This is a genomic window from Mesorhizobium denitrificans (genome assembly GCF_003403035.1).
GTDB lineage: Bacteria > Pseudomonadota > Alphaproteobacteria > Rhizobiales > Rhizobiaceae > Mesorhizobium_G > Mesorhizobium_G denitrificans.
This window is the reverse complement of sequence record NZ_QURN01000001.1, coordinates 457,302-514,193: the sequence shown is the minus strand read 5'-3', so window position 1 is coordinate 514,193 and position 56,892 is coordinate 457,302. Positions and strand designations below refer to the sequence as shown.

The following is a 56,892-nucleotide window of genomic DNA, read 5'->3' as shown; positions in this document are numbered from 1 at the left end:
TCCTTATATTGCTGGTTGTGCTGGTCGTTGCGCTCTGGCGGTCGGCGCATGCGCGCCGGTTAGCGGCGGCGGAAGCAGCCGATCATACGCGAGAAATGGAAGGCCGCATGGCTAGCATTATGCAGGCGCAAGCGGAAATGCAGGGTCGTTTGGGGACGGTTGCCGATGTTTTTGGCGCGCGGCAGGCCGAACTTACGCAATCGTTGAGCCAGCGACTCGATGCAATGACCGGGCGAATCGGCCAAACGATGGCTGAGCAAACCAGGTCTACGCACGAAAACCTCGCGAAACTTCAGGAGCGATTGGCCGTCATCGACACAGCGCAAAACAATATCCAGTCTCTTGCAGGACAGGTGGTGCAGTTGCAGGCCATTTTGTCGAACAAGCAGACGCGAGGCGCTTTCGGTCAGGCACGGATGGAAGCCATCGTTGCCGATGGGCTTCCCTCTGGTTCGTACCAATTTCAGGCGACGCTGACCAATGGCAACCGTCCCGACTGCCTTGTGACGATGCCAAATGATTCGCCTTCGCTGGTAATTGACGCCAAGTTCCCCCTTGAATCGTGGAATGCAATCCGCGCCGCCGAGGGTACGGATGCTCAGCGCGCCGCAACGCAGTCTTTTCGGCGAGATGTCGAGGTCCACATACGCGATATTTCCGAGAAATATCTGTTGCGCGGCGAGACGCAGGATACGGCCTTCATGTTCGTGCCGTCGGAATCGATTTTCGCCGAGATTCACGAAAACTTTGAAGCGCTGGTGCAGCGCGCGCATCGGGCGCGTATCGTCATCGTGTCCCCATCACTGCTGATGCTCTCCATTCAGGTGATACAGGCGATCCTGAAAGACGCGCGCATGCGCGAGCAGGCGCATCTCATTCAGGGCGAGGTCGTGCGCTTGATGGAGGATGTCGGTCGTCTGGACGAGCGCGTACGCAAACTCCAGACCCATTTCGGCCAAGCGGCGAAGGACATTGACGATATTCTCGTCTCGTCAAACAAGGTCACGAGGCGCGGCCAGAAAATCGAAGCGCTCGAGTTTGCAGCCGAAGGTGAGTTCGCGCAGGAAACTACGGAGCCTAAGGCGTCTCCCCGCACTGTCGAGTCGCCGCAAGGCACCTTGCGGCTGCGCGTTGTCGATGAAGCTTGATCTGTGAGAAATTTCAGCTACGCTTAATATGCCTTGGCGAGGCCGTTTGTGCGGGTTCGAGTTCAAGCAATTGAGAGGATACGACGATGGCTAAAGGTGCGTCGAAGCCCAAGAAAGAAGTTCGCAAGCCAAAAAAGGATGCGAAGAAGCCCGCAATCGCTGGAGCCAAGCCGCCGGCACCAACGTTGGCAGCAAAACCGAAGTGAGCCGCACATAGCTTACTTTCTTGAAATTGCACGGTAAAACCTATATCTGAGTGGCGCAGGGACGGCCCTGCATTCCTGAATATTTGCGACGGGACGACCCGCCATTTTTATGGAGGGCTGTAATGGCTTGGCTACTTCTCTTCGTCGCCGGTCTTCTCGAAGTCGGCTGGGCAGTCGGACTCAAATATACGGACGGATTCACGCGACTCGTGCCGACGGTCTGGACACTGGCGAGCATGCTTGCCAGCGTTGTTCTTCTCGGCATGGCTTTGAAAACCTTGCCTGTTGGCACCGGCTATGCGGTCTGGACCGGAATCGGTGCTGTCGGCACTGCAATACTCGGCATCTATTTGTTGGGAGAGCCTGCGACACCCATGCGCATCGCCAGCATTATGCTGATCGTCGCCGGAATTATCGGCCTTAAGCTGGCGTCATAGCGCCCAGCAGTGCGCGCGAATAATAGTCGCCGCGATATGCATCGCGGCGGCTATTCATTGATTCTTGCCGATCAGCGACCGGGAGGTGCGCGGCGACCGCGAGCCTTGCGCGCCGCATAGCGAGCGTCGCGCTTGGCCTTCTGCGCTGCTTCCAGACCAAGCTGCACCGTCAGCCGCTCTTCTTCTTCCTGTTCCCTGATACGGGCCAGTTCAGCAGCTTCCTGTTCAGCTTTTGCGCGCGCTGATTCGGCTTCAGCTTCGCGCTTCGCCTTTTCAGCAGCTTCGCGTGCAAGCCGTTCAGCCTTCAGTTGCGCTTTTTCCGCTTCGCGCTTTTCCCGTGCTTCCAGTATCGCGCGGCGTTCAGCCAAGCGTGCCTGTACTGCCGGATCGTCAGCGGAGGGCTTTGATTTGTACTTTTCGAGAAGCGCCTGCTTCGCGGTATTGGCCGCATCGCGCCGCTCGGAAAACGAGAGGTCCCTGTATATTGCCAATTTTCTTTCGTCCTGAAGAGATATTCCGCGCCTTACATACTCACAGAGCGCGAGACTTCAAGGCCAAAATTGCCTGATTTTGCCAATGCAATGCTGCCATGTTGCAACTGCAAAACAGTTCTGGTCGAAAATTGGGAATTCACTGTTCGCAATTCGGTCACTGGCAATGCCGCGTGGGAGTCTCTACCTCAGGCGTTGGCAACGGAGCATCTTGATGGAACTCGGTCTCTACACCTTCGCTGATGTCAGTCTCACAAGCGGACCGGATACAGTAAATGCCCAGACGCGGCTGAACAACCTGATGGAAGAGATCGAGCTGGCGGATCAGGTCGGGCTCGACGTGTTCGGGCTCGGCGAACACCATCGGCCAGACTATGCCGCTTCCGCGCCTGTCGTCGCGCTTGCCGCCGCATCGCAGCGCACCCGCCACATCCGCCTGTCGAGCGCCGTCACTGTGCTTTCCTCGGATGATCCTGTGCGCGTGTTCCAGCAGTTCTCGACGCTGGACCTTCTGTCCGGCGGGCGCGCCGAAATCATGGCCGGTCGCGGCTCCTTCATCGAGTCGTTTCCGCTCTTTGGCTACAATCTCGAGGACTATGACGAGCTTTTTGCCGAGAAGCTCGATTTGCTGCTGCGCATTCGCGACAGCGAGCGCGTCACTTGGGCGGGCGGCCGGCTGACGCCGAAGATCAACGACCGCGGCGTTTACCCGCGCCCTGTGCAAAACCCGCTGCCGGTCTGGATCGCCGTTGGCGGCACGCCGCAATCTGTCGTGCGCGCCGCTCAGCTTGGCCTGCCTCTGGCGCTGGCAATCATCGGCGGCGAGCCTACCCGCTTCGCGCCTTTCCTCGAGCTATACCGCGAGGCCGCGCAGCGTGCGGGCCACGACCCGGCAAAGCTTGCCACCAGCATCAATGTCCACGGCTTCGTCGCTGACACGAAGCAGCAGGCTGCAGATGATTTTTACACGCCGCAGGCGGAAGTCATGAACCGCATTGGCCGCGAGCGTGGATGGGGTCCGACCAGCCGCGCGCATTTCGACCAATCGCTTAGCCCGAATGGCCATTTGTTTGTTGGCGACCCGGAAGCCGTTGCGGAAAAGATCATCGTCATGCATCGCATCTTCAAGAACAGCCGGTTCATGATCCAGATGGCGATTGGTGCGCTGCCTCATGCCAAGCTCATGAAGGCGATCGAGCTTTACGGCACCAAGGTCGCACCCATCGTGCGCAAGGAGACGGCGAAGTCATGATTCCTTTTTCGGTCCTCGACCTTTCGCCCGTTCCAGAGGGCAGTGACGCCTCTCAGTCGCTCGCGAACAGCCTTGATCTCGCACGCCACACGGAAGCGCTCGGCTTCAACCGCTACTGGCTTGCCGAACACCACAGTATGCCCGGCATTGCGAGCGCCGCCACCTCTGTCGTCATTGGCCATGTTGCGGGCGGCACGAGCCGCATTCGGGTCGGCGCGGGCGGCATCATGCTGCCCAATCATTCGCCGCTGATCATTGCCGAGCAATTCGGCACGCTGGATTCGCTTTATCCTGGTCGCATCGACCTTGGGCTTGGCCGCGCGCCCGGCACCGATATGCTCACCGCTCGCGCGCTGCGGCGGAACCTCGAAGGCGGCGCGGACAGTTTCCCGCAAGATGTGGTCGAGTTGATGAATTATTTCGCGCCGGCTCAGGAAGGCCAGCGCGTGCGCGCCGTTCCGGGTGAAGGCCGCAATGTTCCCGTCTGGATACTCGGCTCGTCAACTTATGGCGCGCATCTCGCTGCGCTGCTTGGCCTGCCCTATGCCTTCGCGTCGCACTTTGCGCCCGCTGAGCTGGATCATGCGCTTGATGTCTATCGCTCGCGTTTTCAGCCTTCTGCCCATTTGGACAAGCCCTATGTGATGCTGGGTCTGAACGTAAGCGCTGCCGAGACGGATGCCGAGGCGCAGCTGCTCTTCTCGTCTCTGCAACAAGCATTTGTGAATCTGCGCACAGGCAGGCCGGGCAAGCTTCCCGCTCCGCGCGCCAACTTCGAACAAAGCCTCGACCCCAGCGCAAAGGCCATGCTGGACCATGCGCTTTCCTGCGCTGTCGTAGGCTCGCTGGAAACGGTGAAAATCGGCCTCGCTGCATTCATCGAACGAACCGGAGCCGATGAACTGATGATTACGGCCCAGATTTTCGACCACGACGCGCGCAAGCGGTCCTATAGCCTCGTCGCGAAGGCGCACGCCTCACTTGGCTAATGCCTCAACGATCTTCCTGGTCGGAAAGCAAGTTGGTGCGGCTCCGTTCTTGGCCTGCCACGCGCCGATAGAGCGCCGCGTCTTGAAACCGGGCAGACCGTCAGCGCTGCCCACATCATAGCCCTGCCCCTCAAGCGCGCGCTGCATTGCTGCAATATCGGAGCGATAGAGCGCATCGACATTGCCCCATTTGCCGAGAAAATTCTTGTCGCTCGCCGCGATCCGGTCAGCGGCATGGCCTATAAACAGCGCGTATAAATCGCTCTCATTATATTCTTTCAGCACATAGAAATTCTTGCTGACAATGAAGGCAGGGCCGTTACGCCCCGCTGGCATCAGCAGAAATCCCTCGCGTGCCGCCTCCTTGACCGGGAACGGCTTCCCGTTTGCGCGGGCAATGCCAAGCGTGGCCCATGCCGAAATCTTCTTGCCTTGGTCCGGCCCTTCCAGCGCACAGGAAACGCTTTCCGGCACCACCACTTCGAAGCCCCATTCGCGGCCTCGTTCCCAGCCATAGTCGGCCAGATATTTGCCGATTGAGGCCAGCGTATCCGGTTCGGATCGCCAGATGTCGATCTTGCCGTCGCCGTCGAAATCGACGCCATGCTTCTGCACCGAGGTCGGCAAAAACTGCGGCTGCCCCAGCGCTCCGGCCCAGGAGGAGCGCATCGCCTTGCGCTCCGCAACGCCCGTCTCGACAAGTTGAAGCGCCGCAATCACTTCCGTGCGAAACATGTCCTTGCGCGTTGCGAGCCACGCCTTCGTGCCAAGCACTTCAAATGCATCGTAGGGCATCTTGGCCGCGCCAAAGCCGGATTCGCGACCCCATATTGCGAGGATGATTTCGCTCGGCACACCATAGCGTTTCTCGACAGCCGCCAGCGTTTTGCCCAGCCGTCCCGCCCGCGCGCGACCGCCACTGGTCACGGCCCCTATTGTCTTTTCCGCGAAATATTTTGCAGGCGCGTTGAACTCCGCCTGATGCTGATTTTTCGGTGTGGTCGGCTTTTCTCCCGGCAACACCAGATCGGGCAGCTTTGCATTGGGCCGAACGCCGTCAAACGCCGCTTCAAAAGTCGTGCGCGAAACGCCCTTGGCCGAGGCTTCCGGCCAGAGATCTTTCTCAAGCCACGCGCGAAACTGGCCGTCGAGTTTCGATTGTGCCTGCGCGGGCAGCACTCCCAGAAGCATTGCGAAAATCAGTGCTACCGGGAATCGCGCCATGACCCGTCCTAGAAAATTGTCCGAGACTTGAGCGCAGCAGCCAAAGTCCCCTCGTCCAGATAGTCCAGTTCTCCCCCGACCGGCACCCCGTGCGCAAGTCGCGTAATCTTCACTTCCATGTGGGCGAGCTGATCGGTCAGGTAATGCGCGGTCGTCTGCCCCTCAACAGTTGCGTTCACCGCCAGCACCACTTCGCTCACGCCGCCTTCCGAAACGCGGTCCACCAATTGCTTGATGGTCAACTGGTCTGGGCCGATACCGTCCAGCGGCGATAACACTCCGCCCAGAACATGATAGCGGGCATTCATCGCGCCCGCGCGCTCCAGCGCCCAAAGGTCGGACACATCCTCAACCACGATAATCATGGCCGCGTCGCGCTTCGGGTCGGTGCAGATCATGCAGGGGTCTGCTGTATCGACATTGCCGCAAGTCGAGCAAACGCGCACCTTGTCGCGCGCATCGGCCATCGCGCCTGCAAGCGGCCCCAAAAGCTGGTCTTTTTTCTTGATGAGATGCAGTGCGGCCCTGCGCGCCGAACGCGGACCCAGCCCCGGCACTTTTGCCAGAAGCTGGATCAGGCGTTCAATTTCGGGGCCGGCGATTCGCTTGGACATGCAAGCGGTATAGAATCATTGCGGCAAGGCGAACAGGCTGCACTATTCGGTGCGCTGCGCCAAAAGCATGGCTCCAATGGCAGACGCCTGCTCAGGGCTGGCGTCAAACGCAGCGACTGAAGCATTCGCCGTATCGAATTTCGGGCGTATCTCGGCGGTCATCACCGGAGCATCCCCGCCGAATCGCGATTTGGAAGGCTCGTCATCGGGCAAGCCAGTCACACCCGGCAATTGGTCGGGCGAAGTACCGGGCCTTGGCGTCGGTACTGCCGTCGTATTCATCGCCAGCACCATCTCGTCAGCCTGCGGCGCGGCATCGTTCGCCGCAAGCGCTGTCAGGCTCGTATCGGATGCGACCGGCTGCAAGATGTTTGCAGCACCCTGTAGCGGCGCCGCGTCGTTGGAAGCAACCATGACGGAAGGCTGCTCGGTCTGGGGCAGGTCGTCACGCATCGGGCGACGGCTGCGCTTCTCATAAAATGCATTTCCGCCCGCAACGGTCGTGTAATGCATGTTTTTGTAGGGGAATTTCAGTCCAGCCGTATGGAAGAACATCACTTCTGGCTTCACGTCCGGGTGCCGCTCGCCTTTCAGCACGGCATCCGCTGCGGCCATCACATCCGGCAAAGCCTTGGAATTCATCGGGCGGGTCATAACGCCGGGTGCAAACTGCTTGTTGGCTCCCACAACGCCGCAAATATTGTCGCCCCAGCGACGGGATTGCAGGCGGTTCATAACCACCGAGCCAACCGCCACAAGCCCATCACGGCTCGAACGGTTGCTTTCGAAGAACATAGCTCTGGCGAGGCATTCGCGGTCCTGTTCGTTTGCGCGATAAGCCAAAGCGGCCTTGCCCGACGAAGTCGTCGGCGCAGCACTATAGGCGGCTGAAGATTTCAGCCCCTCACCAAGTCCGTCTGCACTTTGGCTGCAACCAGCCAACGCCAAAGCACCAAAAGCAGCCAAGGCTGCATAAACTCGTCCTGCAATTCTCACGAAAAGCGCCTCATTAGTCCCCCGGCCGCTGCTTCGAGTGCGGCCAGAATGCGGACATTTCAGGCAAAAGCATGGCGCGATAATGGTTAATTGTTTGCGACCCATCTGCCTGAAAGGCCCGCGCCGTGGCCCATGAGGCTATTCGCCGCCGTTTAAAACGGCAGTTTCAGCCCCGCAGGCAGGCCGAGGCCAGAGGTCATTTCCTGCGTTTTTTGCTGAATCGCGTGCTCGATTTTGTTTTTCGCATCATTGTGCGCTGCCAGAATCAGATCTTCCAGAATCTCGCCTTCGCCTTCCTTCACCAGAGAAGGGTCGATCTTGAGCGACTTCATCTCGAACTTGCCGCTGAGCGTAACCGTCACCAGCCCGCCGCCAGATTGGCCGCTTGCCTCGATGGTGGTCATTTCTTCCTGCATGGCCTGCATTTTGGCCTGCATTTCCTTGGCTTTGCTCATCAAGCCCAAGAGGTCTTTCATGGAGTGATCCTTCGCTTCTCAAAGAGCCTCGTCGTCATCGGACGACGGCTCAATATCTTCAACAGTCTCGACTTCCGGCGCATCGGGAATGCGAACATCGATTATCCGCGCACCGGGAAAACGGGAGAGTATCGCCGCAACCGCAGGGTCGCTGCGGGCATCCATAAAGGCTGTTTCGCGCTTGGCCGTTTCTTCTTCGGCCAAGGTCTGGCCGCCAGCTTCCTGAGACAGCGAAACCATCCAGGTTCGGCCAGTCCACGCTTTCAGCTTTCTGGAAAGCTCGTTCGGCAGGTCGCGCTCCGCGCCATCGGCGAGCGCAATCACCAGCCTGCCCGGCTCCAGCCTGACAGGCCGAACATAGCGCTTGATCGCGACCTTGAGCTTCATGTCGCGATTGCTGTCGGCCAGACCGACAATGTCGGCCAGCGAACGAACCGGCACTTCCGCGACCTCCGGCTCCATTGCCGGTGCAGGCTGGAAAGCAGGCTCTGCCTGCGGCTGGACGAGGCGCATTGTCTGCGCACCCCCGCCGCCAGAAGGCGTCATGCTCGTGCCGGATATTGCAGACGTGCCGTTGCCATTTGGCGTGGCGCGACCACCGTTGGAAGCAGGCGCGCGCGGCGCTACAGAGCCGCCTTCCTGCCCTTCCAGAGATTTCAGAGCCTCGTCCAGCGTTGGTAAATCCGCCGCGTGGGCGAGCCTGATCAGCGCCATTTCAGCCGCCATCGCCGGTCGATTGCTGGCCTGAACCTCCGAAATCGCTTTCAAAAGCATCTGCCACGCACGCGATAGCACGCGCACGGAAAGTGTTTCCGCAAACTCCGCGCCCCGCTTGCGCTCCGTTTCCGTCAGCGAAGCGTCCTCGACGGCAGACGGCACGAAGCGCAGCCGCGTCACCAGATGCGTGAATTCCGCAAGGTCGGTGAGGATCGCCACCGGGTCGGCGCCGGTATCATATTGTGCGCGAAAACCGGCCAAACCCGCCGCAACATCGCCCTTCATCAGGACTTCAAACAGGTCCACCACTCGCGCGCGGTCGGCCAGTCCAAGCATATCGCGCACGGCCTGCGCCGTAACCGTTCCCGCGCCATGCGCAATCGCCTGATCCAGAATCGACTGTGCGTCGCGCATCGAGCCTTCAGCCGCGCGCGCAACCATCGCAAGCGCTTCATCCTCGATCTGGACATTTTCCAGCCCGGCAATCCGGCCCAGATGATCGGTAATCAGCGCAGCATCGATACGCCGCAGATCGAAACGCTGACAGCGCGAAAGCACAGTAATCGGCACCTTACGAATCTCGGTCGTCGCGAAGATGAATTTGACGTGCGGCGGCGGCTCTTCCAACGTCTTGAGCAGGCCGTTGAAGGCCTGCGTCGAGAGCATATGCACTTCGTCGATGATATAGACCTTGTAGCGCGCCGAAACGGGCGCATAGCGCACGCGATCTATGATGTCGCGAATATCGTCGATGCCGGTGTGCGAGGCGGCGTCCATCTCGATCACATCGACATGGCGACCTTCCATGATTGCGCGGCAATTCTCGCCCTCAATGGGCATATCCACCGAAGGTGCATCAACCTCGGCGGTCTTGTAGTTCAGCGCACGCGCCAGAATGCGCGCGGTCGTCGTTTTACCCACGCCGCGAACGCCGGTCAGCATCCAGGCTTGCGCGATGCGCCCCGTTGCGAAGGCGTTTGTCAGCGTGCGGACCATCGGTTCCTGACCGATCAGTCCCGTAAAATCCCTTGGCCGGTATTTGCGCGCGAGCACGCGGTATCCGCCCTGCTGCGCGGCTTCCTTATTATCGGGCCCATGATCGGCTTCGTCGCTCATGCGCCGTAATTTTCCCGAACGCGCCGCAAATTCATTCCTTTCGCAGCGACAGGCTGCCGATTCCATTTCTCACTTCATGCGAGTTTCGCCCGTCGAGTGCGGGACAGTCAACTTCGACGCATGAGAGAAATGAGGCGGGAGGCTGGCACGATGACCCGTGCCGTGGCTCGTTAGGGCTGCTTCCTTCCGGACCTGACCCGGTTGGCGAGTGGCTCGTCCACCACCAACCTCCCACGCTCCATATCGTCAATTGCGCACTCAAATGCAAGGCCCGACTATTGCGCAATTCTCAAATGATTGCGCACCCCATCTTGCTGTTGAGCCAGCCAAGCCATAGCGTGCAGAAAAATGGGAGGAAATCTGTTGGCAGCGGTCATGCAGAAGGGGTTCGAGCTGGATCGTCGGCTTGATGCCGACAGCGAGCCGTTGCTTTGGCTCGGCTTGTGCGAAATGCGCCTGATGAACGACCGCCGCTGGCCGTGGATCGTGCTTGTGCCGCAGCGCTCAGACATTGAAGAATTGCATGAACTAACCCCGCTGGATCAGGCCATGCTGACCTTTGAGACAAATCTGGTCGCGCAGGGGCTGAAACAGGTCACGGGCTGCACCAAGATAAATGTGGCCGCGCTCGGCAACATCGTGCGGCAATTGCACATTCATGTCGTAGCCCGCAACGAGGGCGATCCGGGCTGGCCCGGGCCCGTCTGGGGTTATGGACAGCGCGAACCCTATGAGCGCACCGAAATGCATCAGTTCAAGGAACGGCTGAAGAAAGCGCTGTAACTTTCGGCCAGTTACTTTCGGCCTGTAACTTTCGGCCTGTAACTTTCGGCCTGTAACTTTCGGATTGTCGCGCGGGGCTAAAGCCGATTACGTTGGCATTCCTTCCAAGAATCAGCTCGCCGGTTTCCCCTATGGCCTTCCGAATTTTCGATGCTCCCTTCCCAGAGCCCAGCGCGGCGATGGGCTTTGCCGGAAACCGCATCTGGCGGCAGTCGGAAGAGCGTACAGACGATTCCGTGGCGCTTGCACTGCGCGATCCATCCGTCCGCGCTCTTGTCGTCACCAGCGGGCGGCTGTGCCTGAAACTCGACGGCAGCAGCTTCGATCCGTGGTTTTCGCCCGCAGAAGCTTCCGCGCTTGGCGGCGACATTGAAGCGTCCATCCTGCTCGGTCGCGATGCGCGCGGTCCGGTTCTGGCCGTGCCCAGCACCATCGATCCGGAAACCCTGACCGACAACATCAAGGCCATCGATTTCCGTTCCATCAATGTGCAAGGGCTTCTCGAACCCGAGCCGCTCGGCGCGCTCGCTCAGGGCGCGGCTCTGCTCGCCTGGAGCCAGAATCACAGATTTTGCGCGCGTTGCGGCTCGCCAACGGAAATACGCGCCGGCGGCTACAAGCGCGTTTGCACGAAATGCGGCGCGGAGCATTTTCCGCGCACGGACCCTGTAGCGATCATGCTGACCGTCACGCAAGACCATTGCCTGCTCGGTCGTGGGCGGCATTTTTCACCGGGCATGTATTCCGCACTCGCGGGCTTCATCGAACCCGGCGAAACCATTGAAGATGCTGTGCGCCGCGAAACGCTGGAAGAAAGCGGCATCCAGCTAGGCCGCGTGCAATATTTCGCCAGCCAGCCTTGGCCCTTCCCCTATTCGCTGATGATCGGATGTTTTGGCGAAGCCTTGAATGAAGACATCAACGCCGACCTTTCGGAGTTGGAAGACTGCCGCTGGTTCACGCGCGGCGCGGTCCGGTTGGCGCTTGAAAAGCAGCATCCGGACGGCATTTTCATGCCACCCAAGGGTGCAATCGCCCACCATCTCATCCGCACATGGGTCGAGTCCGACTAGTCGGCGACCTTCCATTCGTCTCGGGATTCGCTCGCAGGATAGACGCCGAGTATCCGCACTTCGCGTGAGAAGAAGCGCAGTTCTTCCAGCGCGTTCTTGACGCTGGTATCATCTGGATGCCCTTCAATGTCTGCGTAAAACAGCGTCGCGGTAAACGCGCCGAGCTGATAGCTCTCCAGCTTGGTCATGTTCACGCCATTCGTCGCAAAACCGCCCATCGCCTTGTAGAGCGCCGCAGGAACGTTGCGCACGCGAAACATAAAGGTGGTCATCATTCGGGTGTCGGGCGTTGGCCGCTCCACCCAGAACTTGTTCTTGGTCAAAACAACGAAGCGCGTGACGTTCGAGTCCGTATCTTCGACATTTTCTTCAATGATATCAAGTCCGTAAAGCTCTGCCGCCAGCCGCGGCGAAAGCGCCGCCATGGTCCTGTCGCCAACTTCACCCACCAGCTTTGCCGCGCCTGCCGTATCGCCCGCGACTACAGCCTTCCAGCCGTTCTTGCGAATATATTTGCGGCATTGGCCAAGTGCGTGAATGTGGCTGTGAACCGTCTTGATGTCCTTGCGATCCACGCCGGGCAGCACCATCAACTGAAAATGGATAGGCAGAAAATATTCGCCGATAATGTGCAGCTTGGATTCCGGCAGCAGATGGTGAATGTCCGCGACGCGCCCCGCAATCGTGTTCTCGATCGGGATCATCGCCAGATCGGCCTTGCCTGTCTCCACCGCGTTGAACGCATCTTCGAATGTCGGGCACGGCAAGGGCTGCATGTCTGGAAACATGTTTCGGCAGGCTGTGTCCGAGTTTGCACCCGGTTCGCCCTGAAAGGAAATGCGATTTGTCTTTGCAGCGTTCATGTTCAGGCTCTCGACAAAATTTCTCGTGCGCGCTCAAGGTCTTGAGGCGTATCGACCCCCAGCGGCACAGTCTGGATAATTTCAGCATCTATGCGCATGGAAGCCTCCAGCGCACGCAATTGCTCCAACCTTTCGCGCCGTTCAAGCACTGATGGCTTCAGCGCGACAAAGCGCTCCAGCGCGGCGCGACGATAGGCATAGAGCCCGATATGGTGATAGAGCGGTCCATCGCCCCACGGCGCGGTCGCCCGCGTAAAATACAGCGCGCGCAGACGCGTTTCAGACAGCGGCGAACCGACAATCTTCACCACATTCGGGTTGTTGCGCTCATTTTCTTCCGCAATTTCCACGCCGAGCGTGGCAATATCGACCGTCTTATCCTCAAACGGGCGAAAAGCTGCCTGAATCGTAGCGGGATCGATGGTAGGCAGGTCGCCCTGCACATTCACCACCGTTTCGACCTCGCCGCGCGGGTCAACCGTGCCCAGAGCCTCGAAAATGCGGTCGGAACCTGATTCGTGGTCGCTTCGCGTCATCACAGCTTCAAAGCCATGCGAACGCACTGCATCCGCTACAGACTCGGTGTCCGTCGCAACGACGACGCGGCCCAGGCCGCTTTCAGCCGCCCGTTGCGCGACATGAACAATCATGGGCTTTCCCGCAATATCTGCGAGCGGCTTGCCGGGCAGGCGCGTTGAAGCCATGCGGGCCGGAATGAGTATCAGGGTGGACATGGCAACGCGGCCTTCGAAGGAAAGTGTCAAAAAGTCTCACTGGATGCGCCCTTATAGGTGTTGCAACACCCAGTCAAAAGACCTAGACGGAAAATGATCGCCATCTGCCGGGGATGCAGCGTGGCGGTGGAATTTTTGCACCACTACGCGGTCCTGAAGCAAGTGAATGGACCGGCCGCAAAGGGAGCCTAGGGCGGATGAACTCTTTCGAATTTAACAAGATCATCGGGGCGGTGCTCGCTACGGTGTTCGTCGTCCTAACGCTAGGCATTCTGTCGGACGCAATTTTTGCTTCGCCAGCGCCGGAAAAGCCGGGTTTCGGCATCGAAGCCGCTGAAGACACCGCTGGTGCGGGCGGCGAAGGCGGCGGCGCTGCTGCTGTCGAATCAGTTCTGCCGCTGCTCGCCAGCGCGAATATTCAGGACGGCGAAGCTATTCATAAGAAGTGCATGGCCTGCCACACAGTTGAAAAGGGCGGCGCAAACAAGACCGGCCCGAATCTGTGGGACATCGTAAATCGCCCGATCGCCTCGCATGAAGGCTTCTCCTATTCCGCCGCCATCAAGGATTTCTCCAAGGGCAGCACGGAAAAGTGGACCTATGAAAATCTCGACCACTTCCTCACCAGCCCGAAGGGTCTGGTGAAGGGCACCGCAATGGGCTTCGCCGGCGTCAAGAAAACGCAGGAGCGCGCCGACCTGATCGCTTATCTGCGCACGCTGTCAGACAATCCGGCTCCGTTGCCTGATGCTGCTGCAGCGGCTCCGGCTGCTGCCCCTGCTGGCGAACAACCGGCTGCACAGCCTGCAGCAGGTGAGGCTCCTGCTGCTGCGCCCGCAGCACCGGCTGGTGAGGCTCCTGCTGCTGCGCCGGCAGCTCCGGCTGGTGATGCGCCGGCAGCTCCGGCTGAGCCTGCAAAGCCTGCCGAACCGGCAAACTAACGAAGATTTCATCCAGACATCACGAAAAAGCCGGGTTCAGCCCGGCTTTTTTGTTTCTGCTGCACTTGCGGGCAAATCCCCGGTCACTCAAAACAAGGAAACGCCGTTGATGAAAGGAATCGACATGCAGAGCCGCTTCAAAGCTTTGGCCACAATGGTCATGCTCGTCTCGCTCGCACAGGTCGCTTCCGCTCAAGACTGGCAGACAAGTTCCTCACTTATGGGCGATTCAAAATATGGCGCCAACTTCCAGCGCTATGATTATGTGAACCCCGACGCGCCCAAAGGCGGCCAACTCAATCAGACGGTTCCCGGCACTTTCGACAGCTTCAATCCGTATATCGTGCGCGGCAGTCCCGCCGCTGGTCTGGCGCCGTTCGGCGGTGGACTTCTGTACGACACGCTCATGGAGCAGTCCGTGGATGAACCGAGCGTCAGCCATGCGCTGATTGCGGATGCCTATAAATATCCGGACGATTATTCGTCGGCCACCTACCGGCTGAATCCAGCGGCGCGCTGGCATGATGGCCAACCGATCACGGTCGATGACGTTATCTGGTCGTTCAAGGTGCTGAAAGAAAACAGCCCCATGTACGCCCGCTATTATGAGAACGTCACCGACGCCGTGGCGCTGAATGATCGCGAGGTGGAATTCCGCTTCGACCAGAAGGGCAATCGCGAATTGCCCAAGATCATGGGCGACCTTGTCGTGTTGCCGAAACATTGGTGGGAAGGTACGGACGCCAAAGGCAACAAGCGCGACATCACCCAGCCGACGCTCGAGCCTCCACTCGGTTCTGCGGCATACAAGATTTCCAGCTTCAAAACCGGCTCGGAGATCATCTGGGAGCGTGTGCCGGATTATTGGGGCGCAAAGCTCGCCGTCAAAGTCGGGCGCGAAAATTTTGACCGCCGCCGTTATACCTATTTCCTCGACACCAACGCCGCCTGGCAGGCTTTCACCAAGGGCGGGCTGGAAGACTTCCACGAGGAAAATATTTCGCGCCGTTGGGCCACCGCCTATAACTTCCCTGCCCTTCAGGCCGGCGACGTCATCAAGAAAGCTTTCCCAAGCGCCTCGCGCGCCAAGTTTCAGGGCTTCGTCATCAACACGCGCAGGCCGCAGTTCAAGGACCCGCGAGTGCGCAAGGCGCTCACAATCGCGTTCGATTTCGAGACCCTAAACCGGACTTCCTTCTTCAATTCCTATGTGCGGACGAAGAGCTTCTTCGTTGGTGGCGACCTTGCGTCGAGCGGCATACCAGAGGGCAAGGAATTGGCGATTCTGGAGCCGTTTCGTGACAAGCTGCCGCCGGAGCTTTTCACCACTGCTTACGACCTGCCTGTCTATGATTCACCCAAGGCGGAGCGCGCCAATCTTCAAGCCGCAGTAAAGCTGTTCGGTCAGGCTGGCTGGACGATCAAAGGCGGCAAGATGATCAACGAACAGACCGGCGAGCAGTTCAAGGTCGAAATTCTCGGCAATGATTCCACCGATGAGATCATCTCTCTGCCTTATATTAACTCGCTCAAGAAGATCGGCATCAACGCATCGCTGCGCATCGTGGACCCCAGCCAGTACATCAATCGCGAAAACAATTTCGATTTCGACATGGTCAGCACGGTGCTTGCGCAGTCCGAATCTCCGGGCAATGAGCAGCGCGATTTCTGGTCGTCAAAGGCGGCGGATACACCGGGTTCTCGCAACCTCTCCGGCATCAAGGACCCCGTTGTCGATGCGCTGGTTGATCGCGTTATTTTCGCCAAGGATCGTGACGATCTGCTGGCTTCCACCCATGCGCTGGACCGGGTTCTGTTGTGGAACTACTATGTCATTCCTCAATATAACAAGGCAGAGCGCTGGGTCGCCTACTGGAACAAATTCGGGATGCCGGAGAAGCAGCCGGAATATATCGGTCCAGACCTCGATTCGTGGTGGATCGACCCGCAAAAAGAAAAGGCGCTCGCAGCGAAATATAAGAGCATCAATTGATGGATCGCCTTTCGCGCCGCGGCTTCCTCGCAGTAACCGGCGCTGCCGCCGCCGCACCTCTGTTGCCCCATCGGCTTTTCGCAGCCACGCCGTCAAACGTCCCGGTTCACGGACTGTCCGCATTCGGCGAGCTCAAATACGCGCCGGATTTCACCCATTTCGATTATGTGAACGCGGAGGCGCCCAAAGGCGGGCAGATGAATTTCCAGCCGCCAAACTGGACTTTCAATCAGACGCCATTCACCTTCAACACTTTGAATTCGCTTACACTTAAGGGCGAGTCTCCGCCGCGCACGGAACTCTGCTTCGACACGCTTATGGAGCGCGCGCTGGACGAACCCGATGCAGTTTATGGCCTTCTGGCCGAAACCGTAACTGTCTCGGACGACCGAAATATTTTCACCTTCAAGCTGCGGCCGCAGGCGCGATGGCAAGACGGAACGCCGCTAACTGCCGACGATGCAGCCTTCAGCTACAACCTCTTCAAAGACAAGGGCCACCCCGATCTGGCGCTACCGTTGCGCGACTTGACCGAAGCCACTGCGGTTGATCCGGCAACGCTCAAGCTTGTGTTCAACGGCAACCAGTCGGCGCAGAACATCCTGTCCATCGTCGTCATGCCTATTGTGTCCAAGGCCTTTTATACGGTCAATGATTTCGAGGCTTCGTCGCTCACACCGCCGCTCGGCTCCGGTCCCTATAGGCTCGGCAAGGTCATGGCGGGGCGCAGCATCGTTCTTGAGCGCGTCGAGGACTATTGGGGTCGCGATCTGCCCGTTCGCAAGGGCTTGTGCAATTTCGACCGCATCCGCATCGACTTTTATTCCGAGCGTCAGGCCGCGTTTGAAGCCTTCAAGAAGGGCGACACGACCTGCCGGGAGGAATTTACATCGCGCGTTTGGGCAACCGGCTATGATTTCCCCGCCATAAAGGATGGCCGCGTCATCAAACGCGAGTTTCCGGGTGAGGCATGGCCGCAAATGCAGGCCGTCGCGCTGAACCAGCGCCGCGTGCAATTCCGGGACGTCCGGGTGCGCCGCGCAATTTCGCTGTGTTTCGATTTCGAATGGTCGAAACGCGCGCTGTTCTTCGGCTCCTATGACCGCTCGCAATCAACCTTCGAGCGATCCGATTTCAAGGCGCAGGGCATGCCATCGCCTGCTGAGTTAGCGCTGCTCGAACCCTTGCGCGCAGACCTTCCGCCGGAAGTGTTCGGCGAGGCAATCATGCAACCCGTATCGGATGGTTCCGGTCGCGACCGCAAGCTGCTCAGCCAGGCAGCGAAATTGCTGGCCGAAGCTGGCTGGAAACGGCAGGGCAACTTCGTCGTCAACGACAAGGGAGGGCGGCTGGCGGCCGAATTTCTCGCGAATGATGATGGCATTGTGCGGCTCTATTCGCCTTGGGTCGAAAACCTCAAGGCCATCGGCGTCGATGCCTCCATCCGCCTTGTGGACGCCACGCAGTATGAATCGCGCCAGAGCGAATTCGATTTCGACGTGAACATGCTCGCGGTCAATATCGGCGCGACGCCCACATTCGACTCGCTTCAATCTCTCTATCATTCCCGCGCAGCCAAGCGTCCCGGCACGCGCAACTATCCGGGTACGGAGAGCCCTGCCGTGGACGCTCTCATCGACAAGGCCGGTCAGGCAAAAAGCCGCGAAGAGCTTGTCACGGCGCTGAATGCGCTCGACCGGGTCTTGCGCGCGCGGCTCGACTGGATTCCAACATACTATCTGGCGAATCACCGCGCTGCCTATTGGGATATGTTCGGCTTCAAGGAGCCAAAGCCCGATTATGGCTTTCCGGTCGAAACGCTGTGGTGGTTCGATGAGGCAAAGGCAAAGGCGATTGGGAAAGCTTGAACACAAAACGCGATACCTTTCGGCCATAAGCGAAACTCGGACGTAAGCTGATGGCAGCCTATGTTCTCCGCCGCCTGCTGCTGATGATTCCGACCATTTTCGGCATCATGGCTATTTCCTTCGCCGTCATTCAGTTTGCGCCCGGCGGCCCGGTCGAGCAGGTCATTGCACGTATCAGCGGTCAGGGCGGTGATGACCGCCTCTCCGGCGGCGGTGCAGACGCCGGTGCCGGCGGCAATTTCGACGCGGGAGGCGAAAGCTCGAAATATCGCGGCGCGCAGGGGCTGGACCCGGAATTCATCGCCAAGCTGGAAAAGCAATTCGGCTTCGACAAACCGCCGCTGGAACGCTTCGGCAAAATGCTTTGGGACTATGCCCGCTTCGACTTCGGCGAGAGCTATTTCCGCGATATTTCCGTGCTGGACCTGATCCTTGAGAAAATGCCGGTGTCGATCACCATCGGCCTTTGGATCACCATTCTGTCCAATCTCATTTCCATCCCGCTCGGCATTCGAAAAGCCGTGAAAGACGGCTCGCGCTTCGACATCTGGACCAGCGCCATCGTCATTGTCGCTTACGCAATTCCCGGCTTCCTGTTCGGCATTCTGCTGATGGTGCTTTTTGCGGGCGGCTCATTCTTCGATTGGTTTCCGTTGCAGGGCCTGACCTCGGATAATTTCGACCAACTCTCGCTCGGCGGGAAAGTCCTCGATTATCTCTGGCACATCACCTTGCCGCTGGCCGCGTTGGTGCTGTCGGCGTTCGCCGTCACGACCCTGCTGACGAAAAATTCCTTCCTCGAGGAAATTCGCAAGCAATATGTCGTCACCGCCCGCGCCAAGGGCCTTTCCGAGCAGCGCGTGCTTTACGGTCACGTTTTCCGCAACGCCATGTTGATCGTCATCGCAGGCTTTCCCGGCGCGTTCATCTCGGCCTTTTTCAGCGGCTCGCTGCTCATCGAAAACATCTTCTCGCTGGATGGCCTCGGCCTGCTCGGCTGGCAGTCCGTGCTGAACCGCGACTATCCGGTCGTGTTCGCAACGCTCTACATCTTTTCCCTGATGGGTCTGCTCGTGAACCTGTTGTCCGACATGGTCTACACCTGGATCGACCCCCGCATCGACTTCGAGCGGAGGGATGTCTGATGACTGTCGCAGACGCCATCGCCAAGCCCACCAAGCGGCCACTCGTCTCACCGCTGAACCAGCGCCGCTGGGCGAATTTCAAGGCAAACCGTCGCGGCTACTGGTCGCTCTGGATTTTCCTCGTCCTGTTCATCCTGTCGATGTTTGCTGAATTCATCGCCAATGACCGTCCGGTGCTGGCCTCGTACAAAGGCGAAATCCTGTTCCCGACAGTGGTGGACTACCCTGAAGAAAAATTCGGCGGCTTCCTCGCCATCACGGATTATCGCGATCCTGTCATTCAGGACGAGATCAACTCGAATGGCTGGATGATCTGGCCGCCAATCCGCTATTCCTACCGCACGCCCAACAATGAGATTCCGCAGGCAGCACCCGCCAAGCCGTCTTGGATGTACACCAAGGAGGAGCGCTGCCAGCGCTATCCGCAAGGCGTCAACGATGCGAACTGCACGCTCGGCAACTGGAACTGGCTGGGCACGGACGACCAGACGCGCGATGTGCTCGCCCGCGTCATTTACGGCTTCCGCATTTCGGTGCTGTTCGGCCTGCTTCTCACCATCGGCTCCGCCGTCATCGGCGTATCCGCTGGCGCTGTGCAGGGCTATTTCGGCGGCTGGACCGACCTGATCTTCCAGCGCTTCATCGAGATATGGTCGGCCATGCCGATGCTGTACCTGCTCATGATTATTGCGGCGATCCTGCCGCCCGGCTTCTTCATCCTGCTTGGCATCATGTTGCTGTTTTCGTGGGTCGCATTCGTTGGCGTGGTGCGCGCCGAGTTTCTGCGCGCGCGCAATTTTGAATATGTGAACGCAGCCCGCGCGCTCGGGGTGCCAAATGCCACCATCATCGTCCGCCATCTTTTGCCCAACGCAATGGTGGCAACGCTCACCTTCCTGCCATTCATTTTGAACTCGTCCATCACGACGCTCACCTCACTGGATTATCTCGGCTTTGGCCTGCCGCCCGGCTCGGCCTCGCTGGGCGAATTGCTCAAGCAGGGTCAGGGCAATCTGAACGCTCCGTGGCTCGGCCTCACCGGCTTCGCCGTCATGGCTGTCATGCTGTCGCTGCTCATCTTCATCGGCGAGGCGACGCGCGACGCCTTCGATCCGCGAAAGACGTTCAAATGAGCGAGCCGCTGCTTTCCGTCAAAGATCTGTCGGTCACGTTCACGCAGGGCGGGCGCACCATCACTGCCGTCGATCACATCTCGTTCGACATCGCCAAGGGCGAAACGCTCGCGCTGGTGGGCGAATCCGGTTCGGGCAAATCCGTATCGGCACTGTCCATCCTCAAGCTCCTGCCCTACCCGCCCGCCAGCCACCCGAATGGCTCTATCGTGTTTGAAGGCAAAGACCTTCTGCAATGCAGTGAGCAGCAGTTGCGCGGCGTGCGCGGCAACGACATCACCATCATTTTTCAGGAACCGATGACCTCGCTGAACCCCCTTCACACGATCTCGCATCAAGTGATGGAGGTGCTCAAGCTGCACAAGGGCATGGGCGACAAGGCAGCGCAAACGCGCACGCTCGAACTCTTCAAGGAAGTCGGCATTCGCGACCCTGAAAAGCGCCTGGACGCCTATCCGCACCAATTGTCGGGCGGCCAGCGCCAGCGCGTCATGATTGCGATGGCGCTCGCCAACGAGCCCAAATTGCTGATCGCGGACGAGCCAACCACCGCTCTAGACGTCACCGTGCAGGCGCAAATTCTCGAACTGCTCGCCAAGCTCAAGCAGGAAAAGGGCATGTCCATGCTCTTCATCACGCATGACCTCGGCATCGTTCGCAAGATTGCGGACCGCGTTTGCGTCATGACCCAAGGCCGCATCGTCGAGCATGGCCCGACCGCTGAAATTTTCGCTAATCCGCAGCATCCTTACACAAAAAAGCTGCTCGCCGCAGAGCCCAAGGGCAGACCGCCAGTGCCGGACCCCAAGGCTGAAACCGTCATGTCCGGTGATGACATCAAGGTCTGGTTTCCCATCAGGCAGGGATTTTTCCGCCGCGTTGTCGACTATGTGAAAGCAGTCGATGGCATCGATGTTCAGGTCCGCGCGGGGCAAACGCTCGGCGTCGTCGGCGAATCCGGCTCCGGCAAAACCACACTCGGCCTTGCCCTTGCCCGCATGATTTCGTCAAAGGGTCGCATCGATTTTGCCGGTCAGGAGATCGACCAGCTCAGCTATTCGCAAATGCGCCCGCTGCGGCGCGAATTGCAGATCGTTTTTCAAGATCCGTTCGGCTCGCTCAGCCCGCGCATGTCGGTGGCTGAAATCATCGAGGAAGGTCTGAAAATCCACGAGCCCAAGCTCACCATCGACGAGCGCGACCAACATGTCGTCGATGTTCTGAACGAAGTCGGGCTCGATCCGAGCACGCGCTTTCGCTATCCACACGAATTCTCCGGCGGCCAGCGCCAGCGCATCGCCATTGCGCGCGCCATGGTGCTGAACCCGCGTTTTGTCATGCTGGATGAGCCGACCTCGGCGCTGGATATGAGCGTTCAGGCGCAGGTGGTGGACCTGCTGCGCCGCCTTCAGGAAAAGCACAATCTGGCTTACCTGTTCATCAGCCACGATCTGAAAGTGGTTCGCGCCCTGGCCAATGACGTCATCGTCATGCGCAATGGCAAGGTGGTTGAGCACGGCCCCTCGCGCCAGATTTTCGAGAATCCCGAAACGGATTATACGCGCGCCCTTATCTCTGCCGCTTTCCATATGGAAACCGCGAAGGAAGGCGTCGTCAGTCAGTAGTTGCGATTACAGCGAGCCATGCGTATGGAATCTGCATGGATCGCATTCTTCTTTCTGTAACTGGCTTTAACCCGCATCGCTGGCAGGAATTGCTGGCGCAAGACCGTGAGGTCGTTCTGGAGCCGGATGGGTCAAATGACCCGTCGATCCGTTATGCGGTTGTCTGGAAGCAGAAGCCTAATGTTCTGGCGCGCTTGCCCAACCTGAAGGCCATTTTCTCAATCGGCGCAGGCGTCGATCACATTCTCGCGGATCGCACCCTGCCCGATGTGCCGATCGTTCGTGTGATCGATCCGAACCTTACGCAACACATGGTAGAATACATTGTCTGGCGCGTTATGGATCACCATCGCCAGGGCTTGGCCTACCGCGCGCAACAGGCTCGGAAGGTTTGGAACGAGCGCGCGCAGCGCACCGCACAGGATATTTCGGTCGGCATTATGGGCATTGGTGCATTGGGAAGCGCTGCCGCGAAGGCGCTCACCTCGCTTGGTTTTCACGTCAACGGCTGGAGCCGCACCGAGCGCAAAGTCTCGGGTGTCAATGCCTATCACGGCGAGAGCGGCCTGATCCCATTCCTGAACTCGACAGACATTCTTGTCGTGCTGCTGCCACTCACTGACCAGACGCGCGGCATCATCAATTACGAACTTCTGCGCGAGCTGCGCCGCCGCAATGGCCTTGGCGGAGCCGTGCTGATCAGCGCGGGACGTGGCAAGCTGCACAAGGACGCCGACATTCTTCGCGCGCTTGAAGATGGCACGCTGAAAGAAGCCAGCCTTGATGTTTTCGAGCAGGAACCCCTGCCGAAGACCAGCCCGATCTGGGGCAACCCGAAAGTTTTCATCACACCCCATGCCGCCGCTACATCCAATCCCGCGCACCTTGTCCGCCCCATGCTGGAGCAGATGCGGGCGGCCGACGAAGGCAAGCCTTTGCTAAACCTTGTGGACCGCGCTGCGGGATATTGAGGTCGGTGGGCTTGCGAGTTTTGAGTATCGCGTGAACTTCTCAATTCTCCATCTCCCTGCTTACGGGGAGTGAGCAAGGGTGAGGAGCAGCACGAGTTATCGCAATTTGCAAACCCCTCGCGCCACCGACGCTAAGCAACACTAAGGCCGTCTGTAGCGGTTGGGATGTCCGTAGAGATAGCCGATGCGCTCTATCGCATCGGCCAGCAGTTCCAACGACACCAGCATGGTGTGGCCGTTTGCGTGTATCATCAGTTCGGGATCGACCATGATCGCGACGTGGCCCTTCCAGAAAACGAGATCGCCGCGGCGCAGTCCATTTTCCGGATTGATTTCTTCGCCGATCGTCGCTTCCTGCATGTCCGTATCGCGAAGCACCTTCCGGCCAGCCATCATCATTGATGTCTGCACCAGCCCGGAACAATCAATGCCGAAGCCGGTCGTGCCGCCCCAGAGATAAGGCGTGTTCAGAAAAAGCTGCGCGATGGAAACATAGTCGTCCGCCTCGGCATCAATCGGCTGAAGATGCGCGGCAATCAGCGCGTTGCCATCGGCCGTCAGTGCATACCGCGTGCCGCGGGTTTCAGCTTCGCCGGAAATCGCAACTACCGATCCCATTGAAAGCACGCTGGCTCTTGGAAAGCGCAGATCGGCACCGGGATAGATGAATGTGCGCGGAACCACTACACGATGCGTCGGATGCTCCTGCGCTTCAGCAAGCGCACCGGCATCGACATAGCCAACATAACCATCCTGCTCGGCTTGCACCCAGGCCCAACCTTCGGCCTCATCAAACAGCAGAACCGGCGCGCCATATATCAATTGCGTGTCGATCCCGGCGCTTTCGGACGGCTTGCGCTTGAGATCGACAACGGGCGCGCGAACGAACGCGCGGCGACCTTGGACATAGCGTGGAGCAGCGACTTCGCTCTTCAGCCGCGCATCTGCAAGATCGTCACGGATCGCATGAAGGCGTTTGTCGAAATGCGTCAAAGCGGAAGCTCCCTTGCCTTGGCGATGATCGTATCACCAAAGCGCTCGACATAAAGTGCGCCCTCTACCGTGCGTCCGACAAGCACGTTGCGGCGGTCGTTTTCGTCCCGATGCCGATGCACCAGTTTGAGCGCGCCCATCGTATCCAGCGCGCGCGATATGACAGGCTTGGTCACGCCCAATCTTGCAGCCAGCCCGCGAACCGTGTGCGGTGGCCGCTCCAGATAGATGCAAAGCAGAATGGCAATCTGGCGCGTGCTGAGGTCAGGTCCATCGTCGTGGACCTCTGCCAATGCCACCCGCTCCCAGAGGCGCAACGCTTGTATCGGACGCAGAACAATCGACATACTTGCAGGATATGCAACAATCGTTTCGCATCCGTTTCAGATTTTATGCGCCGAAGCGTGTGGTCAGCAGTTGCTCCAGCGCGCGAATACATTGCGCCTCGCCACCCACCGGCGACCAAGGTTTCGCAGTCGGATTCCAGCCGAAAATATCGAAATGCGACCAGCTCGCGGCCTTTTCGACAAAGCGCTGCAAGAACAGTGCGGCAGTGATCGAGCCTGCAAATCCATCGGTCGTCACATTGTTCGTGTCAGCGATTTTCGAGTCCAGTTTGGGGCGATAGGCCTGCCAAAGCGGCATACGCCAAAGCGGATCGGCGACCTTCGCGGAGGCTGCTTCCAGCTCAGCCGCAAACGCGTCATCATCCGTATAATAAGGGGGCAAATCCGGGCCGAGCGCGACACGCGCGGCGCCGGTCAACGTTGCCATATCGATCAAAAGCGAAGGCGCTTCCTCATCCGCAACGGCGAGTGCATCGCCAAGAATCAGACGGCCTTCCGCATCCGTATTGCCGATCTCGACCGTGATGCCCTTGCGGCTTTGCAGCACATCGCCGGGGCGAAATGCATTGGCCGAAATAGAGTTTTCGACCGCCGGAATCAGTACCCGCAAGCGCAATTTCAGCTTTGCAGCCATGATCATTGAGGCCAGGCCGAGCACATTTGCAGCGCCGCCCATATCCTTTTTCATCAGCAGCATTCCGCTGGCTGGCTTGATGTCCAGGCCACCAGTATCGAAGCAAACGCCTTTGCCGACCAGCGTTACCAGCGGCGCATTCGCCGGTCCCCAGCGCATGTCGATCAGTCGCGGCGCATGCGCCGATGCGCGGCCAACCGCGTGGATCATGAAAAGTCTTTCCTTGAGCAAGGCATCGCCCGAAGTAACCGAGACTTCGGCGCCATGCTGCTTGGCCAACTGGCGGACCGCATCTTCGAGCTGGTCAGGCCCCATATCATTGGTCGGGGTGTTGATGAGATCGCGGGCGAGAAAAACGCCATCCGCAATGCGACCGGCGCGCGCCATGTCGGCACCTTCAGGCGCAACGAAACGCAGCGTGCGATCGGTTTCTTTGCGATAGCGGACAAAGTCATATGCGCCGAGTTTCAATGCCAAAGCAGCGAATGTGGGATCGGCCAGCGAACCTGAAACGGCCCAATCGCCTTCCGGCAAATCGCGTGTCAGCGAAGCCAGCTTGAGCGTTGTGCCGAGTTCATCGGACTGGCCGAAAAAAGCGCCCGCCACGGCGCCAGTTGCATCAGGAAAAGCCAGCAATTTACCGGCTTTGCCCGTATACCCATTGGCCTTTGCCCAAGCCAGCGCCTGCGCTCCAGCGCCACTTTCCGCCAGCCCATCGACGGTAACGAGGTGGACCGTTCGCGCAGTTTTTCCAGCGTCCAGAAACTCAAGCTGCATGGTCATTCCTTAACAAGTTCCGGCGGTAATTAACCATCCGTTAGGGTTAACAGAATATTTCTTCGTGATAGCGCGGCCAACGAAGCCGCTGTGGAGTGAGGGACATGGTGGCGATGTGGACCAATAGGGCTGGGAAGGCAACCGGGAAACGCATGATCAAGGTTGCTGCGGCAATAGCGCTGGCGGCCAGTGTTTCAGCATGTGCCAACAGCAAGATGACAACCGGATCAATCAATCGCGATGGTTCCGGCACGCAAACAGCAATTGCAACGGGCGATGCGACGACGCTCGGAAACGCTTATTCCAAGAACCCGACCGACAAAGGCACGGCATTGGGTTATGCCAGTGCATTGCAGGCGAACGGCAATAGCGATCAGGCTTTGGCGGTCGTTCGCAAGCTCGCAATTGAGCATCCGAAAGACCGTGAAGTCCTTGCGGCATATGGGAAAGCGCTGGCTTCCGACGGTCAACTCGAGCCGGCATTGGACGCAGTTCGCAGAGCGCAAACGCCGGAATATCCGGATTGGCGATTGATGTCGGCAGAGGCATCGATTGTGGACCAGCTGGGCGATCGCGAGCTGGCAAGAGAGCTTTATCGCAAGGCGCTGGACATCCAGCCGAACGAGCCGAGCGTACTTTCAAATCTCGGTATGTCCTACGTTCTGGAAGGCAATTTGAAGACCGCTGAAAGCTATTTGAAAACAGCGGTTTCGCAGCCGGGTGCGGATAGCAGGGTGCGGCAGAATCTGGCGCTGGTGGTCGGATTGCAGGGCCGGTTCGGAGAGGCCGAACAGATTGCCGGGCAGGATATTTCGCCTGAACAAGCGAAGGCGAATGTCGCTTATCTTCGCAGCATGTTGTCGCAGCAAAATGCCTGGGGCCAGCTCAAGGCGCAGGACAAAAACACGAACTGAGCGCAAAAACCGCGCAAACGAACGGGTCTTTTAAGCGCAAAACGCGCGGTTTTCGGAAAAATACGGTCATAAAAGCTCGCGCTTTGCGCGAGCTTTTCATGTTTTACGCCCGTAAAAGCGTGCTTAGCGAGGCGCGCTGTTCATCATGCCGGAGAAGCCGCCCTGCGCACTGATCTGCATACCGGCAGGTCCGAGAATGATCAGGAACAGCACTGGCAGGAAAAACAGGATCATCGGAACGGTGAGCTTCGGCGGAAGTGCGGCAGCCTTCTTTTCGGCGGCGGTAAGACGCGCTTCACGGCTTTCCTGAGCAAGCACACGCAAGGCATGCGCAACAGGAGTACCATAGCGCTCGGCTTGGATCAGAGCTTGCGCGACCGACTTGACGGCTTCGACGCCCGTGCGGGAGGACAGGTTATCGTAGGCCTGGCGACGCTCCTGCAGGAATGAAAGTTCGGCAGTCGTCAATACAAGTTCTTCGGCAAGATCGATGGACTGGGAACCGATTTCTTCCGACACCTTTTTCAAAGCGGCTTCGACCGACATACCCGATTCCACGCAGATCAGCATGAGGTCGAGCGCATCCGGCCAGGCGCGCTGAATTGAACCCTTGCGCTTGTTAGCCCGGTTATTGACGTAAAGGATCGGCGCGTAAAAGCCAGCATAGGCGGCAAGGACGCAGATGAAGAAACGGATCGGAGCCGCCTGCTCGGCAAATTCGCCAAGGCCATAGACGTAGAAAAGCGCACCGCCGAAGAAAAGGAATGGCAGCACAAGGCGGAAAAACAGGAAGCGGTTCAGCGGATCATTGCCGCGAAAGCCGGCGATTTTCAGCTTGGCAAGCGTGTTTTCATCGGCAAGTGCGCGGCGCAGATCGAGCCGATCAACGATTGATCGCATGCCTTTCGATTCTTCGATGCGCAAACCACGACGACGGCCTTCGGCTTCCGCTAATTTGCTGCGCTGCCGGTTGCGAAGTTCTTCGCGCTCAAGAGCTACGGTTTTCATCCGCGATGCAAGTGTATTGCCGCCGAAGCTTGGAAAAACGGAAAGCAGCGAAGCGAAGACCGCGATAGCGACAAACAACGAAACGAGAAACGAGCCGTCGGTGAGCGTCGAGAATACGTAACTAGTCATGGCTCATACCTCGAAGTTCATCATTTGCCGCATGATGAAAATGCCGATGCCCATCCAGAACCCACCAATGCCGAGCATCAGATTGCCGGTCGAGGTGGTGAAGAGCGGCATGATGTAAGTGGGGCTGGTAAGGTATACGAGAAACGCAACGACGATCGGCAAAGCGCCGATGATGACAGCGGAAGCTTTTGCTTCCATCGAAAGCGCGGCCACTTTGGCCTTCATCTTTTTACGGTCACGCAGCACGCGCGAAAGATTGCCAAGCGCCTCGGAGAGATTACCACCTGCTTGCGACTGAATCTGAATCACGATGCCGAAAAATCCGGCTTCCGCGCAAGGCATCGTTTCCGTCATGCGCATGGACGCTTCGGGAATGGAAATCCCAATCTGCTGAGCCTCGACGATGCGCCGAAATTCGCCCTTCACGGGTTCTCGCGCTTCCGTTGCAATGAGGCGCACGCCATCGTTCAAGGGCAGACCGGATTTGACCGCGCGGACGATAATGTCGAGCGCATTCGGAAACTCTTCGAGGAAATGCTTGATGCGGCGCTTGCGAAGGAAAGAAATGACAAAGCGAGGCAGACCAAGCGCACCAACCAAAGCCACCGCCGGAAGCAGATAATAGGGCATGTTGATGAAATATGCGCCGAATGTCAGCATCACGCAGGAAATTGCGGAATAGATGTAGAAGCGTTCCATTGAGGTTTCCAGGCCAGCCTGCTTGATCTGGATCTTCAACGGCGGGCGCATGGTGTTGCGCTCGCGAGCCTTGTTCCTGTCCTCAAGATCTTTCAGCGTTTCCTGCACCGCCTTGCGGCGCTTGCTCACATCTGCCTGACGGTCGCGAACGATTTTGGCAGCAGAACGGTCGTCCTCAGCCCGTTTCACATTTTCGAAACGCCGCTGCTGGACCTTCTCTTCGCGCACAGTGTTGAAAAGGATCGCATAGGCCAAGGCCCCGGCGGAAATTGCCGAAAGCACGAGAATGCCTATGAAAGTAAGATCGAAACCGAACACGAACGCTTTCCTACTCTACTGTACTGTACTCTAATCTACTCGGCCGCAGCGCCAGATACCCATCCTCACGCAAAACTCAGTCCCTCTGGACCTCCATGGATTCGAGTGAATTGGCGAGGCGCTGCTCTTCATTGAAATAGCGAGCGCGCTCCCAGAACTGCGGGCGGCCAATGCCTGTCGAAACATGCCGACCGACGAGCCTGCCGTTCTGATCTTCGCCCGTGATGTTGTAGAGGACGACATCCTGCGTGATAATGACGTCGCCTTCCATGCCGATCACCTCGGTGATGTGCGTGATGCGGCGTGAACCATCGCGCAGACGCGCAGCCTGAATGATGACATCCACCGAACCGACGATGATTTCGCGCACGGTCTTCTGCGGCAGGGAAAAACCACCCATCGCGATCATGGATTCCATACGGTTCAGGCATTCGCGCGGGCTGTTGGAGTGGATCGTGCCCATCGAGCCATCGTGGCCCGTATTCATGGCCTGCAGCAAGTCGAACACTTCGGGTCCGCGGACCTCGCCCACGATGATCCGTTCAGGACGCATACGCAGGCAGTTCTTTACGAGATCGCGCATCGTAACCTGACCTTCGCCTTCGAGGTTCGGTGGACGCGTTTCAAGCCGCACGACATGGGGCTGCTGGAGCTGCAATTCGGCGGAGTCCTCGCAGGTGATGACGCGCTCGTCGCGGTCAACATAGTTGGTCAGACAATTGAGCAATGTGGTCTTGCCCGAACCCGTACCACCGGAGATAATAACGTTGCAGCGCACCCGGCCAATGATCTTCAGGATTTCCGCGCCTTCGGGCGAGATGGCCCCGAAGCGCACGAGCTGGTCAAGCGTGAGCTTGTCCTTCTTGAACTTACGAATGGTGAGTGCGGCGCCATCGATGGCGAGCGGAGGCGCGATAACGTTGACACGCGAGCCATCTGGCAAGCGCGCGTCGCAGATTGGCGAAGATTCATCAACACGACGGCCAACCTGGCTCACGATGCGCTGGCAGACGTTCAGAAGCTGCTGGTTGTCGCGGAAGCGAATGCCCGTTTGCTCGACCTTACCGTTGACCTCGATATAAATCTGCTTCGCGCCATTGACCATGATATCGGCAATGTCATCGCGCGCCAGAAGCGGCTCCAGCGGACCATAGCCAAGCACGTCGTTGCAGATGTCGTCGAGCAGCTCTTCCTGCTCGGCAATAGACATCGCGAAATTCTTGATGGCGATGATGTCGTTGACGATGTCGCGGATTTCTTCGCGCGCATTTTCTGGTTCGAGCTTGGCAAGCTGCGAAAGATCGATGGTGTCGATGAGCGCCGAAAAGACCTGACTCTTGGTGTCGTAATAGGCTTCGCTGCGCTCGCGAGCGGCAACCGGCTTTGGCGGCTCGGGCGCACGAACGGGTTCAGGAGCCGGGCGAGCAGCGGGACGCGGTGCAGTCAGCACAGCCGTATCACCAGCCGGTTGACGCGCGGGCGGGGCAGGAGGAACAGGCGGCTTCGCGCCAGTTACCCTCGGCTCCTCATTACCTCTTCTACCGAACATAACTTCCTACACACCACTTTTGTACATTGAGCGAGCGGACAAGAAATAACCCCTCATCCGCCTACCGGCACCTTCTTCCGCAAGGGAGAAGGCAGAAACGTCAACGCCTCACAAACATTGCAACGTTGGTGATTGAACCCAGCATCGCCATTGCCCCCTTCTCCCCATTTGAGAGAAGGTACTGGCAGGCGGATGAGGGGTATATCTCCACCAACATCCAACTATTTCTTCCGCTTCAATCGTCCCAGCAACCCGCCGAACGACCGTGACTTGCGCGCCTTGATTTCGCCGCGACCCGTCAGGATGCGGGCGATTTCGGAAAGCTGCTGCGTTATCGGGCTTTTGGCATCCGTCTCGCCAATCATGCGACCGCTATTGCCGGCCTTGCCGAAAAGCTGGGGATCGAATGGGATGACTGCCAATGGATCGATGCCCAAAGGATCGGCAAACTCTTTCGGCGAAATTTCCGGACGCTTCGGCATGCCCACCTGATTGAGGATCAGCTTCGGCGGCGCATCGTTTGGCCGAAGCTTCTTCAACATATCGATCATGGTCTTGGCGTTGCGCAGATTGGCAAGTTCCGGCGTTGCGGTGATGACCACTTCATCAGCGCGTGTCAGGATTTGCCGCGCCCAACCCGTCCACACATGTGGCAGATCGAGAATAAGCACCGGCGCGCTGCGCTGTGCGGTGTCGATGATCTGGCTGAAGGCATCGCTGTCGAAATCATATGTGCGGTCGAGCGTGGACGGCGCAGCCAGCAATGACAGATGCTCAGCGCATTGGGTAAGCAAGCGGTCCAGATACACCTCGTCGACACGATCCGGCGCGAACACGGCTTCGGCCATGCCCTGCGGTGGATCCTGATCGAAATTGATGTTTGCCGTGCCGAAAGCCAGATCGAGATCCGCGACAACGACTTCGGACTTGAAAAGCGTGGAAATGCTCCACGCGATATTGTGCGCGATAGTTGATGATCCAACGCCACCCTTTGCGCCGACAAATGCGATGGAGTTGCCCATCGGAGCGGCTTCGGGGTCGATAAAGATGCCGGCAATGACATTGATGATGTCCGTCATTGTGACCGGAGCAACCATGTATTCGGAAATACCGGCGCGCATCAGGTCACGGTATAGGCCGACATCATTATAGTGGCCGACGACGATAACCTTGGTTGCAGGATCGCAATATTCGGAAAGCTGCTGCAACGAGCCCATCAAATCCTTGGGTTCGTTGCGCGATTCCAGAATGATGAGATTCGGCGTGGGTGCGGTCTGGTAAAATTCCAGCGCCGTCGACAGGCCGCCCATGTGCACCTTAAGGTGCGTCTTGAGCATGCGGCGGTCCTGTCCCGCCCGTTCTACCGCGCTGGCAACGGCTTCCGTCTCACAAAATGACTGAATCGAAATTCGCGGAACGGGACGAACCGAGCGAAGCGCTGCCGCATCGCCATCATCCTCTCCGCCGTGATCCTCATATGCCAGGTTGCTCATGTCAGCGTCCCCTGCCCTCTACCAATACGTGCAGAGTATCTCTATTAAGTTATTAATAGTTGATAGTTGGTATGAATGATCGCGAATTCACGCGATAATCCTCGATAACGACGGCCCGATTTTCCGCGTCGATCGTGGTCTGTTTGCGTGGTCCAAGCAGATCGTTCGGGTTGGAAATCTGCGCTGCAATGTTGTTCTGATAGGCGCAGCCGAAGTTTGCATAATGTGTGTTGTCTTTGTTGCGGGTGAGGTCTTCCGGCCAGACACCGCACTCATTGGTGTGCGCCTTAACGCCCATGAAGGACACGCGGACGGGCGCGGAAGCGTCTGGCGCACCAGCCTGATAGGTGGTGACGCTGATGCGGCCGGCCGGCACGCCGTTTGCCTTTGCGACACGCACGAAATCACGCGCAGCGCGCGAAGCGGCGAGGTCGTTCATCGCACCAACGGGACGCATGATCGTCAATGCGGGCGCGGCGTGCTTGTCATAATTGGCCAGAAAACCTTCGAGCGTTTCCACCTGCGCCTTTGTGGCGCCGCGATCGGTCGAACCGACGGGAAGGTCGATCGCGGATTCCTGCTCCGAAATCATGATCGGGTGGTTGGTCCGATAATCATCGGGGATGGCGCCGGTTTTGACGCGGTCCGCACAGCCGGCAAGCGCAAGCATGGCCAGTGGGGCCGCTATAGTGACGATCCGCAAAGAAGAGCGAAGCATGATGGTCCCCTCAAATCACTTATAAATGTAGCCGACAGTGCCGTTGTATTGACCGGCAGGCATCGCTGTTTTGGTGTTTCCGTAGATGCGGTTCACTTTGCCCATGAACATGGCATCGAGTTCGCCGGCGGGGTTGAAATTGTCGGTCGGCAAAGCCTGATCGGATCGCGCGGTCGGCTTGGTCAGATACGGCGTAACCAGGATCACCAGCTCGGTTTCGTTGCGGACAAAATCACGGCTGCGGAACATCGTGCCGAGCACCGGAATCTTGGACGCGCCGGGCAGACCATTAAGAACCTGACGGACATCATCTCGGACCAGACCAGCAATCATCATAGTGCCGCCGGAAGGCAACTCGACCGTTGTATCCGCAAGGCGCTTGCGGATGGATATGATGTTCGTCTGCCCGCCCAATGCGACCGCACCTTCATTCGTCGGCTCGGAAACGCTGGTGCGGACCTTCAGGCTTATGCGGCCGGCCGACAGAACGACCGGCTTGAATTCCAATCCAATGCCGTACTCGATCTTCTGGAGCGCCCATGTGGGATTGCCGGACATGTTGTCGTTCGAACGGTTTTCCGTGTAGCCGGTAACGAGGTTGAATTCGCCGCCGACCTTGAACGTTGCCTGCTCGCCGGAAACGGCGGAAAGAGTTGGCTCGGCAAGCGTTTTCATAACACCGGCCTGCTCCATCGCACTAAGCGAGGCGCTCAGCGCGGTGACACCCGTCTTGGCCAACGCAATAGAGGGGCTTCCGGCTCCGATAAGTGACTTGCCGAGACCGTAGATATTTTGGCTGGCCGATTGGAAGGTGATGCCGTTGGAACCTTCGTCCTGGGCGAACAGGTTAACCCCGAGCTGCTTCATGACGTTGCGGCTGACTTCAGCGACAGTCACCTTCAGCATGACCTGATCTTCGCCAATGATCTGGAGAAGGTTCACGATCTGCGATTTTTGGCGCACCTCGTCCGGATTGCTGATGGAAACACCGCCGCCATCCGTTGGAGCGGAAGCGGTCTGCGAATATTGCCCGGTGGTTGCCTCACCGCCGGTTACGAAGATATTTGCCAGATCGGCTGCACGCTTCGCGTCGAGAGGTGTATCGACCGTGCCGGTCAGGATCACGTTGTCGTTCAGAAGCTCGACCTTGACGTCCGAGGTCGGCAGAATTTTCTTGATGTAGGATTCGAGGCCGGCAACATCGCGCTCGATCTGGAGATCGAGGCTGGCGATCTGCTCGCCATTCGCACCGAATACGAAGATATTGGTTTCACCGACAGCCTTGCCGAAGAGATAGATGCGGCGCGATGTGCGGGTTACGGCATCGGCAACTACCGGATTTGCGACCAGAATGTCATAGGCATCGGACGGCAGGTCGATGACGATCGACTTGTTAAGACCAAGCTTGACGCGCTGGCTTGCGGTCGTGGCCGTTACGCGGGTGGATGCCGCCAAAGCGTCCGCTGCCTGCCAGCAAGGCGAGGTAACAAGCATGGCTGCAGTCGATGCCGCGAGGATTGCTGCCCGCGCTGATTTCAACATCGCACTCATTTCCGTCCCCCAACCTCTGAAATTTCACCGGACTTGATAATCCGGACCGTACCGGCACGCCCTTCACCAGAGACGAGGTAATCCGCCTCGTGGTCAGCCTTTTGCTGGGCATCCGCAACGGAGCGCAGAGCCAGTGTCAGACGATCCGCCATCTGCTGGGCGACGGTAATGATTTCCGCTTGCTGTGAGGTCAGTTCCAGCGTGGCGGTGTCGCCGACCTTGACCTTCTTGCCGTCCTCGTCTTCCTGAATGGTCTGGTCGATGGCCAGAACCTTGATGTTCTGCAGGATGGTTTCAGTCGTGAAACCATTTGCGCCACCTTCCTGCGCGTTGGAGCGGCGCGTCATGATGACGTCGACATAATCGTTCGGCAGGATGAACCCGCCCGCAGATGTGTCAGCTGCAATCTGGACGGCCACGGCGCGCTTGCCCGCGGGCAAAATCGAAGAGAGAAAGCTTTGACCATCGCCGACAAGCTTGGAGCGGCGCAGCGGCTCGCCCGTGTAAAGCGGCACGCGAGCCAGCGAGGTATTCAGCTTTTCCAGAGCATCGCCTTCTGCATCACGCGTGATGAAGCCTTCCGCAACATTGCTGGCCGGCCAAGCCTGCCACGCGATCTTGCCTTCCAGTGACGAACCCATCGGCACATCGCCGGTGAGAACCATCACATCTTTCAAGGCGATGCTGGGCTTGTCTGACTGAACGACGATCTGCTGCGGAACCAGCATGGTTTTGGCAACGTAGCCGGCACCAATGGCTGCTGCGACTGCCACCCCTAATATGAGGATTCTCGATGCTGCCATTCGCGTGGCTCCTGCCCGTACGGATCACATGTTGTGACCCGACATTGCCCCGCCAATCGTCAAATTATGGTTAATGAAGCGCTTACGTTTGTGCTTAATTTTGTATTTCGAGCTAATACTCGCTCAGGATGCGAGCTTGGCCAGCGCCCAGAGCATCAGGGGCGATTCAGCAAAGGCGATCATGCCGCCCGCACCAAGCGCGATCCCATAAGGCACGCCCTTTACGTCCGACGCGAAGTTGCGCAGGAACTGGTTTTGATAGGCGAGATGATGCCAGGGCGAACGGCGGAACAATAATATAGCAAGCGTGAGCTGCCCGCCGATAAGCGTTATCGCCATTAAATATGTGATGAGTGCAGGGCCGAAACCCATCCAGACTGCGGTGGCTGCCATAAGCTTGGCATCGCCGCCGCCCATTCCCCCGAAAGCGAACAGCGCAAAGGTTATTGCGAGGACTGCGGCACCGGCTGCCAGATGCATGCCGATTGCGCTTGCTTCCATGCCTGTCATCGGCGCGACGATGACAAATGCGCCGAGCATCAGAAGCGGCACGATATTGTTGATCTTCATGGACAGCACATCGGAGATGGCTGCATAGACCATGCAGAACGGGAACACGACGAAGATGATGGCTTCAAGCATTGCTATCGTTCCGTGGTCTGAAATGCCTTGCTATAAAAAAAGGCCGCCCATAAGGACGGCCTTCTGTTCGGTAAAAACCGACCGGCCGTAGCCGAAAACTTACTGCGGCTGATTAGCGTCAACCGTTGCAGAGATGTTCGAGAACGTGGTGTTCAGCGAACCGCCGAGCGAACGTGCGCCGACGATGATAGCGACTGCGATAAGGCAGGCGATGAGGCCGTATTCGATTGCGGTTGCACCCGACTCGTCCTTAACAAAACGTGCGATCAGTTTGGACATTCCCTTACTCCATTTGTTTGCAGCTCTCTGTCCGTCGGCTTTTTTCTTTGCAGATCGGATGCTGCAAACCTATGCGAGAGCCGTTGCAATCACCTTAAGAAATACCCTTACTAATTCCTTTCTTTTCTTATGTGCGATATGTAGTTAATGTTCACTCAACTGAACATTACAAAGTAAATCATTTATCTTTTTAGTTAAATTGCCGCTTTATTGCGCCGTATATAATATAGACGCGCTGCAGCGCCTAATGTCCATCCACATTCCGCTTAACCGTTAATTCACCAATTTCATTCACTTTCCATTGAACTCAAAGTGGCCATTGAACTCGAAGTGGCGGGAGCCTCGCATGAATCGGTCTTTCTTCAATCGCTGCGCAGCAACGGCGATTTCGTGCGTGGTGCTGCTGGGCGCACTTTCCGCGCAGGCAGCAGAGGGGATCGCTGTAGAGACCAACCAGGCGCGTATCGTTAAACTGCCACAAGCGGCAGACACAGTGATCGTGGGCAATCCCGAAATCGCGGATGTGGCTGTGCAGGACGACCAGACGATTGTTCTTACCGGCAAAGCCTTTGGCGTGACCAACCTTGTCATACTCGCAAAGGATGGCACCGCTATCGTTGACCAACAGGTTACGGTTTCTCGCCAGACCGTATCGACGCTTCGTGTTTACCGCCGCGCGGCGGTGCAAACACTTTCGTGCACCCCGCTGTGCGAACGCGCTTATACAAGCAGCTATGAAGCACGCTCCGATGCTTCGATGGCGCAGCCAATAATTACCACCGGTCAATAGCTAGGCGTTAATTGAGCGTAAATATACGCTTAGCATTTCGATCTTCGCCTCAAACCCTACTGCAACAAGTTTCGTTCATACTCTGCCTTGGTGGGAAGTATCAGGGTTACGGGTATGATGACGAAAACAGGCTCAGGGGCGCGCGCACGCGGCGCGAAGCGCTGCTTTCTTTTAAGGCGATACGCGCGAAATTCAGACGGCACGACGGCGGTCGAGTTCGGCTTGCTGGCAGTTCCTTTTTTGATGGCGTTGTTTGCAATCCTCGAATCAGGTGTTTCGATGGCTGTGCAACAATTGCTTGTGAACGCTACGGATAGTGTCGCGCGCCAGGTGCGCACAGGCGAAATCAAGGCCACTACGCAAACGCAGCTCAAGCAATTGATCTGCAATCGCATACAGTCGCTGGTGCCGGCGGGATGCCCCGGTCTGCGCGTAGATTTGCGCACTTATGCGACATTTCAGGCTGCCGCCAATCAGGTCGTTACCGTGCTTCCCAACGATGTTGCGTTGGAAATGAATGGCGGTGGCGCCGCGCCGCTGAAGGCACAAATCGGAGGGGCCGGCGCAAAGCAAACGTTGCGCACCTTCTACTTCTGGCCGCTGATGACGAATTTGCTAAGCGAATCCATGGGTACCGCCGGAAGCGGTCGTATTCTGCTGGGAGCAACGCAAACCTGGCAAAACGAAGTTTATTGAGGCGCGCCATGAACACTCGCACACCAATGGCAACCAAGAATGGAAACTCGCTTTTCAAGCGATTTGGCCTTGATCACAGCGGCGCTGCCGCCGTTGAGTTCGCAATCCTGATTCCTCTGCTGCTTTGCATGTATTTCGGCTCGATGGAGGTCATGCAGGCAATCGAAACCAACCGAAAACTGAACCGGACAACCGCCCAGATCGCGGATCTCGTCTCGCAGAATATGAACCTTGATAAGGCTGGTATCGACGCAATCATGCAGATCGCGCAAGCATCCATGATGCCTTACGATCGCTCGACGCCGGACGTAAAAATCACGGCGGTCAAGATGTCGAACGACGCAGTGCCTACCTCGACAGTTCTGTGGAAACGCAACCGCGTGAACGGGGCTTTCTCGAGCGCGGGCTCTTCCAACACAGCCGTAGCCGTTCCGGCGACGTTCAGGGAAAAGGGGCAGGTTGTGATCATGGTCGAAACCACGCTTCCTTATAATCTGATGATGACCTGGGATGGGCAGCATGCTTCGTCATATGGCGTTGCGGGCTTCTTCAACGGAATCCCGATGAAAAAGACCTATTACTTCCGGCCTCGCGTCGGCGGCACTGTGAACTGCAGCGATTGCTAAAACCCCAGGGTCGCACTATTTCTCACCTGTGTTTCGCAACAGGTGAGCCTTGCCCAGAGCATTTATATTTGTGCTGGATTCCTTCGGCATCGGCGGCGCGCACGATGCCGCCGCTTACGGTGACGAAGGATCGAACACCTATGGCCATATTCTAGACTGGTGCCGCGACGGCAAAGCAGACCGGGAAGGTTTGCGCAAAGGCGCGCTCGACCTGCCTGTGATGCGGTCGCTGGGCCTCGACCACGCCGCGGCGATTGCAGGCGATGCGAGGCAGGACGCGTCTGCCAAGCTGCAACCCGGCTCTTTTCATGCGGCGGCGCAGGAAGTCTCACAGGGCAAGGACACGCCTTCGGGCCATTGGGAAATTGCCGGCGTCCCGGTGCCATTCGACTGGGGCTATTTTCCCCAGACGCAGCCAACCTTTCCACCGGATTTGACACGCAGCATCATTGAGGCCGCGAAGCTGCCCGGCATTCTGGGCGACCGACACGCATCCGGCACTGAGATTATCGATGAGCTGGGCGAGGAGCATATCCGCACCGGCAAGCCAATCTGCTACACCTCTGCGGATTCCGTATATCAGATTGCAGCGCATGAAACCCATTTCGGTTTGGAGCGGCTTTATGCGCTATGCGAAATCGTGCGCAAGCTGGTCGATCCACTGAATATCGGGCGCGTTATCGCACGGCCATTTGCAGGAGAGCGCAAGGGCGAATTCGTGCGCACGGCAAATCGGCGCGACTATGCCGTGCCGCCAGCCGAACCAACCCTGCTCGACCGACTGACCGCGCGCGGCAGCAAGGTGATAGGGATCGGCAAGATTGGCGATATTTTTGCGCATCAGGGCGTATCTGAAGTGCGCAAGGGACCAAGCAATGACGCCTTGTTCGACAAGACGCTTGGCGCGATGGACGATGCGCAGGACGGCGAACTCGTATTCGCGAATTTCGTGGATTTCGACACTCTGTTCGGCCATCGGCGCGATGTTGCAGGCTACGCCGCCGCGCTGGAGGCTTTTGATCGTCGTCTACCGGAGGCAATTGCCAAACTGCGCGACGGCGACCTTTTGCTGTTGACGGCAGATCATGGCTGCGACCCAAGTTGGAAGGGCAATGACCACACGCGCGAACGGGTGCCCGTTATCGGCATTTTGGCGGACCGGACGGGAGGCCCTGCGGGGCTGCGCCCAAGCTATGCGGACCTTGGCGAAACAATTGCCCAGCATCTGGGCCTGAGCGCGGGAAAGCATGGCAATTCCTTTCTGAGCGAGATTTCCTGACGTGCCTGAACTGCCCGAAGTCGAAACCGTCAGGCGCGGTCTTGCGCCCGTTATGGAAGGTGGCCGCATTACGGGGCTTCTGACACGACGCGCCGATCTGCGGTTTCCGCTGCCTGAGAAGTTTGCGGAAAGCCTGACAGGCAAGACGGTCATTTCCGTGGGCCGCAGGGCAAAATATCTGCTGATCGAGGCGAGCGATGCGCCATTGCTCATTTCGCACCTCGGCATGTCCGGCTCATTCCGCATTGAAGCGACGGGTGGACCGGCGACGCCGGGACTGTTTCATCATCCCCGCTCGAAAGACGAAAAGCACGACCATGTGGTGTTCGAGATCGGACATGAGGACGGCCGAACCTATCGCATCATCTACAACGATCCGCGGCGCTTCGGCTTCATGCTATTTGCGCAGGACCGCGAGACGCACCCCATGCTGGCCGAACTCGGCGTAGAGCCAACCGGCAACGCGTTTGACGGGCCGACATTGGCCTCGCTTTTCCGGGGCCGGTCAGCGCCGATCAAATCAGCCATGCTCGACCAGCGGCTGATCGCGGGGCTAGGCAACATCTACGTATCCGAAGCGCTGTGGCGGGCGGGAATCTCGCCGAAACGCAGCGCCGGAAGCATTGTGCCCGAAAAGCAGGATACCGGAGCGCGCACGGACCGCCTTGCCGACGCCATACGCGCGGTGATCGCGGAGGCCGTGGAAGCCGGCGGCTCATCGCTGCGCGACCATCGCCAGACCGATGGCTCGCTTGGCTATTTCCAGCATCGCTTTGCGGTTTATGATCGTGAGGGCGAGCCTTGCCTGCACGCAGGCTGCACCGGAACAGTGCGGCGGATCGCGCAGGCAGGACGCTCCACTTTCTATTGCCCGGTGTGCCAGCGTTAGCTAGAAGCCTTCACTAAATTACGAGGAGCAAAGCCGTGACATATGAATCCATTCTTGTCGAAACGCGAGGCAAGGTGGGGCTCATAACGCTCAACCGACCAAAGGCACTGAATGCGCTGAACAGCCAGGTGATGGCCGAAGTGGTGGCGGCGGCGCAGGCGTTTGACGCGGACGCCAATATTGGCTGCATGGTGATTACCGGCTCAGAAAAGGCCTTTGCGGCGGGTGCGGATATCAAGGAGATGCAGGCCAAGGCCTATGCGGAAATGTATCTCGAAGATTTCTTCGTGGGCTGGGAAGGGCTGACCCGTATCCGCAAGCCCATTATCGCTGCCGTGGCCGGTTATGCGCTTGGCGGCGGATGCGAACTGGCAATGATGTGCGATTTCATCATTGCCGCAGAGAACGCGAAATTCGGTCAACCGGAGATCACGCTCGGCGTCATGCCCGGCATGGGAGGTTCGCAGCGCCTGACACGCTTTGTCGGCAAGTCGAAGGCGATGGATATGTGCCTGACCGGTCGCATGATGGACGCAGCAGAGGCCGAACGCTCCGGTCTGGTGTCGCGCGTGGTGCCGCTGGAGCAATTGCTCGACGAAACCATGAAGGCCGCCGACAAGATTGCAGCACTTTCCCTGCCCGCCGTCATCATGAACAAGGAATCGGTAAACCGCGCCTACGAAACCACGCTGGCCGAGGGCCTGCGCTTCGAGCGGCGCGTGTTCCATTCCATGTTCGCATTCGAGGACCAGAAGGAAGGCATGGCCGCCTTTGTTGAAAAGCGTCCGGCAAATTTCCGTAACCGTTGAAATCAGGCATCGAGGCCGTTGACGGGGCGCGGAAGCTGGACTATAAGCCGCGCCAACTGAGGCGGCCTTTGGCTGCCCCTTTGTTTTTGGCCCGGGCTTGGTCCGACGCCAGTCACCTGAAACGTCTAGAGAGGCATCATGGCCAATACTCCCTCGGCCAAGAAGGCGACGCGCAAGATCGCACGCCGTACCGAGATCAACAAGAACCGCCGTTCGCGCGTGCGCACCTATGTCCGTAAGGTCGAAGAGGCAATCGCTTCCGGCGACAAGACGGCAGCAGAAGCAGCCTTCCTCGCAGCGCAGCCGGAACTGATGCGCGCCGCAACCAAGGGCGTGATGCACAAGAACACCGCATCCCGCAAGGTTTCGCGCCTTGCCAAGCGCGTACGTTCTGTTCAGGCCTAAGCCTTAACAAAATTTGACTATTTGGATGAAGCGCCCTTCTGGGCGCTTTTTTCGTTTGCCGGCAAATGATCGGCTTTGACGCGCTGGTGCGGTGTTCAGGATTTGGTTCCGACCCCCGGCGAGAGCACTACTTAAGCCGCGCTCAATTTGTTACGAAAGATCAATTGGCTAAACGGATTTAAGGAAATTCTACCCATAGTTGCGGCGTTTCCTTGACGACATTTTTTCATATTTTTCAATGACTTATAGAACATAGCGAATATGGTCTATGTGACTCCTCCGGCCCAAGCCGGCTAGCTTCGTGTCAAGGGCAAAAAAAAGAAATTTTGATCCTTCTAGCAGCACATTCTGAAAAGGTTTGAATCACAATACCTTGCCGTGAGGTTGAGGCCATTTGAGAGCTCGGGATGAGCTTGTACGTTAAAAAAACGTTATTCACGCCCTTGCTCTTATCTCCGCGATATCGATAAGGTCGATCCATCAAACAGCGGGCCACGCCCGACAAACCAAGCCAAAGCGGCGGCTGTTCTGACCTTGGGAGCGATTCCGGGGCCAGATAAGGTTTGTCTCCGTGTGGCGGGGAACGAGGTTGGTATTAGTCTGCGTGTTCTTTGCGCCGGTCGAGTTTTCATGACCGGAGGGGTTTTCGTACGCAAGGAACTCAAACCAAATTAAGTATGCGCCGACCCTGCCGTGCCCCAACGCGGCGAGAGGACAGTGCGCGTGGAAGAAAAGGAAGGGTGGATGTCGATCAGTGTGGTGCCATCGCATTGGGCGCAAGAGGATAACGGGGAGGACATGGAAAAAGTCGATGCTTCAGCGCTGACTTTTGAACGCGTCAAAGCCCAGTTGAAAGCGCGCCTCGGCACGGAGGTATATTCGAGCTGGTTCCAGCGCATGAAGCTGGCGGAAGCATCGAAGAGCCTCGTTCGCATTTCGGTCCCAACCGCTTTTCTGCGCTCCTGGATCAACAGCCACTATCTTGACCTGATCGTGGAGCTGTGGCGCGCGGAAGAACCGGAACTGCTGAAGCTGGAAATCGTCGTGCGTTCGGCGGCACGTCAGACACAAGCCACCGTGGCTGTTCAGCCTGCGCCGCAACCGGCGCGCAGCGCAACTTCTGCACATTCGACCGCTGCCGCGCCTCGTGTTGAGCGCCACGCCAGCCCAAAAACTGCGGCGCCATCGGCTGCGGCGATAGATGCCGGCCGTTCGCCGGTGCTCGGCTCGCCCCTCGATACGCGCTATACGTTTGGGTCTTTCATTGAAGGCCCATCGAACCGCGTTGCCTTCGCGGCGGCTCGTGCCGTGGCGGAATCCCATGCCAGCGCGGTGCGGTTCAATCCGCTTTTCCTCCACGCTTCGGTTGGACTCGGCAAGACTCACCTGCTGCAGGCCATCGCGGCAGAAGCTGTGAAGCAGAATCCGAAGGCGCGAGTCGTTTACCTGACGGCGGAATATTTCATGTGGCGCTTTGCGACCGCCATTCGCGACAATTACGCGCTGGTGCTCAAGGAGCAGTTCCGCGACATCGACCTGCTAATCATCGACGACATGCAGTTTTTGCAGGGCAAGTCGATCCAGCACGAGTTCTGCCATCTGCTGAACATGCTGCTGGACAGCGCCAAGCAGGTCGTGGTTGCGGCCGACCGCCCGCCATCAGATCTGGAATCGCTGGAGCCACGCGTGCGCTCGCGCCTTGTCGGCGGCGTTGCGCTGGAAATGTCAGCGCCCGATTACGCAATGCGGTACGACATGCTGAAGCAGCGACTGGATTCGGCCAAGGGCGATGACGCGTCTGTCGAGATTTCTGCGGAAGTGCTGGAGCATGTCGCGCGCACCATAACCGGCAGCGGTCGCGATCTGGAAGGTGCATTCAACCAGCTTCTGCTGCGCCACACACTCGAACCGCAGATAACCGTGGATCGTATCGACGATATTCTGGGCCGCATCTACCGCTCGGGTGAGCCGAAGCGTGTGCGCATCGAGGATATTCAGCGCATCGTCGCGCGGCATTACAACGTGTCCAAGACGGAGCTTCTGTCGAACCGCCGCACGCGGACGATCGTAAAGCCGCGTCAGGTCGCAATGTTTCTGTCCAAATCCATGACGCCTCGCTCGCTGCCGGAAATCGGACGGCGGTTTGGCGGAAGGGATCACACGACCGTGTTGCACGCCGTGCGCAAGATCGAGGACCTGTCATCGTCGGACCAGACACTGGCGCAGGAGCTTGAACTGCTGCGCCGCCTGATTGTCGATCAGGCTTGAACAATTACAGGGGCGGCGCGCCAAACCGCGCGCCGCTATTCCGGTGTCGTATCGCTCGCGGCGGTTTCGACCGCTTTTATCCTGACGACCGAAACGGAGCACTTCGCTTCCGCCACAACCTTGGTGGAGACGGAGCCAAGGTGCCGCCGCATGGCGGATGACGCGCGCGCGCCCATCACGATTCGGCCTGCATGGTTGCGCTCCGCGAAATCCAGAATCGCATCTGCAGGACTGACGGCCTCCAGCACGTGAAAACTAGCGCGACCATCCGGCAAATGCAGCGGATGCGCCCAATCTTTCAATGAAACCAGCATGTTGACGTAGTTTGAACGGCCATCCGCATCGACCTGCGGTGAATCGCCGATGATCTCGGTTTTGAGCACTGCAACGCACGCCAAGCGCGAATCGCGCCGCGCGGCGAGAACGATTGCCGTCTCGGTGCGGATTTCTTCGGCCAAGGCATCGATGCCACCGGAGAGGTCTACCGCCGTGACAATTACCGGCGGCCCCTCGCCCATGTCAGTGCTTTTCCTCAGCAAAAGCTCGGTGCGCGCATCGCCGCCGCCAAACAGTCGGTGGAAAAGCGCCTTGAGCCCCGTTGGCTCTGGCTTACGTTCGATCAATCTGACTTGATCTGGATTTCGCAAATCGTGAACGAGCTGCCCTGCATCGGTGTAGCGGCGGGCGCGGTCAACCTCCATGCATCTCTCGATGATCTGTTCCAGCCAGCGTGGCACATTGGGATTGAGTGAACGCAATGCAGGTGGACGCTGGAACAGACGGCGGCGCATTCCGGCAGTCGTCTGTGGCCAACCGAACGGTTCCTCGCCGCTGGCGAGTTGGTAAAGAATGCAACCCAGCGCGAAAATATCGCTGGATTTGTCGTTGCGAATGCCAAGAACCTGCTCCGGCGCAATATAGGCGGCGGTGCCCATCGGAACGTCGCTCTGTTCGGCCAGCAGGTCTGGTAATTCTGCGTGACGCGCCAGCCCGAAATCCAGCAAGACCGCGCCACGCTTGGCGATGATAATGTTTTCCGGCTTGAGGTCGAGATGCGTGACCTTCTGCTCGTGCAGCGCGGCGAGCGCTTCGCCCGTTTGAATACCGATGCGGCGAACTTCCTCGAACGGCAAAGGCGCGGACTTGGCGAGCGCGGCAACGCTGGTGCCTTCGACGAACTCCATCGCAATGTATGGAACGTTTCTGAGGTCGCCAAATGCATGAAAGTGCGGAACATGCTTGCCCGAAAGGCGGCGCGCAATCATGTCCTCCACTTCGTACCCAATGACGACGGACACATCCTGACCGGGGTCAAGAAACGGGATTTTCAAGATAACATCGCCATCAATGCCCGGCTTCCGCGCTTTCCAGACGGACGCCATGCCGCCTGACGGAAGGCGCTCGACGAGCTCAAACCCATCTATGACCACGCCGGGGGCGAAAGTCTGGCTCATGCACTACCTCCCGATTTTCAGTCGCATGCCAAGCCAGCCTGGCAGGCCAGCGCGGCTGATTTTCTCGGCTGTTTTGTCCCAATCGTAAGCGATACGTAACATAGTGACGTCCATGGCGCCTGTGTCGAGCAATGCGACACAGGCCGCGGGGTTGCCATCGCGCGGCTGGCCCACCGAGCCGGTGACGATGACGCTGCGAAGCGTGGCGAACAGCGGTGCGGGCTTGTTTGCCAACGGCGTGAAGCTGCTGACCGAGCCGTGCGCCGTGGAATAGAATATCGCCGGAACGTGGGTGTGACCGCAAATCGCGATGCGCGCCGGCACGGCTTCAAAAGAACGCCTGGCGTCCGATGCCTCCATCACATAGGGCCAGGACTGAGGCCGCCACGCGCCGGCATGCGTGTAGAGAATTTCGCCGTCCAGATGTGACAATGGCAGCTTTGCCAGAAAGTCGCGCTGATCGGCGGAGAGTTGTTCAATGGTCCAGCGGATCGCATCGCGCGCGTTTTCCGACATGCCGGATGTGTTACCCGTGGCCGCCGCCTCGTCGTGATTGCCAAGAATACCGACCGCGCCGGAGGCTATCAGCGCGCGGCTTTTTTCAACGACATAAGTCGGGTCGGGACCGTAGCCGACCAGATCGCCCAGCAAAATTATGCGCTGCGCCCCCGCCTGCGAAATTGCTTCGAGCGCGGCGTCAAACGCCTCTCGATTGGCGTGAATGTCGGACAATATGCCAATCAACATGACAGTGGCTTAATTAGTGTAATCATCGCCCTCCTCCCGAGCGGCACCACCGGCCATAGCACGCGGCCGACTCGCGAGCGATTGGGCGAAGGTATGACGGCGCAGCAGGACAGAGAAGGGCAGCGCACCTTGGCAGGGTTGTAGCACGGTCGGGCGCAGAACGTTGCGAGGGGGCGGATCGAGGTTATCAACAAGGGGGCGATCATGAGGCTTTACTGCCAGTCTAACCCTTGCCTTTCGCCTGCTTTTCCTGTCATTTGAACCAAATTTATACGCGTGGCAGAAGACCCTTCCGCCGCGCCAAGTTCGTCAAGTGAGCCTCCAATGCGTGTCATCATCGAACGGTCGAATCTTCTCAAGTCGCTCAACCACATTCATCGCGTGGTGGAACGGCGCAACACCATACCGATCCTGTCGAACGCGCTGCTGACGGCGGAAGGCGCAACGCTGGAGATGAAGGCAACCGACCTCGATCTGGAAATGAACGAGGCAACGCCCGCACGCGTTGAGCAAGCCGGATCTACGACCGTGCCCGCGCATCTGCTCTATGACATTGTTCGCAAGCTGCCGGATGGCGCCGAAGTTATGCTCAAGGTTGACGACGGCGGCGCGGCAATGTCGGTGATTTCCGGCCGCACATCGTTCCGGCTGCAATGCCTGCCCGCATCGGATTTCCCGGCGCTTTCAAGCGGTTCCTATCCGCATATTTTCCGTCTCGAATCGACGGCACTGAAAGGTCTTATCGACAAGACGCAATTTGCGATTTCGACCGAGGAAACGCGCTATTATTTGAACGGCATCTATTTCCATACCCATGAAAGCGGCGGAAAACTGAAACTGCGGGCCGTCGCGACGGACGGTCACCGTCTGGCGCGAGCCGAAATGGACGCGCCGGCGGGCTCCGAGGGAATGGCGGGAATCATCATTCCACGCAAGACCGTCAGCGAAATGCAGAAGCTGCTCGACGATCCGGATATTGCGGTGACGACCGAAGTTTCCGAAAGCAAAATCCGCTTCACAATCGGGCCTGTGATTCTTACGTCGAAGCTGATTGACGGGACATTCCCGGATTATCAGCGCGTTATTCCGGCGAATAATGACAAGAAGCTGATATTGGACCGGCAGAGCTTTGCTTCGGCGGTGGATCGCGTTTCCACGATTTCATCCGAGCGCGGGCGCGCAGTGAAGCTTTCCATCGCCGACGGACAGGTGACGCTGGCGGTGAACAACCCGGATTCGGGCAGCGCGACGGAAGAGGTTGCGGCGGACTATTCGTCAGACCCGATCGAGATCGGCTTCAACGCCAAATATTTGCTGGATGTTGCGGCGCAGCTTGGCGGCACGGAAGCGCGCTTTTTGCTGGCCGATGCGGGTTCGCCAACGCTGATACAGGATGCGGCAGACGAACACACGCTTTATGTCCTGATGCCGATGCGGGTCTAGCATGAGCTTTATTGGTAAGCTTACGCTTACTGATTACCGCAACTACGGAAATCTCAGCATCGAGTTCGAGCCGGGCGCTGTGGTGCTGACCGGCGACAACGGGGCGGGCAAGACGAATTTGCTTGAGGCGATTTCGCTTCTTGCGCCCGGTCGCGGATTTCGGCGCGCAACGCTGGCGGAGGTGGCGCGCGAGGGCGGCAGCGGGACGTTCGCGATTCATGCAAGCATTGATGGCGAAGAAGGCGATGCCGAGATTGGAACCGGCACGACCGCGCCCGATATTCTGACCGGAGAGTCTGTCAGGAAGGTGCGGATAAACGGCGCAAATGCAAAAAGCGCCGATGCGCTGCTGGAATGGCTGCGCGTGATGTGGCTGACGCCAGCGATGGACGGGCTATTTACCGGACCAGCGGCAGACCGACGGCGTTTTCTCGACCGCTTGGTGATGACGGTCAATACATCGCATGGCCAAGTGACGTCGGCCTATGAAAAGGCCATGCGTGATCGTAATCGTTTGCTTACGGATAATGTGCGCGACGTGGGTTGGTTTGAGGCGATTGAAGCGCAAATGGCTGAAGCCGGGGCAGCAGTTGCGGCGGCGCGTGTCGAGACTTTGCGGCTGATCGCGGCAATGATTGAAAAGCTGCCAAACGACGGGCCGTTTCCTCAGGCCGATTTGGCGCTGGATGGGGTGGTCGAGGGGTTTGTCGCGGAAATGCCCGCGGTTGAGGCCGAGGAGTATTTTCGACGGGTTTTGGCGGAGGGGCGCGAGAGGGATCGAGCATCCGGGCGTGCGCTGGACGGCCCGCATCGCGCGGATTTGCGGGTGCGACACCGGCCCAAGGACATGCCCGCCGATTTGTGCTCAACCGGCGAGCAAAAGGCGCTTTTGGTGGGGATTGTGTTGTCGCACGCGCGACTTTGCCGTGACATGTCCGGTTTGACGCCGATTCTGCTGCTGGATGAGATTGCCGCGCATCTGGATGCCGGACGCCGCGCAGCATTGTTTTCGATTCTGGAAGAACTCGGTTGTCAGTGCTTTATGACGGGCACAGAAGCGACGCTGTTCTCCAGTCTGCGCGGACGCGCTCAATTTTTGACCGTCGATCATGGGAGTGTGCAAGAGACGGAAGGTTGAGGGGTAAAGTGAACTAACTGGTGGCAATGGCCGAAATGGTCGCTATGTTACTGAAATGACAACGATGCCGCCGCTTTCCGATAGTGAGATTGAACGCTATGCGCGGCATATCGTGCTGCCGGAAATCGGAGGCACGGGACAGCAAAAGCTGAAACAGGCGCGTGTATTGGTGATTGGTGCGGGCGGGCTAGGTGCGCCGGTGCTGCAATATCTGGCGGCGGCAGGGGTTGGAACGCTCGGTATTGTCGAGGACGACACAGTTTCGCTTTCCAACCTTCAGCGGCAGATTATCCACGAGACAGGCGCGCTCGGACTGCCAAAAGGCGAAAGCGCAAAAGCATCGATTGTGCGCACAAATCCAAATGTAAGCGTTGAACTACATAAAGTCAGATTGAGCGCAGAAAATGCCGCAGGTTTGGTTATCGGCTACGATATTGTCGTGGATGGATCCGACAATTTTGAAACGCGGTTTGCATTGGCGGATGCATGCGAAGCAGAGAAAAAGCCGCTGGTTCATGCAGCGGTGGGGCGGTTTGACGGCTCGCTGACGGTGCTGATGCCGTTTGGGGTGGATGATGAGGGCAGGCAGAACCCGCGCTATCGCGACCTGTTTCCTGAGCCGCCGCCTGACGGGTTGGTGCCATCCTGTGCCGAGGCGGGCGTCATTGGCGCGCTGACGGGCGTGATGGGAACCCTGCAGGCGATGGAAGTGATCAAGCTGATTACCGGCATAGGCGAGCCGCTGGTCGGGCGGTTGCTGCTCTATGACGGGCTGGCCGCGCGGTTCGACACCATGCGCTACAAGAGGTGACGGCGTGAGCCTCGAATTATCGGCGCAGGAGCGGTCAACGCTGGCAGGCGACACCGGAGCCGGCGCGGCAATGGCCATGCGCATCGTGGTGGAATCGGCGCGGCTGCTGGGAGCGCCGCGGCTTATTCCGGTGCAATCCGCGCATATCGATGGCGCGCTTTATCACGGCGATTCCGGCACATTGTTTGCGGAAAAGCTGGTCGAAGGCGGTGCGAAAACCGCCGTACGCGCGACGCTGAATGTCGGCGCGCTGGACCTGACCGGATGCGCGCGCGTGCGGCTGGTCGGACACGAGCGCGAGATGGCGCAACGCATGATGCACGCCTATCTCGATCTTGGCTGTGAGCCTAGTTGGACATGCGCGCCCTATCAAAGCGGGCATCGTCCAGCGCTTGGCAGCGATGTTGCGTGGGGCGAATCCAACGCCGTGGTTTTCTGCAATTCCGTGCTCGGCGCGCGCACCAATCGCTATGGCGATTTTCTCGATATTGCCTGCGCTATAAGCGGTCGCGCGCCGGATTACGGGCTGCATCGAAGCGAAAACCGGCTGGCCCGCTTTGTTTTTGACGTTTCTGGGCTGGACCGCGCGTTTCTGGAATCCGAAATCGCGTGGCCGGTTCTGGGAAGCCTTTTTGGACGCTTGGCCGGTACGGAAATCGGCGTGGTGGCGGGGATCGGCAAGCATCCGGGCGAGGATGCGCTGAAAGCATTCGGCGCTGCGGCGGCTTCTTCCGGTTCGGTTGGGCTGTTCCACATGGAGGGCATAACGCCCGAAGCGCCGGATTTGGCGAGGGTGCTGCGCGGGGCCGAACCGGCGGAGCGGATTGTCGTGACAGGCCAGATGGTGCGGGACGCGCAGGCTCGCCTTTCGACCGCAGAGCGAACGGACCGGATCGACGCGGTTGCTATCGGCAGTCCGCATTTGTCGGTGGAGGAGTTCGCGCGGCTACGGAAATTGCTGGCCGGACGGCGGGTAGCTGTGCCGTTTTACGCGTGTACGGGCAGGCATGTGCTGAGCGAACTCGACCGCGACGGAGGCCGCGTGACGCTGGAAGCGCAGGGCATCACGGTTGTGGCGGATACGTGTGTGGTGGTAACGCCGATCATGGCTGATATGCCCGGCGGTGTGTTGATGACGAATTCCGGGAAATTCGCACATTATGCGCCCGGAAATACTGGCTATGCGGTGCTTTATGGATCGATGGCCGACTGTGTCGAAAGCGCTGTCAGCGGCAGACCGAGGTTCGGCGCATGATGCATAGCGGCAAGATATTGGTGGAAGGTGCTGACGCGAGCGGTCCGGCGCTCGTGCTTAGTCAGCCGATCAGTTTCTGGGGCGGCGTCGATCCGAAAAGCGGGCGGATAGCCGACGTGCGCCATCCGCAATGCGGTGTGAATATTGCTGGAACCGTGCTGTTTTTACCGGGCACGATCGGGTCGTCCTCAGCCTCGGCCGTGCTGATGGAACTGGTGCGTAACGGCCATGCGCCGGCGGCGATGGTGCTACACGAGCCGGATGCGATCTTGCTGCTCGGCTTGATTGTTGCGCAGGAAATGGACTGGCAGACACCACCCGCGATCCAGCTTGATCGAGGGTTATACGGCGCATTTGAAGGGCACTCAGTTCGCGTCAAAAAATCTGAAATTTCAGCTATTTAGACGCGATTTGGCAGCACACGATCCGGCGGGCGGTGACCATCCGCATAGGCGCGAATGTTGATGATGACCTTTTCGCCCATATCGATGCGGCCTTCAATGGTGGCCGACCCCATATGCGGCAGAAGGACGATCTTGCCCGCGGCGGCGAGCGCCAGCAAATCGGGCTTGATGGCCGGTTCATGCTCAAAAACATCCAGCGCAGCACCGGCAAGCTTGTCCTGCTGGAGCAGCTTGATGAGCGCGTCTTCATCGATGATGTCGCCGCGTGCGGTGTTCACGATATAGGTGTTTGGCTGCATGAGTTGGAGCCTGCGCGCCGATAGCAGGTGGAATGTTGCGGGCGTGGACGGGCAATTGACCGAGATGATGTCCATGCGCACAAGCATCTGGTCGAGGCTTTCCCAATAGGTCGCCTCAAGCTCGTCTTCTATGCGCGGCGCAACGCGGTGCCGGTTGTGATAGTGGATCGACAGGCCGAACGCCTTTGCGCGACGCGCAACCGCCGTGCCAATGCGGCCCATGCCGACAATGCCCAGGCGCTTGCCCCAGATGCGGCGGCCGAGCATCCATGTGGGTGACCAGCCGGGCCATTTGCCATCTTCGATGAGCATTTGTGCGCCAACGGTTACGCGGCGCGGGACGGCAAGCATGAGCGCCATCGTCATGTCTGCCGTATCTTCCGTCAGCACGTTGGGCGTGTTGGTGACAGCAATGCCCTTTTTCGCGGCGGCGGCGATGTCGATATGCTCGACGCCATTGCCGTAATTCGCGATGAGTTTGAGATTCGGCCCCGCGCGCTCGATGAGTGCTGCGTCGATCTTATCCGTTATGGTTGGAACGAGAACTTCGGCGGTCTGCAATGCATCCGCCAGCTCATCCTGACTCATGGGATGGTCGTCGAGATTCAATCGGGCATCAAAAAGTTCGCGCATCCGGGTTTCCACCGGATCGGGCAGCTTGCGCGTGATAACCACCTGAGGCTTTTTTCTGCCCGCCATTATTTCCTCGAATCGGACCCCGTTGAGACCTCTTTAACCAAGACCGGCGAAACTGGAAACCGGATTGGCCTGATGCGTTCTAGCAAGGCCGGCGCGCGATGCAAAGCAGCGGACAGGAGAAGAAATTGGTGGGGTTGTTCTGGCGCGGTTTGCTGGCGGTTGCCTTGACGGCGACATTGGCTATCCCCGCCACATTTGCGCAGGAAGTAACACCTGACACACAACCGACTGGCAGCATACAGCGCGGCCCAAGCGGCCTGCCGCTGCCGCGATTTGTCAGCCTGAAATCAGGCCGCGTGAATGTGCGCACCGGGCCGGGAATCAATTATGCGGTGGAATGGCTTTACCTGAAGGCCGGACTGCCGATGGAAATTCTGCAAGAGTATGACAACTGGCGGCGCGTGCGCGATTCCGAAGGCGCAGAAGGCTGGGTCAACCAATCGCTGCTTTCCGGCAAGCGCACAGCGCTCGTTGCACCCTGGCAAAAGGGCAAGGATATCCACATCAATCTGATGTACGAGCCGGACACGAAATCTTCCATCGTCGCAATTCTGGAGCCCGGCGTTGTCGGCAAGATCAAGACTTGCAACGGCGCATGGTGCGAAGCGACCTTCGACGGCAATTCAGGCTGGATCAGCCAATCGCTGATCTGGGGCGCTTATCCCGACGAGCAGGTCGGGGAATAAAAGGCGCCTAGGCGCGCTTTGGCCTGACGCGGATTACAACGTCCACATTGACGATTTCCATGCCTTCCGGCGGAGTCGGCAGGTTGGAAACCGCGATGGGCGATCCATGGAGCTCAATGTCGAAGACGCGGTTTTCGCCCTCAACGAAAAAGTGATGGTGATCGGACGTATTGGTGTCGAAATAAGTGCGTGAGCCTTCGACATTCAAAATGCGCAGCATTCCAGCTTCAGTGAACTGATGCAGCGTGTTGTAGACAGTGGCCAGCGACACAGGCACGCCTGCGCAAACGGCTTCTTCGTGCAACTCCTCTGCCGAAAGATGACGGTCGCCCTTCGCAAACAGCAGGCTTGCCAGCGCAATGCGCTGACGCGTGGGGCGCAAGCCCGCAGTGCGGACACGATGATCCGCCATTGCCTGCGAGTTATGTTCCTGCCCGTTATGATCCTGATCGTGCGTCATTTAGCCCTTATCGGTCGCAAGTTCGCGCTTGTTTGGAGATAACTGTAAACTCCCTACAAACTCGCCTTTTCCTTTCCACATATATTCTGTACCCGAAAACCGATCAATAGCGGCACATTGACCACAGGCGACCGGCAGTTTAACCGTGCGTAAAAGTCTGATGTGTCGGGCGTTACAGGCGAATAAGCCATATAACGACAGACAACATGTCGGCGGCAATGGGGATGGTTTTATGACGGACCGGAAGTCCAGCTACGAATACGCAGATTTGCTAGCCTGCGCCAAGGGCGAATTGTTTGGCCCAGGCAACGCACAACTGCCCTACCCTCCCATGCTGATGTTCGACAGGATTACCGAGATCAGCGAGACGGGCGGAACATTCGACAAGGGATTTATCCGTGCGGATTTCGCGATCCATCGCGATCTATGGTTCTTCCCCTGCCATTTCATCGACAACCCTGTGATGCCCGGCTGTCTGGGTCTTGACGCGCTGTGGCAGTTGACCGGCTTTTTCCTTGGCTGGCTCGGCGAACCGGGCAAGGGAATGGCGCTTTCCACAGGGGAAGTGAAATTCAAGGGCATGGTGACGCCAAAGGTCAAGCTTGTTGAATATGGTGTGGATTTCAAACGCGTGATGCGCGGTCGTCTCGTGCTGGGCATCGCCGATGGCTGGCTGAAAGCAGACGGCGAAACAATTTATACGGCGACCGACCTGAGAGTCGGCCTCGCAAAGCAGGAAGCTGCCACCTAAATTCTCCAGGCAGCTTTTGAGGGCAGGAACGGAGTGAACAATATGAGACGTGTCGTCGTCACGGGCCTTGGCATCGTGTCTTCCATCGGCAACGATGCCGCCGAGGTACAGGCTTCGCTGCGCGACGCCCGTTCGGGAATCAGCTTCAGTCAGGATTTTGCGGATCACGGCTTCCGCTGCCAGGTTTGGGGCGCGCCAACGCTGGACCCAACGCCACTGGTAGATCGCCGCGCCATGCGCTTCCTGCACAAGGGCGGCGCGTGGAACCACGTGGCAATGCAGCAGGCTATCGCGCAGGCAGGACTGGAAGAGTCGGAAATATCCAATGAGCGCACCGGAATCATCATGGGTTCCGGCGGGCCATCGACGCGCATTATCGTGGATGCTGCGGAGATAACCGAGAAGAACCATAGCCCGAAGCGAATCGGGCCATTTGCGGTGCCAAAGGCGATGTCGTCCACCGCGTCCGCGACGCTGGCAACCTGGTTCAAGATTCACGGCGTGAACTACACGATTTCGTCGGCCTGCTCGACCTCGGCGCACTGCATCGGCAACGCCTATGAGCTGATCCAATGGGGCAAGCAGGACCGCGTGTTCGCAGGTGGTCACGAAGATCTCGACTGGACAATGTCGAACCTGTTCGACGCGATGGGCGCTATGTCTTCCAATTTCAACGACCGGCCATCGGTCGCTTCGCGCGCCTATGATGTGAACCGCGACGGCTTCGTGATTGCGGGCGGTGCGGGCGTGCTGGTGCTTGAAGAACTGGAAGTGGCGAAGGCGCGCGGCGCGAATATTCTCGCTGAAATCGTCGGCTATGGTGCGACTTCGGATGGCTATGACATGGTTGCGCCTTCCGGCGAAGGGGCGATCCGCTGCATGAGACAGGCGCTTTCGACGGTCAAGAACCCGGTCGATTACATCAATACGCACGGCACTTCGACGCCGGTGGGCGACTCCAAGGAAATGGGCGCGATCCGCGAAGTTTTCGGGGCCAACTCGCCCTATATCAGCTCCACCAAGTCGCTGACCGGCCATTCGCTCGGCGGCGCAGGCGTGCAGGAAGCAATCTATTGCCTGCTGATGATGCAGGGCAATTTCATTGGCGAAAGCGCCCATATCGAAGAACTCGATCCCGAATTCGAGGGCATGAACATTGTGCGCAAGCGCATAGACAACCCGAAATTCGATGTGGCGCTCTCCAACTCCTTCGGCTTCGGCGGCACTAACGCAACGCTGGTCCTGCAGCGCTACGCATAAGGATTTTCCCTCATGGACGGACTGATGAAGGGTAAGCGCGGCCTTATCATGGGCATCGCGAATGACCATTCTATCGCCTGGGGCATCGCGCAGACGCTCGCCGCGCATGGCGCGGAAATGGCCTTCACCTATCAGGGCGAAGCCTTTGGAAAGCGCGTTGCGCCTTTGGCGGAAAAGGTTGGCACGAAGCTGCTACTGCCTTGCGACGTCGAGGACAGCGCATCGGTGGCCTCGGTGTTCGACGCGCTTAAATCGGAATGGGGCAGCATGGATTTTCTGGTCCACGCTATCGGCTTTTCCGACAAGAACGAGTTGAAGGGCCTTTACGCCGACACCAGCCGGGACAACTTCACGCGCACCATGGTGATTTCGTGCTTCTCCTTCACGGAAGTGGCGCGCCATGCTGCGGAGCTGATGACTAACGGCGGCTCGCTGCTGACACTGACCTATGCAGGGTCGGTGCGCGTGATGCCCAATTACAATGTAATGGGCGTGGCAAAAGCTGCACTTGAAGCAAGCGTGCGCTACCTCGCCAATGATTACGGCCCGCGCGCAATACGCGTGAACGCGCTTTCGCCTGGACCGGTGCGCACGCTGGCGGGTGCTGGCATTGCCGACGCACGCTATATGTTCTCCTTCCAGCAGCGCAACTCACCGCTGCGCCGCCCTGTAACGCTGGACGAGATTGGCGGCTCTGCGCTCTATATGCTTTCCGACCTCGGCAGCGGCGTGACCGGCGAAGTGTTGAACGTCGATAGCGGCTATCACGTCGTTTCGATGCCGACGCTCGACGAACTCAAGCGCACGGATATGACGGGCAAGGATTGAGTTGCCAGGCAGCGGTGTGACTTGCACACCGCTGACATCAAAGGTTCACACAGCATAGCTATTAGATTTCCCTAATGCTTCTGAAGTTTCTCAAAGTGTTTGAGGCACCCTGAGAATTTCCAAGCATAAACGACCACGGGGCGGTCGAGTTCTTGGGGAAAACTATGCTGATTTTGGACAGCGTCGCGAATGTGGCGCTAAGCGTTGATGACGTTTGTGCGTTGGATGCGAGCCGTATTTCAAACCCGGTGATGTTCCGAAAGTTTGCGGGCGGCCTGCGGGTGGATGAAAATTTTCTGCTCAATGATCGTTGGGAAAAGATGCCGGCGCTGAATGCGCCGTCCTTGTTGTTTGGCGCAATCATGCAAGAGATGCTGCCGGTCAGCTACGATGCCGGCTGGCTGGAAGGGCTGGGCGGTTCGTTCAGCATTCGCATCACCGGGGTCGGCGAATATACGTTGATTTCTATGAGCCGGCGCGTCGTGACGCTGTGCGGTTTGCCAACGGACGCGGTCACGAATGAACAGAGCGCCGATCTGGAAATTGCGCCTGAGGTTATGCTGGCTTTCTGCCGCGGACTTCTGCTCGAGATGGCCGACGATGTTCTGGCCGATGAAGATGAATTTGAAGACCGCGAAATTTCGAGTGCCGAACTGTTGTTCAACGGTATGCCTTCGGGTGGTTACGATTTCGGCGCGTCCATCAAGGATGCACAGGCAGGCAATATCGGGTTTCTGAACGCAAACGCCGCCGCGACCGGCTCGATTGAAAAGGCGGGCGATCAGGACTGGTTCGCGGTGATGCTGAATGCCGGAGTGCCATACAGGATCGACCTGCGCGGCTCGGGGTCAGGACGCGGCACGCTGAACGATCCCATGATCCACGGCATCGTCAGCGCCAATGGGGCCTCGATGGGCCTGGCAAATGACGACGCCATCGGGCTGGAGTCGCGCATTGTCTTCACGCCAACGAACTCGGGCACATACTATATAGCCGCGGGCGCATATTCGGCGGGCACGGGTACCTATCAGCTACAGGTCGTCAACAACGCATATACCGAGCCGCTTTTGCCGTCCGTCGAGGTCGGGGGAGATTTCGCATCCGATATCACTTCAGCGCGAAACGAGCGGATTGGCTCGGTCGCGATCAACGGTATGGCGAAGGGCACCATAAGCACCTCCGGTGACAGGGATTGGTACGCGGTTACGCTTTCAGCCGGAACGACATACCGCATCGACCTGCGTGG

General features: G+C 58.5%; 56 protein-coding genes and 1 other RNA gene (2 of these 57 running past the window's edge). 32 read left to right on the top strand and 25 right to left on the bottom strand.

The genetic code is table 11. From position 1 onward, the window contains the following. On the top strand, positions 1 to 1,148 hold the 3' portion of the coding sequence (locus DY251_RS02415; RefSeq protein ID WP_116622219.1) for a DNA recombination protein RmuC. 97 nt of this gene lie to the left of the window's left edge; the window shows 1,148 of its 1,245 coding nt (coding positions 98–1,245); the start codon falls outside the window, past its left edge; its stop codon occupies positions 1,146 to 1,148. A 328-nt stretch (positions 1,149 to 1,476) separates the two neighbouring features. Next, positions 1,477 to 1,791 carry a quaternary ammonium compound efflux SMR transporter SugE gene (sugE, locus tag DY251_RS02410; RefSeq protein WP_116622218.1) on the top strand — a complete coding sequence of 105 codons (315 nt, stop codon included), beginning with the start codon at positions 1,477 to 1,479 and terminating at the stop codon, positions 1,789 to 1,791. Between the two features lie 71 nt (positions 1,792 to 1,862). Here the strand turns inward: sugE and DY251_RS02405 are convergent, their stop codons facing one another. After that, the gene (locus tag DY251_RS02405) at positions 1,863 to 2,282 is read right to left on the bottom strand and encodes a DUF6481 family protein (RefSeq protein ID WP_116622217.1); all 420 of its coding nucleotides are present in this window, start codon (positions 2,280 to 2,282) and stop codon (positions 1,863 to 1,865) included. A gap of 214 nt (positions 2,283 to 2,496) precedes the next feature. Between DY251_RS02405 and DY251_RS02400 the strand changes: the two genes are divergently transcribed. After that, complete coding sequence (locus DY251_RS02400; RefSeq protein ID WP_116622216.1) at positions 2,497 to 3,534, top strand: LLM class flavin-dependent oxidoreductase; 1,038 nt, start codon at positions 2,497 to 2,499, stop codon at positions 3,532 to 3,534. Next, entirely contained in the window at positions 3,531 to 4,523 is a 993-nt protein-coding gene (locus DY251_RS02395; RefSeq protein WP_116622215.1) for an LLM class flavin-dependent oxidoreductase, read from the top strand. Before DY251_RS02400 ends, DY251_RS02395 begins: the two co-directional genes overlap by 4 nt. Here DY251_RS02395 and DY251_RS02390 read toward each other — a convergent pair. The 6 genes from DY251_RS02390 to ffs form a co-directional block, all read right to left on the bottom strand. Further along, the gene (locus DY251_RS02390; protein WP_116622214.1) at positions 4,512 to 5,747 is read right to left on the bottom strand and encodes a lytic murein transglycosylase; all 1,236 of its coding nucleotides are present in this window, start codon (positions 5,745 to 5,747) and stop codon (positions 4,512 to 4,514) included. The genes DY251_RS02395 and DY251_RS02390 overlap by 12 nt on opposite strands. Before the next feature lie 8 nt (positions 5,748 to 5,755). Continuing rightward, a complete protein-coding gene (gene recR / locus DY251_RS02385) occupies positions 5,756 to 6,361 on the bottom strand; it encodes a recombination mediator RecR (RefSeq protein ID WP_116622213.1) in 606 nt (201 codons plus the stop codon). 42 nt (positions 6,362 to 6,403) lie between these two features. Further along, entirely contained in the window at positions 6,404 to 7,327 is a 924-nt protein-coding gene (locus tag DY251_RS02380; RefSeq protein WP_245415819.1) for a cell wall hydrolase, read from the bottom strand. 182 nt (positions 7,328 to 7,509) lie between these two features. Next, positions 7,510 to 7,833 carry a YbaB/EbfC family nucleoid-associated protein gene (locus tag DY251_RS02375; protein ID WP_116622211.1) on the bottom strand — a complete coding sequence of 108 codons (324 nt, stop codon included), beginning with the start codon at positions 7,831 to 7,833 and terminating at the stop codon, positions 7,510 to 7,512. An 18-nt stretch (positions 7,834 to 7,851) separates the two neighbouring features. Next, positions 7,852 to 9,666, bottom strand: coding sequence for a DNA polymerase III subunit gamma/tau (locus DY251_RS02370; protein ID WP_116622210.1), 1,815 nt, complete (start codon positions 9,664 to 9,666; stop codon positions 7,852 to 7,854). A gap of 134 nt (positions 9,667 to 9,800) precedes the next feature. Beyond that, an RNA gene (gene ffs, locus DY251_RS02365) (signal recognition particle sRNA small type) lies at positions 9,801 to 9,898 on the bottom strand. A 143-nt stretch (positions 9,899 to 10,041) separates the two neighbouring features. On the opposite strand from ffs, the gene DY251_RS02360 reads away from it, so the two are divergent. Together DY251_RS02360 and nudC are read left to right on the top strand one after the other, a co-directional pair. Continuing rightward, positions 10,042 to 10,449, top strand: a complete 408-nt coding sequence (locus DY251_RS02360; RefSeq protein ID WP_425373272.1) for an HIT domain-containing protein — start codon at positions 10,042 to 10,044, stop codon at positions 10,447 to 10,449. Positions 10,450 to 10,580: 131 nt separating this feature from the next. Continuing rightward, positions 10,581 to 11,522, top strand: coding sequence for an NAD(+) diphosphatase (gene nudC / locus DY251_RS02355; RefSeq protein ID WP_116622208.1), 942 nt, complete (start codon positions 10,581 to 10,583; stop codon positions 11,520 to 11,522). Here the strand turns inward: nudC and DY251_RS02350 are convergent. After that, a complete protein-coding gene (locus DY251_RS02350; RefSeq protein WP_116622207.1) occupies positions 11,519 to 12,385 on the bottom strand; it encodes a prephenate dehydratase in 867 nt (288 codons plus the stop codon). The two genes, nudC and DY251_RS02350, sit on opposite strands and share 4 nt — an antisense overlap. Before the next feature lie 2 nt (positions 12,386 to 12,387). Continuing rightward, on the bottom strand, positions 12,388 to 13,119 hold the full coding sequence (locus DY251_RS02345) for a 3-deoxy-manno-octulosonate cytidylyltransferase (protein ID WP_116622206.1): 732 nt from the start codon (positions 13,117 to 13,119) through the stop codon (positions 12,388 to 12,390). A 197-nt stretch (positions 13,120 to 13,316) separates the two neighbouring features. On the opposite strand from DY251_RS02345, the gene DY251_RS02340 reads away from it, so the two are divergent. The 7 genes from DY251_RS02340 (at position 13,317) to DY251_RS02310 (ending at position 22,795) form a co-directional block, all read left to right on the top strand. Further along, entirely contained in the window at positions 13,317 to 14,060 is a 744-nt protein-coding gene (locus tag DY251_RS02340; protein ID WP_116622205.1) for a c-type cytochrome, read from the top strand. A 154-nt stretch (positions 14,061 to 14,214) separates the two neighbouring features. Then, positions 14,215 to 16,053 carry an extracellular solute-binding protein gene (locus DY251_RS02335; RefSeq protein WP_425373271.1) on the top strand — a complete coding sequence of 613 codons (1,839 nt, stop codon included), beginning with the start codon at positions 14,215 to 14,217 and terminating at the stop codon, positions 16,051 to 16,053. Continuing rightward, a complete protein-coding gene (locus DY251_RS02330; protein ID WP_116622204.1) occupies positions 16,053 to 17,921 on the top strand; it encodes an extracellular solute-binding protein in 1,869 nt (622 codons plus the stop codon). Before DY251_RS02335 ends, DY251_RS02330 begins: the two co-directional genes overlap by 1 nt. Positions 17,922 to 17,971: 50 nt before the next feature. Then, a complete protein-coding gene (locus DY251_RS02325) occupies positions 17,972 to 19,066 on the top strand; it encodes a microcin C ABC transporter permease YejB (protein ID WP_116622203.1) in 1,095 nt (364 codons plus the stop codon). Further along, positions 19,066 to 20,199 carry an ABC transporter permease gene (locus tag DY251_RS02320; RefSeq protein ID WP_116622202.1) on the top strand — a complete coding sequence of 378 codons (1,134 nt, stop codon included), beginning with the start codon at positions 19,066 to 19,068 and terminating at the stop codon, positions 20,197 to 20,199. The genes DY251_RS02325 and DY251_RS02320 overlap by 1 nt, the downstream gene beginning before the upstream one ends. Beyond that, a complete protein-coding gene (locus DY251_RS02315) occupies positions 20,196 to 21,824 on the top strand; it encodes an ABC transporter ATP-binding protein (RefSeq protein WP_116622201.1) in 1,629 nt (542 codons plus the stop codon). Before DY251_RS02320 ends, DY251_RS02315 begins: the two co-directional genes overlap by 4 nt. Positions 21,825 to 21,859: 35 nt before the next feature. After that, positions 21,860 to 22,795 (top strand): 2-hydroxyacid dehydrogenase, encoded by a 936-nt coding sequence (locus DY251_RS02310; protein ID WP_425373264.1) that lies wholly within the window; start codon positions 21,860 to 21,862, stop codon positions 22,793 to 22,795. 141 nt (positions 22,796 to 22,936) lie between these two features. On the opposite strand, the gene DY251_RS02305 is transcribed toward DY251_RS02310, so the two are convergent. The 3 genes from DY251_RS02305 to DY251_RS02295 are packed head-to-tail and all read right to left on the bottom strand — an operon-like array spanning position 22,937 to position 25,546. Next, positions 22,937 to 23,788: a C40 family peptidase gene (locus tag DY251_RS02305; protein WP_116622199.1), complete on the bottom strand. Its 852-nt coding sequence runs from the start codon at positions 23,786 to 23,788 to the stop codon at positions 22,937 to 22,939. Continuing rightward, on the bottom strand, positions 23,785 to 24,135 hold the full coding sequence (locus tag DY251_RS02300; protein ID WP_116622198.1) for a MarR family winged helix-turn-helix transcriptional regulator: 351 nt from the start codon (positions 24,133 to 24,135) through the stop codon (positions 23,785 to 23,787). The genes DY251_RS02305 and DY251_RS02300 overlap by 4 nt, the downstream gene beginning before the upstream one ends. 43 nt (positions 24,136 to 24,178) lie before the next feature. Continuing rightward, complete coding sequence (locus tag DY251_RS02295) at positions 24,179 to 25,546, bottom strand: leucyl aminopeptidase family protein (RefSeq protein ID WP_116622197.1); 1,368 nt, start codon at positions 25,544 to 25,546, stop codon at positions 24,179 to 24,181. Between the two features lie 113 nt (positions 25,547 to 25,659). Between DY251_RS02295 and DY251_RS02290 the strand changes: the two genes are divergently transcribed. Further along, positions 25,660 to 26,460: a tetratricopeptide repeat protein gene (locus DY251_RS02290; RefSeq protein ID WP_116622307.1), complete on the top strand. Its 801-nt coding sequence runs from the start codon at positions 25,660 to 25,662 to the stop codon at positions 26,458 to 26,460. 123 nt (positions 26,461 to 26,583) lie between these two features. Here DY251_RS02290 and DY251_RS02285 read toward each other — a convergent pair whose 3' ends face one another. From DY251_RS02285 to DY251_RS02245, 9 genes are all read right to left on the bottom strand, one after another. After that, entirely contained in the window at positions 26,584 to 27,597 is a 1,014-nt protein-coding gene (locus DY251_RS02285) for a type II secretion system F family protein (RefSeq protein WP_116622196.1), read from the bottom strand. 3 nt (positions 27,598 to 27,600) lie between these two features. Beyond that, positions 27,601 to 28,614, bottom strand: a complete 1,014-nt coding sequence (locus tag DY251_RS02280) for a type II secretion system F family protein (RefSeq protein ID WP_116622195.1) — start codon at positions 28,612 to 28,614, stop codon at positions 27,601 to 27,603. A 76-nt stretch (positions 28,615 to 28,690) separates the two neighbouring features. Beyond that, positions 28,691 to 30,163, bottom strand: coding sequence for a TadA family conjugal transfer-associated ATPase (locus DY251_RS02275; protein ID WP_116622194.1), 1,473 nt, complete (start codon positions 30,161 to 30,163; stop codon positions 28,691 to 28,693). Between the two features lie 221 nt (positions 30,164 to 30,384). Then, a complete protein-coding gene (locus DY251_RS02270; RefSeq protein WP_116622193.1) occupies positions 30,385 to 31,656 on the bottom strand; it encodes a CpaE/TadZ family protein in 1,272 nt (423 codons plus the stop codon). A gap of 52 nt (positions 31,657 to 31,708) precedes the next feature. Continuing rightward, on the bottom strand, positions 31,709 to 32,374 hold the full coding sequence (locus tag DY251_RS02265; RefSeq protein WP_116622192.1) for a CpaD family pilus assembly protein: 666 nt from the start codon (positions 32,372 to 32,374) through the stop codon (positions 31,709 to 31,711). A 15-nt stretch (positions 32,375 to 32,389) separates the two neighbouring features. Further along, positions 32,390 to 33,916 (bottom strand): type II and III secretion system protein family protein, encoded by a 1,527-nt coding sequence (locus tag DY251_RS02260; RefSeq protein ID WP_425373270.1) that lies wholly within the window; start codon positions 33,914 to 33,916, stop codon positions 32,390 to 32,392. 5 nt (positions 33,917 to 33,921) lie between these two features. Continuing rightward, positions 33,922 to 34,728 carry a Flp pilus assembly protein CpaB gene (gene cpaB / locus DY251_RS02255; RefSeq protein ID WP_116622190.1) on the bottom strand — a complete coding sequence of 269 codons (807 nt, stop codon included), beginning with the start codon at positions 34,726 to 34,728 and terminating at the stop codon, positions 33,922 to 33,924. 123 nt (positions 34,729 to 34,851) lie between these two features. After that, positions 34,852 to 35,370 (bottom strand): A24 family peptidase, encoded by a 519-nt coding sequence (locus DY251_RS02250; RefSeq protein WP_116622189.1) that lies wholly within the window; start codon positions 35,368 to 35,370, stop codon positions 34,852 to 34,854. A gap of 99 nt (positions 35,371 to 35,469) precedes the next feature. After that, positions 35,470 to 35,649, bottom strand: coding sequence for a Flp family type IVb pilin (locus DY251_RS02245; protein WP_116622188.1), 180 nt, complete (start codon positions 35,647 to 35,649; stop codon positions 35,470 to 35,472). A 346-nt stretch (positions 35,650 to 35,995) separates the two neighbouring features. Here DY251_RS02245 and DY251_RS02240 point away from each other — a divergent pair, with 346 nt between their 5' ends. The 8 genes from DY251_RS02240 (at position 35,996) to dnaA (ending at position 43,411) form a co-directional block, all read left to right on the top strand. Continuing rightward, on the top strand, positions 35,996 to 36,439 hold the full coding sequence (locus tag DY251_RS02240; RefSeq protein ID WP_116622187.1) for a pilus assembly protein N-terminal domain-containing protein: 444 nt from the start codon (positions 35,996 to 35,998) through the stop codon (positions 36,437 to 36,439). Between the two features lie 114 nt (positions 36,440 to 36,553). Beyond that, on the top strand, positions 36,554 to 37,135 hold the full coding sequence (locus DY251_RS02235; protein WP_116622186.1) for a TadE/TadG family type IV pilus assembly protein: 582 nt from the start codon (positions 36,554 to 36,556) through the stop codon (positions 37,133 to 37,135). A gap of 8 nt (positions 37,136 to 37,143) precedes the next feature. Next, positions 37,144 to 37,761 (top strand): TadE/TadG family type IV pilus assembly protein, encoded by a 618-nt coding sequence (locus DY251_RS02230; RefSeq protein ID WP_158553210.1) that lies wholly within the window; start codon positions 37,144 to 37,146, stop codon positions 37,759 to 37,761. Between the two features lie 49 nt (positions 37,762 to 37,810). Beyond that, positions 37,811 to 39,040 carry a phosphopentomutase gene (locus tag DY251_RS02225; protein WP_116622184.1) on the top strand — a complete coding sequence of 410 codons (1,230 nt, stop codon included), beginning with the start codon at positions 37,811 to 37,813 and terminating at the stop codon, positions 39,038 to 39,040. Position 39,041: 1 nt separating this feature from the next. Beyond that, positions 39,042 to 39,929: a bifunctional DNA-formamidopyrimidine glycosylase/DNA-(apurinic or apyrimidinic site) lyase gene (mutM, locus tag DY251_RS02220; RefSeq protein WP_116622183.1), complete on the top strand. Its 888-nt coding sequence runs from the start codon at positions 39,042 to 39,044 to the stop codon at positions 39,927 to 39,929. Between the two features lie 35 nt (positions 39,930 to 39,964). Then, the gene (locus tag DY251_RS02215; protein WP_116622182.1) at positions 39,965 to 40,738 is read left to right on the top strand and encodes an enoyl-CoA hydratase; all 774 of its coding nucleotides are present in this window, start codon (positions 39,965 to 39,967) and stop codon (positions 40,736 to 40,738) included. A 138-nt stretch (positions 40,739 to 40,876) separates the two neighbouring features. Continuing rightward, the gene (rpsT, locus tag DY251_RS02210; RefSeq protein ID WP_116622181.1) at positions 40,877 to 41,143 is read left to right on the top strand and encodes a 30S ribosomal protein S20; all 267 of its coding nucleotides are present in this window, start codon (positions 40,877 to 40,879) and stop codon (positions 41,141 to 41,143) included. Between the two features lie 798 nt (positions 41,144 to 41,941). Further along, positions 41,942 to 43,411: a chromosomal replication initiator protein DnaA gene (gene dnaA / locus DY251_RS02205; protein WP_245415828.1), complete on the top strand. Its 1,470-nt coding sequence runs from the start codon at positions 41,942 to 41,944 to the stop codon at positions 43,409 to 43,411. Between the two features lie 35 nt (positions 43,412 to 43,446). On the opposite strand, the gene DY251_RS02200 is transcribed toward dnaA, so the two are convergent. Both DY251_RS02200 and DY251_RS02195 read right to left on the bottom strand, forming a co-directional pair. Further along, positions 43,447 to 44,865: a bifunctional serine/threonine-protein kinase/universal stress protein gene (locus DY251_RS02200; protein ID WP_116622180.1), complete on the bottom strand. Its 1,419-nt coding sequence runs from the start codon at positions 44,863 to 44,865 to the stop codon at positions 43,447 to 43,449. A gap of 3 nt (positions 44,866 to 44,868) precedes the next feature. Then, entirely contained in the window at positions 44,869 to 45,612 is a 744-nt protein-coding gene (locus DY251_RS02195; protein ID WP_116622179.1) for a metallophosphoesterase family protein, read from the bottom strand. Positions 45,613 to 45,936: 324 nt separating this feature from the next. Here DY251_RS02195 and dnaN point away from each other — a divergent pair, with 324 nt between their 5' ends. From dnaN to DY251_RS02170, 5 genes are read left to right on the top strand one after another with little or no spacing between them, the layout of a single operon-like run. Next, positions 45,937 to 47,055, top strand: coding sequence for a DNA polymerase III subunit beta (gene dnaN, locus DY251_RS02190; protein WP_116622178.1), 1,119 nt, complete (start codon positions 45,937 to 45,939; stop codon positions 47,053 to 47,055). Between the two features lies 1 nt (position 47,056). After that, positions 47,057 to 48,193, top strand: coding sequence for a DNA replication/repair protein RecF (gene recF / locus DY251_RS02185; protein ID WP_116622177.1), 1,137 nt, complete (start codon positions 47,057 to 47,059; stop codon positions 48,191 to 48,193). Between the two features lie 55 nt (positions 48,194 to 48,248). Continuing rightward, a complete protein-coding gene (locus tag DY251_RS02180; RefSeq protein WP_116622176.1) occupies positions 48,249 to 49,004 on the top strand; it encodes a molybdopterin-synthase adenylyltransferase MoeB in 756 nt (251 codons plus the stop codon). 4 nt (positions 49,005 to 49,008) lie between these two features. Then, positions 49,009 to 50,259: an aconitase X gene (locus tag DY251_RS02175; protein ID WP_170971390.1), complete on the top strand. Its 1,251-nt coding sequence runs from the start codon at positions 49,009 to 49,011 to the stop codon at positions 50,257 to 50,259. Further along, positions 50,256 to 50,663, top strand: coding sequence for an aconitase X swivel domain-containing protein (locus DY251_RS02170; protein WP_116622174.1), 408 nt, complete (start codon positions 50,256 to 50,258; stop codon positions 50,661 to 50,663). Before DY251_RS02175 ends, DY251_RS02170 begins: the two co-directional genes overlap by 4 nt. Here DY251_RS02170 and DY251_RS02165 read toward each other — a convergent pair. After that, complete coding sequence (locus DY251_RS02165; protein ID WP_116622173.1) at positions 50,660 to 51,661, bottom strand: 2-hydroxyacid dehydrogenase; 1,002 nt, start codon at positions 51,659 to 51,661, stop codon at positions 50,660 to 50,662. The genes DY251_RS02170 and DY251_RS02165 overlap by 4 nt on opposite strands. 149 nt (positions 51,662 to 51,810) lie before the next feature. On the opposite strand from DY251_RS02165, the gene DY251_RS02160 reads away from it, so the two are divergent. After that, positions 51,811 to 52,347 carry an SH3 domain-containing protein gene (locus tag DY251_RS02160; RefSeq protein WP_425373269.1) on the top strand — a complete coding sequence of 179 codons (537 nt, stop codon included), beginning with the start codon at positions 51,811 to 51,813 and terminating at the stop codon, positions 52,345 to 52,347. A gap of 7 nt (positions 52,348 to 52,354) precedes the next feature. Here DY251_RS02160 and irrA read toward each other — a convergent pair whose 3' ends face one another. Next, entirely contained in the window at positions 52,355 to 52,807 is a 453-nt protein-coding gene (gene irrA, locus DY251_RS02155) for an iron response transcriptional regulator IrrA (protein WP_116622171.1), read from the bottom strand. 232 nt (positions 52,808 to 53,039) lie between these two features. On the opposite strand from irrA, the gene fabA reads away from it, so the two are divergent. From fabA to DY251_RS02135, 4 genes are all read left to right on the top strand, one after another. Continuing rightward, positions 53,040 to 53,558, top strand: coding sequence for a 3-hydroxyacyl-[acyl-carrier-protein] dehydratase FabA (gene fabA, locus DY251_RS02150; protein ID WP_116622170.1), 519 nt, complete (start codon positions 53,040 to 53,042; stop codon positions 53,556 to 53,558). A 42-nt stretch (positions 53,559 to 53,600) separates the two neighbouring features. After that, a complete protein-coding gene (gene fabB, locus DY251_RS02145; protein ID WP_116622169.1) occupies positions 53,601 to 54,818 on the top strand; it encodes a beta-ketoacyl-ACP synthase I in 1,218 nt (405 codons plus the stop codon). 12 nt (positions 54,819 to 54,830) lie between these two features. Next, entirely contained in the window at positions 54,831 to 55,646 is an 816-nt protein-coding gene (gene fabI / locus DY251_RS02140) for an enoyl-ACP reductase FabI (protein WP_116622168.1), read from the top strand. Positions 55,647 to 55,810: 164 nt separating this feature from the next. Next, positions 55,811 to 56,892, top strand: the beginning of a protein-coding gene (locus DY251_RS02135; RefSeq protein ID WP_116622167.1) for an ATP-binding cassette domain-containing protein. Its footprint extends 1,798 nt past the window's final position; only the first 1,082 of its 2,880 coding nucleotides appear in the window; its start codon is at positions 55,811 to 55,813; its stop codon lies off the right edge, out of view.

Coding starts and splice junctions, on each gene's coding strand:
- DY251_RS02330 (WP_116622204.1), top strand. CDS start 16,053: ATGGATCGCCTTTCGCGCCGCGGCTTCCTCGCAGTAACCGGCGCTGCC.
- rpsT (WP_116622181.1), top strand. CDS start 40,877: ATGGCCAATACTCCCTCGGCCAAGAAGGCGACGCGCAAGATCGCACGC.
- dnaA (WP_245415828.1), top strand. CDS start 41,942: ATGGAAAAAGTCGATGCTTCAGCGCTGACTTTTGAACGCGTCAAAGCC.
- DY251_RS02370 (WP_116622210.1), bottom strand. CDS start 9,666: ATGAGCGACGAAGCCGATCATGGGCCCGATAATAAGGAAGCCGCGCAG.
- DY251_RS02230 (WP_158553210.1), top strand. CDS start 37,144: ATGAACACTCGCACACCAATGGCAACCAAGAATGGAAACTCGCTTTTC.
- DY251_RS02390 (WP_116622214.1), bottom strand. CDS start 5,747: ATGGCGCGATTCCCGGTAGCACTGATTTTCGCAATGCTTCTGGGAGTG.
- DY251_RS02270 (WP_116622193.1), bottom strand. CDS start 31,656: ATGAGCAACCTGGCATATGAGGATCACGGCGGAGAGGATGATGGCGAT.
- sugE (WP_116622218.1), top strand. CDS start 1,477: ATGGCTTGGCTACTTCTCTTCGTCGCCGGTCTTCTCGAAGTCGGCTGG.
- DY251_RS02285 (WP_116622196.1), bottom strand. CDS start 27,597: ATGACTAGTTACGTATTCTCGACGCTCACCGACGGCTCGTTTCTCGTT.
- DY251_RS02335 (WP_425373271.1), top strand. CDS start 14,215: ATGGTCATGCTCGTCTCGCTCGCACAGGTCGCTTCCGCTCAAGACTGG.
- DY251_RS02235 (WP_116622186.1), top strand. CDS start 36,554: ATGATGACGAAAACAGGCTCAGGGGCGCGCGCACGCGGCGCGAAGCGC.
- DY251_RS02295 (WP_116622197.1), bottom strand. CDS start 25,546: ATGCAGCTTGAGTTTCTGGACGCTGGAAAAACTGCGCGAACGGTCCAC.
- DY251_RS02320 (WP_116622202.1), top strand. CDS start 19,066: ATGACTGTCGCAGACGCCATCGCCAAGCCCACCAAGCGGCCACTCGTC.
- DY251_RS02245 (WP_116622188.1), bottom strand. CDS start 35,649: ATGTCCAAACTGATCGCACGTTTTGTTAAGGACGAGTCGGGTGCAACC.
- cpaB (WP_116622190.1), bottom strand. CDS start 34,728: ATGGCAGCATCGAGAATCCTCATATTAGGGGTGGCAGTCGCAGCAGCC.
- DY251_RS02275 (WP_116622194.1), bottom strand. CDS start 30,163: ATGTTCGGTAGAAGAGGTAATGAGGAGCCGAGGGTAACTGGCGCGAAG.
- DY251_RS02290 (WP_116622307.1), top strand. CDS start 25,660: ATGTGGACCAATAGGGCTGGGAAGGCAACCGGGAAACGCATGATCAAG.
- dnaN (WP_116622178.1), top strand. CDS start 45,937: ATGCGTGTCATCATCGAACGGTCGAATCTTCTCAAGTCGCTCAACCAC.
- nudC (WP_116622208.1), top strand. CDS start 10,581: ATGGCCTTCCGAATTTTCGATGCTCCCTTCCCAGAGCCCAGCGCGGCG.
- recR (WP_116622213.1), bottom strand. CDS start 6,361: ATGTCCAAGCGAATCGCCGGCCCCGAAATTGAACGCCTGATCCAGCTT.
- fabB (WP_116622169.1), top strand. CDS start 53,601: ATGAGACGTGTCGTCGTCACGGGCCTTGGCATCGTGTCTTCCATCGGC.
- DY251_RS02345 (WP_116622206.1), bottom strand. CDS start 13,119: ATGTCCACCCTGATACTCATTCCGGCCCGCATGGCTTCAACGCGCCTG.
- DY251_RS02360 (WP_425373272.1), top strand. CDS start 10,042: ATGCAGAAGGGGTTCGAGCTGGATCGTCGGCTTGATGCCGACAGCGAG.
- DY251_RS02300 (WP_116622198.1), bottom strand. CDS start 24,135: ATGTCGATTGTTCTGCGTCCGATACAAGCGTTGCGCCTCTGGGAGCGG.
- fabA (WP_116622170.1), top strand. CDS start 53,040: ATGACGGACCGGAAGTCCAGCTACGAATACGCAGATTTGCTAGCCTGC.
- DY251_RS02400 (WP_116622216.1), top strand. CDS start 2,497: ATGGAACTCGGTCTCTACACCTTCGCTGATGTCAGTCTCACAAGCGGA.
- DY251_RS02265 (WP_116622192.1), bottom strand. CDS start 32,374: ATGCTTCGCTCTTCTTTGCGGATCGTCACTATAGCGGCCCCACTGGCC.
- DY251_RS02340 (WP_116622205.1), top strand. CDS start 13,317: ATGAACTCTTTCGAATTTAACAAGATCATCGGGGCGGTGCTCGCTACG.
- DY251_RS02375 (WP_116622211.1), bottom strand. CDS start 7,833: ATGAAAGACCTCTTGGGCTTGATGAGCAAAGCCAAGGAAATGCAGGCC.
- DY251_RS02260 (WP_425373270.1), bottom strand. CDS start 33,916: ATGTTGAAATCAGCGCGGGCAGCAATCCTCGCGGCATCGACTGCAGCC.
- recF (WP_116622177.1), top strand. CDS start 47,057: ATGAGCTTTATTGGTAAGCTTACGCTTACTGATTACCGCAACTACGGA.
- DY251_RS02310 (WP_425373264.1), top strand. CDS start 21,860: ATGGATCGCATTCTTCTTTCTGTAACTGGCTTTAACCCGCATCGCTGG.
- DY251_RS02195 (WP_116622179.1), bottom strand. CDS start 45,612: ATGTTGATTGGCATATTGTCCGACATTCACGCCAATCGAGAGGCGTTT.
- DY251_RS02180 (WP_116622176.1), top strand. CDS start 48,249: ATGACAACGATGCCGCCGCTTTCCGATAGTGAGATTGAACGCTATGCG.
- DY251_RS02325 (WP_116622203.1), top strand. CDS start 17,972: ATGGCAGCCTATGTTCTCCGCCGCCTGCTGCTGATGATTCCGACCATT.
- DY251_RS02250 (WP_116622189.1), bottom strand. CDS start 35,370: ATGCTTGAAGCCATCATCTTCGTCGTGTTCCCGTTCTGCATGGTCTAT.
- DY251_RS02315 (WP_116622201.1), top strand. CDS start 20,196: ATGAGCGAGCCGCTGCTTTCCGTCAAAGATCTGTCGGTCACGTTCACG.
- DY251_RS02170 (WP_116622174.1), top strand. CDS start 50,256: ATGATGCATAGCGGCAAGATATTGGTGGAAGGTGCTGACGCGAGCGGT.
- DY251_RS02165 (WP_116622173.1), bottom strand. CDS start 51,661: ATGGCGGGCAGAAAAAAGCCTCAGGTGGTTATCACGCGCAAGCTGCCC.
- fabI (WP_116622168.1), top strand. CDS start 54,831: ATGGACGGACTGATGAAGGGTAAGCGCGGCCTTATCATGGGCATCGCG.
- DY251_RS02395 (WP_116622215.1), top strand. CDS start 3,531: ATGATTCCTTTTTCGGTCCTCGACCTTTCGCCCGTTCCAGAGGGCAGT.
- irrA (WP_116622171.1), bottom strand. CDS start 52,807: ATGACGCACGATCAGGATCATAACGGGCAGGAACATAACTCGCAGGCA.
- DY251_RS02240 (WP_116622187.1), top strand. CDS start 35,996: ATGAATCGGTCTTTCTTCAATCGCTGCGCAGCAACGGCGATTTCGTGC.
- DY251_RS02200 (WP_116622180.1), bottom strand. CDS start 44,865: ATGAGCCAGACTTTCGCCCCCGGCGTGGTCATAGATGGGTTTGAGCTC.
- DY251_RS02350 (WP_116622207.1), bottom strand. CDS start 12,385: ATGAACGCTGCAAAGACAAATCGCATTTCCTTTCAGGGCGAACCGGGT.